Consider the following 48,595-nt stretch of genomic DNA (forward strand, 5'->3'; position numbering starts at 1 on the left):
AACCCCCCCCGCTGCCCCCCCCCCACACCCCCCCCGCCCCCCACCCACCACCCCACAGCCCCCGCGCCCGCTCCAACCCCCCCCCCCCCCCCCCTCTCTCGTGCCTGTCGCGGCTGTGGGCTACTTCACGACCGTCAGCGGGAGCAGCTTCTTGCCCGTCGGGCCGATCTGGATGTGGGTGTCCATCTGCGGGCAGACGCCGCAGTCGAAGCACGGGGTCCAGCGGCAGTCCTCGACCTCGGTCTCGTCGAGGGCGTCCTGCCAGTCCTCCCAGAGCCAGTCCTTGTCGAGACCGGAGTCCAGGTGGTCCCAGGGCAGGACCTCCTCGTAGGTGCGCTCGCGGGTCGTGTACCAGGCCACGTCGACGCCCACCGAGGGCAGCGTCTTCTCGGCGCAGGCCATCCAGCGGTCGTACGAGAAGTGCTCGCGCCAGCCGTCGAAACGGCCACCGTCCTCGTAGACCGCGCGGATGACCGCGCCGAGGCGGCGGTCGCCGCGGGAGAGGAGTCCCTCGACGATGCCGGGCTTGCCGTCGTGGTAGCGGAAGCCGATCGAGCGGCCGTACTTCTTGTCGCCGCGGATCTTGTCGCGGAGCTTCCGCAGGCGCTCGTCGGTCTCCTCGGCGGAGAGCTGCGGGGCCCACTGGAAGGGGGTGTGCGGCTTGGGGACGAAACCGCCGATGGAGACGGTGCAGCGGATGTCGTTCTGACCGGAGACCTTGCGGCCCTCGGCGATCACGTTCATCGCCATGTCGGCGATCTGGAGGACGTCCTCGTCGGTCTCCGTCGGCAGGCCGCACATGAAGTACAGCTTCACCTGGCGCCAGCCGTTGCCGTACGCGGTGGAGACGGTCCGGATGAGGTCCTCCTCCGAGACCATCTTGTTGATGACCTTGCGCATGCGCTCGGAGCCGCCCTCGGGGGCGAAGGTGAGGCCGGAGCGGCGTCCGTTCCTCGTCAGCTCGTTGGCCAGGTCGACGTTGAAGGCGTCCACGCGGGTCGACGGGAGGGACAGGCCCACCTTGTCGTCCGTGTAGCGGTCCGCGAGGCCCTTGGCGATCTCACCGATCTCGGAGTGGTCCGCCGAGGAGAGCGAGAGGAGACCGACCTCCTCGAAGCCCGTCGCCTTGAGGCCCTTCTCGACCATTTCGCCGATGCCGGTGATGCTTCGCTCCCGCACGGGGCGCGTGATCATGCCGGCCTGACAGAAACGGCAGCCGCGGGTGCAGCCGCGGAAGATCTCGACGGACATGCGCTCGTGGACGGTCTCCGCGAGCGGCACGAGGGGCTGCTTGGGGTACGGCCACTCGTCGAGGTCCATGACGGTGTGCTTGGAGACGCGCCACGGCACACCGGACCTGTTGGGCACGACACGGCCGATGCGGCCGTCCGGCAGGTACTCGACGTCGTAGAAGCGCGGGATGTAGACCGCGCCGGTCTTCGCGAGGCGGAAGAGGACCTCCTCGCGGCCGCCCGGCCTGCCCTCGGCCTTCCACTGGCGGATGATCTCGGTCATGTCGAGGACGGCCTGCTCGCCGTCGCCGATGATCGCCGCGTCGATGAAGTCCGCGATCGGCTCGGGGTTGAAGGCCGCGTGGCCGCCCGCGAGCACGATGGGGTGGTCGACGGTCCGGTCCTTCGCCTCCAGCGGGATGCCCGCCAGGTCGAGGGCCGTGAGCATGTTCGTGTAGCCGAGCTCGGTGGAGAAGCTCAGGCCGAAGACGTCGAAGGCGCCGACGGGCCGGTGGCTGTCCACGGTGAACTGGGGGACCTGGTGCTCCCGCATCAGCTCCTCCAGGTCCGGCCAGACGCTGTAGGTGCGCTCGGCGAGGACGCCCTCGCGCTCGTTCAGCACCTCGTAAAGGATCATGACGCCCTGGTTGGGCAGGCCGACCTCGTACGCGTCCGGGTACATCAGCGCCCAGCGGACGTCGGCGGACTCCCACGGCTTGACCGTGGAGTTCAGCTCTCCACCGACGTACTGAATCGGCTTCTGCACGTGCGGGAGCAGAGCTTCGAGCTGCGGGAAGACAGACTCGGCAGCAGACATCTCGAACCTTCGTGAGCTGGCAGGGGGGCGACTCTCAAGCGTACCCCGGTGCTCAGCGGGTCAGAGCCGCCCCGAGGCCGGGATCCGAGGCACGGGCCCAGACCTCGGGGAGCTCCCGCTCCGCCGCTTCGGCGGCGGCCTCCTCACGTCCGTGGAGAAGTCCCCAGGTGAAGGCCGATTCGCCGACTCCGTGTGCCTGGAGCCCCAGCTCGCGCAGGGCCGTGCGGGCGACGACGGCGTCCTGGTGTTCGCCGAGCAGAGACTGGACGGCCTTCACCCGCTTCGACAGCCTCTTCGCGGGCTTTCCGAGGGTGGGGCGGGCCGCGTCGGCCGCGTACCGGGCGCGTTTGGCGGCTTTGCGGGCCTCGTGGAGGGCGAGGTCGCGCTCGTGGCCGGGGTCGAGCGAGAGGGCGTGCTCGATCCGGGCGGCGAGACGGCCGTGGTCCTTGCGGACGGCCCGGGCGAGGACCTTGGGGGCGTCGCGGCGGGCGGCCTTGCGCAGGGGCGGGTCGGCGAGGAGCGCGTCGAGCCGGTCGAGGAGCGCGAGGTAGCGGGCGGAGTCGAGGGCGGCGAGCGCCTGGCGCCTGGCGTGCCGGCCGCGGGCGGCGTCCCGGCGCCGGAGCCGGGCCTTGACCGGGCCGAGGACGAGCGCGTCGGGCAGCCCGTCGACGTGGGCGCGCAGCCGTTCGTCGAGGACCTCCTGGTCGCGGGCGACGCCGAGCTCTCCCGCGAGCCATTTCAGTTCCTGGCCGAGGGGGTCGGTGACCTTACGGTCGAGGACGCGCCGGTACGTCTTGAAGGCGCTGCGCATCCGGCGGCAGGCGACGCGGAGCTGGTGGACGGCGTCGGGCAGGTCGCGGCGTACGGCGGGGTCGTAGGTGACGATCGCTTCGGCCTGTTCCCGTACGTAGGCGAGGACGGCGGCCCCGGCGGTGCCGGGTTTGCCGGGGGCGGCCGGCTCCTGGGGCTCCGTGCCGGTCTCGGCGAGCGCCCTGGCCAGTTTGGACGCGGACGTGGCGGGGTGGATGCCGGCCTTCCTGAGGCGTTTCTCGACGGCGTCGAGGACGGCGGGGTCGGTGCCGTCGGCGAGTTCCACCTCGATCTCGGTCCAGGTGGCCAGGGCGCCGCCCGGCAGCCGTTCGGCGTGGACGGTGTCGACGGACAGCTCGGCGAGGAGGGTGCCGTCGTCGGCGACGAGGTGGCGGACGTCCCGCGAAGAGCCGAGCCGGACGACGGGGACGACCTCCTCGTCGCGGACCCGGGAACGCAGCAGCCCCGCCAGCTCACCCGGGAGGGTGTCGGCCAGCGGGGCCCTGATCTCGTCGCGGACGCCGGGGGCGACGGGGAACTTGACGTGCCAGCCGGCGTCGTCGCCTCCGGTGCGGCGGCGGAGGGTGAGCGCGTGGGCGGCGAGGCGCAGGTCGGCGGTGTCGTAGTAGACGGCGTCGAGTTCCATGACGCCGTGATCCGTGACCGCCGCCACTCCGGGGACCCGTGTGAGGTCCGGTAGCGGCGTCTCGCCGGTGGCTTCGTACTTCCGCTCGATCTCTCGCTTCGTCTCGGCCATACCTCGAATCTAGCGGTGGTCAGGCGGTCATGGGGCGCTGCGCCTTGATCGACTGGAGCAGTCCGACGGCCACCCAGACGGCGAACATCGACGAGCCGCCGTAGGAGACGAACGGCAGCGGCAGGCCCGCGACGGGCATGATGCCGAGGGTCATGCCGATGTTCTCGAAGGACTGGAAGGCGAACCAGGCGATGATGCCGGCCGCGACGACGGTGCCGTAGAGCTCGGTGGTCTCGCGGGCGATGCGGCAGGCGCGCCAGAGGACGACGCCGAGGAGGACGAGGATGAGTCCCGCGCCGACGAAGCCGAGCTCCTCCCCGGCGACGGTGAAGATGAAGTCGGTCTGCTGCTCGGGCACGAACTGGCCGCTGGTCTGGTGTCCCTTGAAGAGGCCCGCGCCGTACAGGCCGCCGGATCCGATGGCGATGCGGGCCTGGTTGGTGTTGTAGCCGACGCCTGCGGGGTCGAGCTCGGGGTTGGCGAAGGCGGCGAAGCGGTTGATCTGGTACTCGTCGAGCATGCCGAGGGCGGTGACGAGGACCGCGCCGCCGACGCCGGCGCCGATCAGGCCGAGGACCCAGCGGTTGGACGCGCCGGAGGCGAGCAGGACGCCGAGCACGATGACGGCCATGACCATGACGGAGCCGAGGTCGGGCATCAGCATGACGATGCCCATGGGCAGGGCGGCGAACACGAGGGCCTTGGCGACGGTGCGGTGGTCGGGGTGGAGCTGGTCGCCCGCGTCGACCTTGGCGGCGAGGATCATCGCCATGATCAGGATGATCGTGATCTTGACGAACTCGCTGGGCTGGAGGGAGAAGCCGCCGCCGATCACGATCCACGCGTGGGCGCCGTTGATGGTGGCGCCGAGCGGGGTGAGGACGGCGAGGATCAGCACGACGGAGAGGGCGTAGAGGACGGGCACGGCACCCCGGAGGGTGCGGTGGCCGAGCCAGATCGTGCCGATCATCAGGGCGAGACCGATGCCGGTGTTGAGCAGGTGGCGGAAGAGGAAGTAGTACGGGTCGCCCTGGTTGAGCTCGGTGCGGCCGCGGGTGGCGGACCAGACGAGCAGGGCACCGAGGAGGGAGAGCGTGAGCGCCGAGAGCAGCATCGGCCAGTCGAGCCGGCGCAGCACGGAGTCGCGGGCGGTGAGGCGTGCGACCGGCCCGCGGTCGGGGGCGTAGCGGGACACGGAGAAGCTCGTGCGGGTCGTCATCGTGTCAGTCCCTCAGGTGGGGCGGCGGGCCCGCGAGCGGCGGTACGGCGCCGCCGTTCTCGGCGGGATCGACCAACTGGGACGTGGGGTCGTACGGCTTGATCGCGGGGGCGTCGATGGTTCCGTCGGCGTTGATCTTCGGCAGGGTCTTCTGCGGCTTCGGCAGCAGGGCGCGCTTGAGGTCCTGCTTGCCGGCGTCGTCGAGGCCGTAGAGGGCGTCGTAGATGTTGCGGACGGCGGGTCCCGAGGCTCCGGAGCCGGTGCCGCCCTGGGAGATCGTCATGACGATCGTGAAGTCGTCGGTGTACGTCGCCAGCCACGAGGTGGTCTGCTTGCCGTAGACCTGGGCGGTTCCGGTCTTGGCCCGCATGGGGATCTTGTCCTGGGGCCAGCCGCCGAACCGCCAGGCCGCGGTGCCGCCGGGTTCGACGACGGAGCGCAGGCCCTTGTCGAGGTCGCGGATCGTCTGGGCGCCGACGGGCAGCTTGCCGTGGGGCGTGGGCTGGATCTCGCGGATCGTCTTGCCGTCGGGGCTGACGACGGCCTTGCCGACGGTGGGGTTGAAGAGGGTGCCGCCGTTGGAGATGGCCGCGTAGGCGGTGGCCATCTGGATGGGGGTGACGAGGACGTCACCCTGGCCGATGGCGAAGTTGATGCTGTCGTAGGCCTTCAGCTGGTTGCCTTCGAGGCAGCTCTCGTACGCGATCTGCTCGACGTAGCTGCCGCCCTTCTTGCCCTGCTTGCACCAGGCGTCCTTGTTGGCCTCCCAGAAGTTCTGCTTCCACTTCCGGTCGGGGATCCGTCCGGTGACCTCGTTGGGCAGGTCGATGCCGGTCTCGGAGCCGAGCCCGAAGTCGCGGGCGGTCCGGTAGAACCAGTCGTGGGCGTCCTTCTTGGGCTCCAGGCCGCCGTCGCGGTTCCACTCCTTGTGCCCGAGGGCGTAGAAGACGGTGTTGCAGGAGAACTTGAGGGCGTCGCCGAGGGAGATGGGGCCGTGCCCCTTCGACTCGAAGTTCGCGAAGCTCCGGCCGCCCATGTTGTAGGAGGCACTGCAGTTGTACTTGCCGTCGAAGGGGTAGCCGGCCCGCACGGCCGCGCTCGCCGACACCACCTTGAAGATGGAGCCGGCGGGGGCCTGGCCCTGGATGGCCCGGTTGAGCAGCGGGTAGTTGGAGCCCTTGCTGGTCATCGCCGCGTAGTCCTTGGCGGAGATGCCGCCGACCCAGGCGTTGGGGTCGTAGTCGGGCTGGGAGGCCATCGCGACGACGCGGCCGGTCTTGGTCTCCATGACGACGACGGCGCCGGCGTCGGCCTCGTACTTGCGGCCGGTGATCTTGTCGGTCTCCTTGCGGACGACCTTCATCGCCTCGTGGAGCTCGTACTCGGCGACGGCCTGGACCCGGGCGTCGATGCTGGTGATGAGGGTGGAGCCGGCTACTCCGGGGTCGGACTTCGTCTGACCCATGACACGGCCGAGGTTGTCCACCTCGTAGCGGGTCACGCCGGCCTTGCCGCGCAGCTCCTTGTCGTACGTGCGCTCGATCCCGGAGCGGCCGACCTGGTCGGAGCGGAGGAACGGCGAGTCGGTGTCCTTGGCCTTCTCGATCTCTCCGTCGGTGACGGGCGAGAGGTAGCCGAGCACCTGTGACGTGCGGGCCTTGCCGGGCGCGGGGTAGCGGCGGACGGCGGTGGGTTCGGCGGTGATGCCGGGGAAGTCCTCGGAGGCCTCACGGATGGTCAGCGCCTGCTGGGTGGTGGCCTCGTCGGTGACGGGGATCGGCTGGTAGGGCGAGCCGTTCCAGCAGGGCTTCGGCGTCTTGGAGTCGCAGAGCCGGATCTTGTTGATGACCTCGTCGGGCTTCATCTCGAGGACGCCGGCGAGCCGGGTGAGGACGGCCTTGCCCCGGTCCTTCATCTTCATCATCTCGGTGCGGGACGCGGAGACCACGAGCCGGGTCTCGTTGTCGGCGAGCGGCACGCCGCGGGCGTCCAGGATGGCGCCGCGCACGGCGGGCTGCACGACCTGCTGGATGTTGTTGCTCTTGGCCTCGTCGGCGTACTCCTTGCCCTGACGGATCTGGAGGTACCAGAGCCGGCCCCCCAGGGTCAGCAGCAGCGAGAAGACGAGGATCTGGATGACGACGAGCCGGATCTGGACCCGGGGGGTCCGCCCAGTCTCGGGGATGTTGCTCATACCGCCGGTGCCCCCTCGGTCACAGTCGCTTGACTCCCTTGATGCGTCCGGCCCGTGAGGCGCGGCTCCGGGCGGCCTTCACGCGCAGGCCGCCGCGCTGGGTGCCGATCCTCAGGCCGGTGCCGGAGGAGAGCCAGCCGGAGGCGACGTCGGTGCCGTTGCCCCCGCCGGTGTCGGCCAGTGGGTCGTTCTCCGCGCGACGGGCCAGCGCCATGATGAGCGGCACGGTGAACGGCGCGAGGAGCAGGTCGTACACGGCCGCCGTGAACAGCAGGAAGCCCAGGCCCACGTGGCGGGCGGCGGTGTCGCCGACGAGGGCGCCGACCCCCGCGTACAGGAGGGTGGAGCCGACGGCCGCCGCGACGACGACGGCCATGGGGCCGCTCGCGGACGTCAGCCGGCCGTTCTCCGGGCGGGCCAGGCCGACGAGGTAGCCGACGACGCAGAGCACGAGGGCGTAGCGGCCGGCGGCGTGGTCGGCGGGTGGGGCGAGGTCGGCGAGGAGGCCGGCGCTGAAGCCGATGAGGGCGCCGCTGACGTGTCCGTAGACGAGGGCGAGGCCGACGACGGTGAGGAGGACCAGGTCGGGGACGGCGCCGGGGAGCTGGAGGCGGGCGAGGACGGAGACCTGGACGACGAGGGCGACCACGATCAGCGTCGCGGAGAGGAGGATGCGGTTGAACTTCACGGTGTCGCGTCCCCCTGGTCCTGCGGTGACTGCTGGTTCTGGCCCTGGTCCTGTGCCTGGCCCGGCTTCTGACCCTGGTTCTGCTGGTTCGCCTGGCCGTCCGGTGGCGGTGGCGTGACCGTGACGGTGACGGTCGGCGCGGGCTTGGGCTTCGGCGGCAGGACCATGTCGCGCGGGTCGGAGGCGGGTGCCTGGACGACGACGCCGACGATGTCGAGCTTGGTGAAGCCGACGTACGGACGGACGTAGACGTTACGGGTCAGGCCGCCGCCCGCCGGGTCGACGCGGACGATCTCGCCGACCGGGACGCCGGGCACGAAGGGCTTGTCGCCGGCGGAGCCGAAGGTGACGAGCCGGTCGCCGGGCTTCACCTTGGCCTTGCCGTTGAGGAGCTGCACGAGCAGCGGCCGGTCGCCCTGGCCGGTGGCGAAGCCGAGTTCGTTCGACTTCTCCATGCGGGTGCCGACCGTGAAGTCGGGGTCGTTGGCGAGGAGGACCGTGGAGGTCGACGGGCCGACGGTGGTCACGCGGCCGACGAGTCCGGCGCCGTTGAGGACGGTCATGTCCCGCTTGACGCCGTCACGCGCGCCGATGTCGACGGTGACCGTCCAGGAGAAGCCCTGGGCGGCTCCTATGGCGATGACCTGGGCGCCCTTGATGCCGTACTGCCCGGCGCCGGCGGTCTTCAGGATGGAGTCGAGCTCGCGCAGCCGGCTGCGGTTGCGGTCGTCGCTGCCGAGCTCGGCCTTGAGTTCGGCGTTCTCCTTCTCCAGGGCGGCGATACGGGTGTGCCGCTCGCCCGAGTCCCTGACCGCGCCTATGGCGTTGCCGACGGGATCGACGGCAGCCGCCACGCCGTTCTCGACCGGCCCGAAGACCGCCGCTGCGGCCTGCCGGGCACCGTCGACGGGTGACTCCTGACCGCCGCGGATGTCCACCGTGATCAGTGCGAACGCGATGGCGATCAGCAGCACCAGGAGCAGCCGGCTCTCTCGTGTGTCCCTCACGTGCGGCGGCCGTGCCTTTCCTCGTGGTTCGGTTGTTCGGCTGTGCGGGTGAAACGGCTGTGCGGTTGTCGCGCGGTGGGGCCGTACGGGTGGTGCTAGCGGCGCGGCTGGGCGTCCAGGACCTGCTGGAGGGCCTCGAACTCCTCCACGCACTTGCCGGCGCCGAGCGCCACCGAGTCCAGCGGGTCCTCGGCGATGTGGATCGGCATCCCCGTCTCGCGGCGGAGACGCTCGTCGAGGCCGCGCAGCAGCGCGCCTCCACCCGTGAGAACGATCCCGCGGTCCATGACGTCACCGGAGAGCTCCGGCGGGCACTTGTCGAGGGTGGTCTTCACGGCGTCGACGATCGCGTTGACCGGCTCCTCGATGGCCTTGCGGACCTCGGCGGCGGAGATGACCACGGTCTTGGGGAGACCGGAGACGAGGTCGCGGCCGCGGATCTCGGTGTGCTCGTCCTTGTCGAGGTCGTACGCGGAACCGATGGTGATCTTGATCTGTTCGGCGGTGCGCTCACCGAGGAGGAGCGAGTACTCCTTCTTGATGTGCTGGATGATCGCGTTGTCCAGCTCGTCGCCGGCGACCCGGATCGACTGTGCCGTGACGATTCCTCCGAGGGAGATCACGGCGACCTCGGTGGTGCCGCCGCCGATGTCCACGACCATGTTGCCGGTGGCCTCGTGGACGGGGAGGCCCGAGCCGATGGCCGCCGCCATCGGCTCCTCGATGATGTGCACCTGGCGGGCGCCGGCCTGCGTCGACGCCTCGATGACGGCGCGGCGCTCGACTCCGGTGATGCCGGACGGCACGCAGACGACGACGCGCGGGCGGGCCAGGTAGCGGCGCTTGTGGATCTTGAGGATGAAGTAGCGGAGCATCCGCTCGGTGATCTCGAAGTCGGCGATCACGCCGTCCTTCAGAGGCCGGACGGCGACGATGTTGCCGGGGGTCCGGCCGATCATCTTCTTCGCCTCGGAACCGACCGCGAGGATCCCGCCGGTGTTGGTGTTGATGGCGACGACGGAGGGCTCGTTCAGGACGATGCCTCGACCCCTGACGTACACCAGCGTGTTGGCGGTCCCGAGGTCGACAGCCATGTCACGGCCGATGAACGACATAGAGTTCCCCTTGTTTCCCATGGCTGAGGGTGGTGCGGCGTGGAGTTTTCCATCGTAGTGCCGCCCGCCCGGATACCGCGCGGTGGTCCACCTCTGTACAGGTGACGGAAGGACGCGGCGATCCGTTCCCGCGATCGGCGTTCATATGCCTGGGGGCGACCGAAATTCCTTCGGTCGCCCCACAGGGTCCTGCGTTCGGCTGACACGGGGTCAGTACCGGTCGGCTCAGACGAGACCCGGGAAGAAGATCTTCAGCTCACGGAGGGCGGACTCCTCCGAGTCGGACGCGTGGATCAGGTTCTCCCGGACGATGGTGCCGAAGTCGCCCCGGATGGACCCGGGGGCGGCGGCGATCGGGTCGGTCGGACCGGCCAGCTGGCGGACACCCTCGATGACCCGCTCGCCCTCGACGACGAGCGCGACGACGGGGCCGGAGGACATGAAGCCCATCAGCGGCTCGTAGAAGGGCTTGCCCTTGTGCTCGCCGTAGTGCTGCTCCAGGGTCTCCTGGTCCAGCTCGCGCAGCTCCAGGGCCGCCAGGGTCCAGCCGGCCTTCCGCTCGATACGGCCGATGATCTCGCCGACCAGGCCGCGGCGGACGGCGTCGGGCTTGAGCAGGACGAGCGTGCGCTGGCTCACGGGGGAACTCCTTCGGAAATGCGGTGTGCGGGACCTCCGAGGCTACAGGCCCCGGACCCCCGTCGATTACGCAGCGTCAGGCCCTGCCGAGGCCCCGGCGGTCTGCCCCTCGGCCCAGCGTGCCTTGATGTCGTCGATCCGCCGTCCGTAGTGCACCGAGGCCCACCACAGGCCGGCGAAGACCGCGCCGAGGAAGAACATGGTCGGGACGACGAAGCCGCTGAGGACCAGGCCGATCTGCAGGGCCCAGCCGAGCTGCACCCCGCCGGGGCGGGTGACCATCCCGCACAGCAGCACCGAGAAGACCATGGCGACACCGCAGACCCACCACACGGTCGACATCGCGAGGCTGTCGTCCTTCATGGCGACGAGCCCGGCGAAGCCGATCACGAAGAACTCGCCGATGAGCGTCGACGAACAGAGCGTACGCATCCCGTTCAGCCCCTTCGCAGCAGCAGTCGGGCGTCGCCGACCGTGAAGATCGATCCGGTCACCAGCACACCCGCGCCGCCGTACTCGGCCTCTTCCTCCGCGAGGGTGATGGCCGCCTCGATGGCGTCGTCGAGCCTCGGCTCCACGACGACCCGGTCCTCGCCGAAGACCTCGACCGCGATCGCGGCGAGCGCGTCGACGTCCGTGGCCCGCGGGTTGGAGTTCGCGGTGATCACGACCTCCGCGAAGATCGGCTCGAAGGCCTCGAGGAGACCCCTGGCATCCTTGTCGCCGCTCGTGGAGACCACGCCGACGAGCCGCGAGAAGCCGAAGGCCTCGCTGATGCCCTCCGCCGTCGCCCGCGCGCCGTGCGGGTTGTGCGCCGCGTCCAGGATCACCGTCGGGGAGGAGCGGACGATCTCCAGGCGGCCGGGCGAGGCGACCTGGGCGAAGGCCCGGCGGACCGTGTCCACGTCCAGGGTCCTGGCGTGGTCGGCGCCGATGCCGAAGAAGGCCTCGACCGCCGCGAGGGCCACCACCGCGTTGTGCGCCTGGTAGGGGCCGTGCAGCGGCAGGAAGACGTTGTCGTACTCGCCGCCGAGGCCGCGCAGGGTGAGGAGCTGGCCGCCGACCGCCACCTCGCGGGAGACGATGCCGAACTCCATGCCCTCACGGGCGACGGTGGCGTCCGCCTCGACGGCCTTCTTGAGCAGGACCTGCGCCGCGTCCACCGGCTGCTGGGCCAGGATCACGGTCGCGCCCTGCTTGATGATCCCGGACTTCTCGCCGGCGATCTCGGCGGTCGTCCCGCCGAGCCGGTCGGTGTGGTCGAGGTCGATCGGGGTGACGACGGCGACGGAGGCGTCGATGACGTTCGTCGCGTCCCAGGTGCCGCCCATGCCGACCTCGACGACGGCCACGTCGACCGGGGCGTCGGCGAAGGCCGCGTACGCCATTCCGGTGAGGACCTCGAAGAAGGAGAGGCGGTACTCCTCGCGGGCGTCGACCAGCTCCACGTACGGCTTGACGTCCTGGTACGTCTCGATGAACCGCTCGGCGGAGATCGGCGCGCCGTCCAGGCTGATGCGCTCGGTGATGGTCTGCACGTGCGGCGAGGTGTACCGCCCGGTGCGCAGTTCGAAGGCGCCGAGCAGGGCCTCGATCATGCGGGCCGTCGACGTCTTGCCGTTGGTGCCGGTGATGTGGATCGAGGGGTACGCGCGCTGCGGATCGCCGAGGACGTCCATCAGAGCAGCGATCCGGGTGACCGAGGGCTCCAGTTTGGTCTCGCCCCAGCGGGTGGACAGCTCGGTCTCGACCTCGCGCAGCGCCCTGTACAGCTCCGGGTCCTCCGGCCGGCTCGGCACGGGGTCGCCCGGGGGCGCTCCGGCCTGCGTGCGCAGGGTGCGGCTGCCGGCCTCGATCACCGCCAGGTCGGGGTCACGATGGGTCTCGGCGTCGACGATGTCGTCGAACTGGTCGTCGCTCTGGTCGCTCGGCTCACTCACAGGCCCAGTCTACGGAGGGGTACCGACAGGACCGCGGACCCACCCCATTCGGGACTTTCGGTCCCAGGGGGTGCCTTGTCGATCACGCCGCGAGCCCGGCCTGATCGGCAAGCCCCCTAGCGGGCGCCGAGCCCCGTCGGCAGTGTCGCCGTCACCACATAGCCGTCGTCCTCCCGGCGGGCCTCGATCGTGCCGCCCATGCTGGTGACCCGCTCCTCCATGGAGAGCAGACCTGTGCCCGTCGAGACGGGGGCCGGGTCCGGCGGGGACTTCGGCAGCGGGTTGCGCACCTCGATCCGCAGACCGGGGCCCTCGATGGTGATCGCGACCGTCACCGGCAGGCCGGGCGCGTGTTTGGCGGCGTTCGTCAGGCACTCCCTGACGACCCTGTGGACGGCCGCCTGCCGCAGCGGCGACAGCGCCTTGGCCTCCGCTGCGACCGTCAGTTCCACGGGGCTGCCCATCCGCTCGGTCTCCCCCGCGAGCTCGGCGAGCCCCTCAAGACAGGGCGTGGCCCCGTCCCGGTCGGCGCGGCGCACGATCGTCTCGTTGAGCATGAGGTGGGCGCGCCGGGCCGTGTCCGCGAGCTCCTCGAAGTCCTTCTGGTGGGCGTCTCCCCTGGCCCGTACGGCGAGGACCTCGGCCCGTACCGCGAGGACCGTGAGCTCACGGCCGACCAGGTCGTGGACGTCCCGGCCGACGGAGATCCGCTCCTCCTGGACGGCCTGCCGGGCGGCGGCCTCGGCCCGCTGGGTCTCCAGGGCGCGGACGAGGTCGTGCCGGTAGGCGGCGATGCCGACGCCCGCGGCGAGGACGCCGATGGGGACGACCAGGCTCAGGAAGTCGCTCAGGGTGTCGCCGTGCCGGGCGGGCCAGCCGGGCGTGTGGAAGAGCGCGTAGGCCACGCCGACGTACAGCAGCGTCGCGGCGACGGCGGCCCGCCGTCCCCGGTAGCGGCCGATGGAGTACAGGGCGAACTGCACCATCGTCAGTTCGTGCAGCCAGCCGAGCAGGGCCAGGGCCACCAGGTACGGGAGCCAGGGCAGCCGGCGCCGGAGCACCAGGGTGGCCGCTCCGGCCGCGAGGACGAGGGTCGCGGTGACACCGGTGAGGGGGTTGTCGGCGCGGGCGAGCCCCGGCACGTCCAGGAGCATGAGGGCGAAGGCGCTGAGCGCGGCGACGGCGTCGAGGGCGCGGGGCGCGCCGGCCCACCGGTCCACGTGACGGCGCAGCGCGGGGACGGTGGGGAGGCGGGGCATGCCTTCCATCATCCAAGGTCCTTCGTCCCGACGCCGAGGACCTGAAGTCCCGTCTGATGTGACATCGGGCACTACGTCCCGCTTGGGGGGATACGGGAAGGGCCCGGAACCGTGTACCGGTTCCGGGCCCCTCTCTCCGCGTCCTAGGCCTGCGGCAGGTTCGCCAGCTGGGCCTCGATGCGGGCGATGTCCTCGTCCGCCTTGGCGAGGCGGGTGCGGATCTTGTCGACCACGTTGTCCGGGGCCTTGGCGAGGAAGGCCTCGTTGCCGAGCTTTCCGTTCGCCTGGGCCTTCTCCTTCTCCGCGGCCGCGAGGTCCTTCGCGAGGCGCTTGCGCTCGGCGGCCACGTCGATGGTGCCCGACAGGTCGAGCGCGACGGTGGCGCCGGCGACCGGCAGGGAGGCCGTGACGGAGAAGCCCTCGCCCTCCGGCTGGAGGCGCAGCAGCTGGCGGATGGCCGCCTCGTGCGGTGCGAGCGCGGTGCCGGTCACGTCGAGGCGGGCCGGGACCTTCTGGCCGGGCTGGAGCCCCTGGTCGGAGCGGAACCGGCGGACCTCGGTGACGACCTGCTGAACGAGCTCGATCTCCTGCTCGGCGGCCTCGTCGCGGAAGCCACTGTCCTTCGGCCAGTCGGCGACGACGAGGGACTCTCCGCCGGTGAGGGTCGTCCACAGGGTGTCGGTGACGAAGGGGACGATCGGGTGCAGGAGCCGCAGGGTGACGTCGAGGACCTCACCGAGGACACGGGCCGAGACCTTGGCCTGCTCGCCGCCCGCGAAGAACGTCGTCTTGGACAGCTCGACGTACCAGTCGAAGACCTCGTCCCACGCGAAGTGGTAGAGGGCGTCGGCGAGCTTGGCGAACTGGTAGTCGTCGTAGTACGCGTCCGCCTCGGCGACCACCTTGTTCAGGCGCGACAGGATCCAGCGGTCGGTCGCCGTCATCTCGGAGACGTCCGGCAGCGGGCCCTCGACCGTGGCGCCGTTCATCATGGCGAAACGGGTCGCGTTCCAGATCTTGTTGGCGAAGTTGCGGGAGGCCTGGACCCAGTCCTCGCCGATCGGGACGTCGACGCCCGGGTTGGCGCCCTTGGCCAGGGTGAACCGCAGGGCGTCGGAGCCGTACTTGTCCATCCAGTCCAGCGGGTTGACCGTGTTTCCGAACGACTTCGACATCTTCTTGCCGAACTCGTCGCGGACCATGCCGTGGAACGCGATCGTGCGGAACGGCGGCTGACCGTCCATCGCGTACAGACCGAACATCATCATCCGGGCGACCCAGAAGAACATGAGGTCGTAGCCGGTGACCAGGACGGAGTTCGGGTAGAACTTCTCCAGGTCCGGGGTCTTCTCCGGCCAGCCCATCGTCGAGAACGGCCACAGGCCGGACGAGAACCACGTGTCGAGGACGTCGGTGTCCTGGGTCCAGCCCTCGCCCGTGGGCGGCTCCTCGTCGGGGCCGACGCAGACCAGCTCGCCGTCGGGGCCGTGCCAGACGGGGATGCGGTGCCCCCACCACAGCTGGCGCGAGATGCACCAGTCGTTGAGGTTGTCGACCCAGTCGAAGTACCGCTGCGACATGTCTGCCGGGTGGATGTTCACCTGGCCGTCGCGGACCGCGTCACCGGCGGCCTTGGCGAGGGTCTCGACCTTGACCCACCACTGCAGGGAAAGACGCGGCTCCAGCGTCGTCTTGCAGCGCGAGCAGTGGCCGACGGAGTGGACGTACGGACGCTTCTCGGCGACGATCCGGCCTTCGGCGCGCAGGGCGGCGACGATCGCGGAGCGTGCCTCGAAACGGTCCAGGCCCTGGAAGGGGCCGTGGACGGTGATGACACCGCGCTCGTCGAGGACCTCGATGGATTCGAGGTCGTGGCGCTGGCCGATGGCGAAGTCGTTCGGGTCGTGCGCCGGGGTCACCTTGACGGCGCCGGTGCCGAACTCCGGGTCGACGTGCGTGTCGGCGACGACCGGGATCGTCCGGTCGGTCAGCGGCAGCTTGATCCGCTTGCCGATCAGGTGGGCGTAGCGCTCGTCGTCGGGGTGGACGGCGACGGCGGTGTCGCCGAGCATCGTCTCGGCGCGGGTCGTGGCGACGACGATGGTGTCGTCGCCCTCGCCGTACTTCATGGAGACGAGCTCGCCGTCGTCGTCCTGGTAGTCGACCTCGATGTCGGAGATGGCCGTCAGACAGCGCGGGCACCAGTTGATGATGCGCTCGGCGCGGTAGATGAGGCCGTCGTCGAACATCTTCTTGAAGACGGTCTGGACGGCGCGGGACAGGCCCTCGTCCATGGTGAAGCGGTCCCGGCTCCACGCCAGGCCCTCGCCGAGGCGGCGCATCTGCCCGGCGATCTGACCGCCGGACTCGGCCTTCCACTCCCAGACGCGCTCGACGAAGGCCTCACGGCCCAGGTCGTGGCGGGACTTGCCCTCCTTGGCGAGCTCGCGCTCGACGACGTTCTGGGTGGCGATGCCGGCGTGGTCCATGCCGGGCTGCCAGAGCGTCTCGAAGCCCTGCATGCGCTTGCGGCGGGTGAGGGCGTCGATCAGCGTGTGCTCGAAGGCGTGGCCCAGGTGGAGCGAGCCCGTGACGTTCGGCGGCGGGATGACGATGGTGTACGCGGGCTTCTCGCTCTTCGCGTCGGCCTCGAAGTACCCCCGCTCCACCCAGCGCTCGTACAGCGGCCCCTCTACCTCGGCCGGCGCGTACTGGGTCGGCAGTTCGGTGGTGGGCGCTGTCTGCTGCTGAGTGTTCTCGGTCACGGGGCCAGTTTAGGGGTGTCGCCGCCCTGTCCTGAAACGCTTTGGTTCGGTAACGGTGTGGCCCCCGCCGCACTTCCCGGCCGGCGGTTCCGTCAGGATGTTCGGCAGGCATAAACATCCTGTGAGGGGAACCTGTCGATGAGCTACAACCAGCCCGGCCCGTACGGCGGCCAGCCGCCCCAGCAGCCCGGCCCCTACGGCCAGCCGGGCCCGTACGGCCAGCAGCCGCAGCAGCCGGGCCCGTACGGCCAGCCGCAGGCTCCCCAGCCGGGTTACGGATACCCCCAGCAGGCGCCGCAGGGCGTCCCCCCGCAGCAGCCTCCCTACGGCTACCCGCAGCAGCAGCCGGGCCCGTACGGCCAGCAGCCCCCGTACGGCGCCCCCCAGGGCCCCGGCGGCTACGTCCCGCACCCGCCGGCCCCGAAGAAGTCCAAGGCCGGCTGGATCATCGGCGCGGTCGCGGTGGTGGCGGCGATCGGCGTGGGCGCGTACTTCCTGTTCGGCGACGGTGGCGGTGCCTCGGTCGCGAACGACGGCCCGCACAAGCTGATCACCCCGGAGACCGTGCTCACGGAGTACAAGAAGTCTCCCAACAAGGCGGGCTCGTCCGACAAGGAGTCCCTGAAGGAGGCCGAGAAGAACGGCGTCAAGAACGCCACGGAGGTCGAAGGCAGCTGGGAGGTGAAGAACGCGGCCAACCCGCTCGGGGGCAAGATGCTCTCCCTCACCGGTCTCTACGGCGAGATCGACGACCCGGAGAAGGTCGTCGACGCCATCTTCGCCTACACCAAGGTCGAGGCGGAGAAGGATAAGAGCGACGCCGAAGCACCGGAGCTGGTCGGCAGCCCGCAGGCTTACACCCCGGCCGAGCTCGACGGCGCGGTCCTGAAGTGCCAGCAGCTCAAGACCAAGGCCGACCCGGCCACGAGCGTCCCCTCGATGACCATCACGATGTGCGTCTGGGCCGACCACAGCACGGTGGGCCTCGTCGTCCCGGTCGACATGGCCTCCATGCTCACGGGCAAGGGCACCTCCGCCGAGGACGCCGCCGCGACCACCGCCAAGCTCCGCAAGGAAGTCCGCGTCAAGCTCTGAGCCGGTGACCGGACATGAGTGAGGGGGTCCCGCCTTTCGGGCGGGACCCCCTCACTCATGACGCTTCCGACCGTCAGGCCGACTTCTCGTGCCTGCCGTCGTTCTTCACGATCCGCGGGACCAGCGTCGGGTTGACGTTGTTGCGGACGACGTCCGCCGTGATGACGACCCGGGCCACGTCCTTGCGGGACGGGACCTCGTACATCACCGACTGGAGGACCTCCTCCATGATGGCCCGCAGGCCACGCGCGCCGGTGCCGCGGAGGATCGCCTGGTCGGCGATGGCCTCCAGGGCCGGGCGGTCGAAGTCCAGCTCCACGCCGTCGAGTTCGAAGAGGCGCTGGTACTGCTTCACCAGCGCGTTCCGCGGCTCGACCAGGATCTGGAGGAGCGCCTCGCGGTCCAGGTTGTGGACGGAGGTGAGGACCGGGAGACGGCCGATGAACTCCGGGATCATCCCGAACTTCACCAGGTCCTCCGGCATGACCTCCTGGAACTGGTCGCTCGCCTCGATCTCGCGCTTGGAGCGGATGGTCGCTCCGAAGCCGATGCCCTTGGCGCCCGCCCGCGACTCGATGATCTTCTCCAGGCCGGCGAACGCGCCGCCCACGATGAAGAGCACGTTCGTCGTGTCGATCTGGATGAACTCCTGGTGCGGGTGCTTCCGTCCGCCCTGCGGGGGGACCGAGGCCGTCGTGCCCTCGAGGATCTTCAGGAGGGCCTGCTGCACGCCCTCACCGGACACGTCGCGCGTGATCGACGGGTTTTCGCTCTTACGGGCGACCTTGTCGATCTCGTCGATGTAGATGATCCCGGTCTCGGCCTTCTTGACGTCGTAGTCGGCGGCCTGGATCAGCTTGAGGAGGATGTTCTCGACGTCCTCGCCGACATAGCCGGCCTCCGTCAGCGCCGTCGCGTCGGCGATGGCGAACGGGACGTTGAGCATCCGGGCCAGGGTCTGCGCGAGCAGCGTCTTCCCGGAGCCCGTGGGGCCGAGCAGCAGAATGTTGGACTTCGCCAGCTCGATGGCGTCGTCCCGGCCCTGCGCGCCGCCGTTCTCGCCGGCCTGGACGCGCTTGTAGTGGTTGTACACCGCGACCGACAGGGCCTTCTTCGCGGGCTCCTGCCCGACGACGTACCCCTCGAGGAACTCGTAGATCTCGCGGGGCTTGGGAAGTTCCTCCCAGCGCACCTCGCTCGTCTCCGCGAGTTCTTCCTCGATGATCTCGTTGCAGAGGTCGATGCACTCGTCGCAGATGTACACACCGGGTCCCGCGATGAGCTTCTTCACCTGCTTCTGGCTCTTTCCGCAGAACGAGCACTTGAGCAGGTCGCCGCCATCACCGATGCGTGCCACGAGGTGCTTCCCCTTCGCCTGGGAGCGCTTGGTTCAGCGACTCCTGGTGCCTCATATTCGACGGTACCTTGCCGGGCCCCCCGTTCGGGCCCCCCTTGGCACGGTTCACATGGTCGTGATTCGGCCACGCGGACCGTGCCAGGGGAAGGTCGGCGTCAGTGTGCCGCGGCGGACGTGCTCTTACGGGTCGAGACGATCTGGTCGACCAGGCCGTACGCGAGCGCGTCCTCGGCCGTGAGGATCTTGTCACGCTCGATGTCGTCGCGGATCTTCTCGATCGGCGTCGAGGAGTGCTTGGCCAGCATGTCCTCCAGCTGGGTGCGCATGCGCAGGATCTCCCTGGCCGCGATCTCCAGGTCGGAGAGCTGCTCACGGCCGGTGCCGCCGGAGGGCTGGTGGATCAGCACACGGGCGTTCGGCAGGGCCATCCGCTTGCCCGGCGTACCCGCGGCGAGCAGCACGGCCGCGGCGGAGGCCGCCTGGCCCATGCAGACCGTCTGGATGTCCGGCTTCACGAACTGCATCGTGTCGTAGATGGCGGTCAGCGCGGTGAAGGAGCCACCGGGGCTGTTGATGTAGATCGAGATGTCGCGGTCCGGGTCCATCGACTCCAGGCACAGCAGCTGCGCCATGACGTCGTTCGCCGAGGCGTCGTCGATCTGCACGCCGAGGAAGATCACGCGCTCCTCGAAGAGCTTCGCGTAGGGGTCGTACTCGCGGATGCCCTGCGACGTGCGCTCGACGAAGCGCGGCACGACATAGCGGTTGTCCATCGGCGCGCCGGTGTAGAGGCCGCTCGCGGAGAGGTTGTTCTGCATCTGGGTGTTCACCGTCCTGGTGGCGTTCGGTGGGCTGGGGCTCTTGAGCGGACTGCCGGGGCTCAGGCGCCCGTGCCGCCGCCGCCCGGAACGCCCGAAGCGGCAGAGATGATCTCGTCGATGAGGCCGTAGTCCTTGGCCTCCTCCGCGGTGAACCAGCGGTCGCGGTCACCGTCGCGGATGATCGCCTCGACGGTCTGGCCGGAGTGCAGCGCGGTGATCTCGGCCATGCGCTTCTTCGTACGGAGAAGGTACTCGGCCTGGATCTTGATGTCCGAGGCGGTGCCACCGATACCGGCGGAGCCCTGGTGCATCAGGATGTCAGTGTTCGGCAGGGCGAAGCGCTTGCCGGCGCTGCCGCCGGTGAGCAGGAACTGGCCCATGGAGGCGGCCATGCCCATGCCGATGGTGACGACGTCGTTCGGGATGTACTGCATGGTGTCGTAGATGGCCATGCCGGCCGTCACGGAGCCACCGGGGCTGTTGATGTAGAGGAAGATGTCCTTGTCCGGGTCGGCGGCCAGGAGGAGCATCTGGGCGGTGATCTTGTTGGCGATCTCGTCGTCGACCTGCTGGCCGAGGAAGATGATGCGCTCGCCGAGCAGCCGGTTGTAGACATGGTCGCCGAGGCCGCCACCGATGGACGGCTCACCCGCGGCGTAAGGCTTCAGATTCGTCACGTATCCACCTGCTCGTCTCCGACGGCCGGGGCCGTCTCAGCGTCTCGTTCTGAGGGCACTGCCCTCGTATTCATGGACCCTAACGCGCAGGTAGGACAGAGCCATCCCGGTTCCCGAACTGTTCGCTGGGAGCGCAAGGTAGTTGGGGCGCGCGGAGGGTCCGCGTACGTCCACGGGCCCGTACGCACCGGAAGTGCGTACGGGCCCGTGGCACAGGGTCCGCGCGGGGCGGAGGCCCCTTACTTGTCCTCGGAGACCTCGGCCTCGCCGGTGACGGCCTCGACGGCGTCGGCGGCGGTCTCGGTCTCGTCCTCGTCGTCCGAGAGGTCGACGACCTCACCGTTGGAGTCGACGACCTTGGCGGCCTCGACGACGACCGCGAGGGCCTTGCCGCGGGCGACCTCGCCGACGAGCATCGGTACCTGGCCGCCCTCGGCCACGGCCTGGGCGAACTGGTCGGGGCTCATGCCGGAGGAGGCGGCACGGCGGAACAGGTGCTCGGTGAGCTCCTCGCGGGAGACGTCGAGCTTCTCCTTGTTGACGAGCTCATCGAGGATGAACTGCGTCTTGATGCCCTTCTCGGCCTGCTCCTTGGTCTCGGCCAGGAACTCTTCCTCGGTCTTGCCCTGGATCTCCAGGTACTTCGCGAGGTCGAGGCCCATCTGGCCGAGCTGGTGGTGCTCCAGGTTGTGCTTGCGGGTGTTGATCTCGTCCTCGAGAAGCTTCTCGGGCATCGGGACCTCGACCAGCTTGAGGAGCTCGTCGAGGACGCGCTCCTGGGCCTGGGTGGCCTGGTCGAACTGCTTCATGTTCTCGAGGCGCTTGCGGCTGTCGGCCTTGAGCTCGTCGAGGGTGTCGAACTCCGACGCCATCTGCGCGAACTCGTCGTCCAGCTCGGGAAGCTCACGGGCGGCGACCGTGGTGACCTTGACGGTGACCTCGGCGTCCTTGCCCTCGGCGGAGCCGCCCTTCAGCTGCGAGGTGAAGGTGGCCTCGCCGCCGGCCTCCAGGCCCTTGACGGCCTCGTCGATGCCGTCGAGCAGCTCGCCCGAGCCGATGGTGTACGAGACACCGTCGGCGACACCGTCGGGGAGGACCTCTCCGTCGACCTTGGCCTCCAGGTCGATGGTGACGACGTCCCCGTCCTGGGCGGCGCGCTCGACCGGGGAGGTCGAGGCGAAGCGCTCACGGAGCTGCTCCACGGACTTCTCGACGTCCTCGTCGGTGACCTCGACCGCGTCGACGGTGACCTCGATGCCGGAGTAGTCCGGGATCTCGAGCGCCGGGCGGATGTCGACCTCGGCGGTGAAGGCCAGCAGCTCGCCGTCCTTCAGCTCCGTGATGTCGACCTCGGGCTGGCCGAGCGGGTTGACCGAGGCCTCGTTGACCGCCTCGGTGTAGAACTTCGGGAGCGCGTCGTTGACGGCCTCTTCCAGCACGGCGCCGCGGCCGAACCGCTGGTCGATCACGCGAGCAGGGATCTTGCCCTTACGGAAGCCCTTGACCGTGACCTGCTGGTTGATCTTCTTGTACGCCGCGTCGAGGCTGTCCTTGAGCTCCTCGAAGGGCACCTCGACAGTGAGCCGAACCCGAGTCGGGTTCAGGGTCTCCACGGCGCTCTTCACGGTTCGGTCTCCTTGTGGCTGATTCCTGGAATCCACCGGCGCCGCGTGTGGCGGTTCCGGCGGGTCGGCCCGGTCAGAAAGACACACGGGCACGCAGCTTGCATAGTAACCGCAAGCGGGATGACGCCCACAACGTGATCAAGAACGCGAGGTGGGCCGCGCGATCGTCATGGTCGGGGTGGCGGGATTTGAACCCACGGCCTTCCGCTCCCAAAGCGGACGCGCTACCAAGCTGCGCCACACCCCGTCGGTGCGACACGTAGGGTACATGGACGGGGACTGTCCGGCGCCCCTCGATTTCGAGGTGTGCACGAACGGCCCCGGAGGCGCTACCATGCTCTTCGTGCCGCGGTCCTCCTGACCTGCGGCGCGATGCTGTGCGGGTGTAGCTCAATGGTAGAGCACTAGTCTTCCAAACTAGCTACGCGGGTTCGATTCCCGTCACCCGCTCCACAGGTCCACGGCCCGGTTCGCCTCGCGCGATCCGGGCCGCGGTCGTTCCCGGCCAAGCGCCGGCCGGACCCGCCGGTCCGCGTCACACGAAGGGCCCCCGCCGGTCTCGGTGGGGGCCCTTCGTCGTACGACGCGCTCGTTCAGAACTTTATCGAGGCGACCGTCTGCGTTATCGAGTCCAGGAAGCGCTGGATGTCGTCCGCCATGCCGGTGGAGGCGAGGAAGAAGCCGAAGAGGACCGCGACCACGGCCGGGCCGCCCTTGAGGTTCCCCCCACGGATCAGCACCACCAGGATGATTGCCAACAGCAACACCACAGACAGTGAAATGGCCACAACTGATCACACCCTCGGTCGGTCCCGCCTCGCCCACCAGGGAGCCCGTGTCCCGGAACACCCCCCGCTGCCTCCATCGTGCCACCAACCCCCCTGCCCTCGCTGCCGGGTGACGAATCGTCTCGGCGCGAGCGGGCGGGGAAAGCGAGACAACTGGCAAGACGCCCCTAGGCGGGACGGGAGATGAGGAGAAGGGCGCGGTCGTCGTTGACGTCCTTGGCCACCGCTTCGATCAGGTGCCAGGCGACGCCCTCGAAGCCGTCGGCGACGCAGCGGTCGGCCTCGCCCGTGAGGCGGTCGATGCCCTCGGCGATGTCCCGGTCCGCGGCCTCGACCAGGCCGTCGGTGAAGAGCATGAGGACGTCGCCGGGGCGCAGCGAGCCCTTGACCGGGTGGAAGTCCGCGCCGTCGTAGACGCCGAGCAGGGGGCCTTCCGCGGCCTTCTCCTCCCAGCGGCCGTTGCCCGCGTGGAGCTGGAGGGCGGGGAGGTGGCCGGCGGAGAAGAGTTCGTAGTCCCCGGACTCCAGGTCGAGGACGAGGTGGATGGAGGTGGCGAAGCCCTCGTCCCAGTTCTGGCGGAGCAGATAGCCGTTGGCGGCGGGCAGGAAGCCGTGGGGCGGGAGCGAGCCGAGGAGGCCGCCGAAGGCTCCGGAGAGCAGCAGGGAGCGGGAGGCGGCGTCCATGCCCTTGCCGGAGACGTCGGTGAGGACGACCTCCAGGGTGCGGCCGCCGTGGGTGCGGGCGGCGACGACGAAGTCGCCGGAGAAGGACTGGCCGCCGGCCGGGCGCAGCGCCATCTCGCGGTGCCAGCCCTGCGGGAGGCGGGGCAGGGCGCTCTGGACGCGGATGCGTTCGCGGAGGTCGAAGAGCATGGTGCCGCCGCGCCGCCAGGGCACGCCGACCCGTGCCCTGAACTGGGCGATGAGCAGTCCGAAGAGTCCGCAGGCGGCGACGACGAGGACGGTTCCGGGGGTGACCCGGGCGGGGCCCTGGGTGTACGGGCCGAGGACGACGGACTCCACGATGAGGGCGCCCGCGGCGGCCGCGTACAGGCCGAGCAGGCTCGCCGGGCGCAGCAGCAGGCCGCCGGCCACGATGGGCAGGACGAGCACGGTGGGCGCGCACCAGACGGGGTCGAGGAGGGTTCCGCAGGCGATGGCCGGAATCATCAGGAGGAGTCCGGCGAAGGCGAGCCAGTCGGAGCCGTCCCCGCGGAAGTAGTCGACGCCGGATCTGCGCAGCGCGGTGCGGGCCCGGCGGGCGCGTCTGCGCAGGCGGGCCGCGTACGTGTTCACTCCGGCGCGGTGTCCCATTGGCCTGGACCCTATCCATCCCGTCCGACATCGCGCAGGGGTACCCCGGTGACAATGTGCGCGAAAACGGGTCGCCCCGGGCGGGCGCCGCTGATAACGATGGCATATGACGACTGAACTGCGGGTTCTCGACCCGGCTGAGTGGGACCGCTGGTACGGGGTGTTGGAGCTTGCGTTCGGGGGTGTGCCGGAGGAGCCGGAGGAGCGACGGCTCTGGCAGGACCTGACCGAACACGAGCGGTTCCTCGGGGTCTGGGACGGGGAGGTGCCGGTGGGTACGGCGGGGGCGTTCTCGTTCGGTCTCACGGTGCCGGGCGGGGCGTCGGTGCCGGCGGCCGGGGTGACGATGGTGAGCGTGGCGGGGACGCACCGCCGGCGCGGAATCCTGACCTCGATGATGCGGCGGCAGTTGGAGGACGTACGGGCGTGGGGCGAGCCGCTGGCCGTCCTGACGGCCTCGGAGGCGGAGATCTACGGGCGGTTCGGGTACGGCGCGGCCTCGTACACGGCGCACGCGACGATCCCCACGGACCGGGTACGGCTGACGGTCCCTGCGGGCACGGACGCGGTGACGCTGCGGGCCGCCGACCCGGCGGAGGCCGCGGCGGCGTGCGAGGCGGTGTACGCGTGTCTCGTGCCGTCCCGGCCCGGAATGCTCGCCCGGCGGCCCGGGTGGGAGCGGCTGCCGCTGCTCGACCCGGCGGGGAGCCGGGAGGGCGCGTCGCCCCGGCAGTGCGTGCTGGCGGAGCGGGGCGGGGAGGTCGTGGGCTTCGTGCGCTACGCGATCAAGCCGGACTGGTCGTTCGCCGGGGCCGACGGGACGGTGGCGGTGCACGAACTGATGGGGCTCGACCCGGCGGCGGATGCGGCGCTGTGGCGGTTCGTGTGCTCGGTGGACCTCACCACGAAGGTACGGATCCACAGCCGGCCCGTGGACGACGCGTGGCTGGGTCTCGTGACGGACGTGCGGCGGTGTGAGCCGACCCTGCGGGAGGCGCTGTTCGTGCGGCTCGTGGACGTGGGCGCGGCGCTGGAGGCGCGGACGTATCAGGCGCCGGTGGACGTGGTGTTCGAGGTCGAGGACGCGTTCTGCCCGTGGAACGAGGGGCGTTGGCGGCTGACCGGGGACGCGAAGGGTGCGACCTGTGTCCGTACGGAGGACACGGCGGACGTCGCTCTTTCCGTACGGGAGTTGGGGGCGGCGTACCTGGGCGGGACCTCGCTGGTGTCGCTGGCCGCCGCCGGGCGCGTGCGGGAGCTTCGGGAGGGGGCGCTCGTCGAGGCGTCGGTGGCGTTCGGGTCACCGGTCGCGCCGTGGCTGCCGCACGGGTTCTAGTAGGGGTGTGTTGTCGATCAGGCCGCGAACCCGGCCTGATCGACAAGAACCCCCTGGAGGGACGCGACCCTCAGGACTGCTGGCAGGTGGGGCACCAGAAGAGGTTGCGGGCGGCGAGGTCCGCCGTGCGGATCTCCGTGGTGCAGAGGTGGCAGGGCATCGTCGCGCGGCGGTAGACGTAGACCTCGCCGCCGTGGTCGTCGACGCGCGGCGGGCGGCCCATGGCCTCGGGGGTGTGCTCGGGGCGGACGGTGTCGATGCGGTTGAGTCGGACGCCCTCGCGCATCAGCGTCTTCAGGTCGGTCCAGATCGCGTCCCACTCCCCCGCCGTGAGGTCCCTGCCCGCGCGGTACGGGTCGATGCCGTGCCGGAAGAGGACCTCGGCGCGGTAGACGTTGCCGACGCCGGCGATGATCTTCTGGTCCATGAGCAGGGCGGCGATGGTGCTGCGGGACTTCGAGATCCGGCGCCAGGCCTTGTCGGGGTCGTCGCCGTTCCTGAGCGGGTCCGGGCCCAGGCGCTCGTGTATCGCCCGCTTCTCCGCGTTCGTGATGTACGCGCAGGTGGTGGGGCCGCGGAGGTCGACGTAGCCCTCGTGGTCCGCGAGGCGCAGCCGGACGGTGTCCGTGGGCGGCGGGGCGGGCGCGTCGCCGAAGTTCACCTTGCCGAAGAGGCCCAGGTGGATGTGGATCCATTCCCTGTCCTCGAAGCCGAGGAAGAGGTGTTTGCCGTGGGCCTCGGTGGTCTCGAGGACGGCGCCGTCGAGCAGCGCCGCCGAGTCCGCGAACTTGCCCTGCGGGCTGGTCACCCGCACGGACCGGCCGCCGAACCGTTCCCTGTGGTCGGCGGCCAGCCGGTGGATCGTGTGCCCCTCGGGCATCAGGCGGTCGGCTCCTGCGGGTGGTGGGCCGGGATCGGGGGGAGCTCGCCGGTGGTCTCGTACGCGGTGAGCATGTCGATGCGGCGGGTGTGACGCTCGTCACCGGAGTACGGGGTGGTCAGGAAGATCTCGACGAACTTGGTCGCCTCTTCCCGGGTGTGCATCCGGCCGCCGACGGAGATCACGTTGGCGTTGTTGTGCTCGCGGCCGAGGGCGGCGGTCTGCTCGCTCCAGGCGAGGGCGGCGCGCACCCCCTTCACCTTGTTCGCGGCGATCTGCTCGCCGTTGCCGGAGCCGCCGATGACGATGCCCAGGCTGTCCGGGTCCGCGGCCGTCTTCTCGGCGGCGCGCAGGCAGAACGGCGGGTAGTCGTCGAGGGCGTCGTAGATGTGGGGACCGCAGTCGACGGGCTCGTGGCCGTGTGCCGTGAGCCACTCGACGAGGTGGTTCTTGAGTTCGTATCCGGCGTGGTCGGAACCGATGTAGACGCGCATGGTGCCGAGTGTGGCATGTCCGGGACCGGGTAGCAGGCAGCGGGGTCGGGACGTTCACCTGGCCTGGTACGGACTTTCGGCTCTCGCGAGGCCGTCCGTACAACGATCCGGAATGAGGTCTTCCGATCATCCCGGTTCGCGGTGTTCAATGCTCAGGCTCGCGACCCGAGCGCCCCCCACACACGAGGAAGCGTTCATGAACACGCAACCGACCCTGACGAAGGACGGCGAGGAGACCGGTACCCCCGGGACACCGCACTCCTCCGACGGCCTCAAGGCCGGGCTCAAGAACCGTCACCTGTCGATGATCGCCATCGGTGGTGTCATCGGCGCCGGCCTGTTCGTCGGCTCCGGCTCCGGCATCGCCGCGGCCGGCCCCGCGATCCTGCTCTCGTACGCACTCGTCGGCACCATGGTCGTCTTCGTCATGCGGATGCTCGGCGAGATGGCCGCCGCCCGGCCCTCCTCCGGCTCCTTCTCCGCCTACGCGGACCGGGCCCTCGGCCGCTGGGCCGGTTTCAGCATCGGCTGGCTCTACTGGTTCTTCTGGGTCGTCGTCCTCGCCGTCGAGGCGACGGCGGGCGCCAAGATCCTGGAGAGCTGGATCCCGGCCGTGCCGCAGTGGGGCTGGGCGCTCATCGTCATGGTGGTGCTGACCGCCACCAACCTCGCCTCGGTCGCCTCGTACGGCGAGTTCGAGTTCTGGTTCGCCGGCATCAAGGTCGTCGCCATCGCCGCCTTCGTCGCCATCGGACTCCTCGCGGTCTTCGGCGTGCTGCCCGGCTCGGACAACCCGGGCGCCGGGTTCGCCCACCTCACCGACTCCGGGGGCTTCTTCCCGATGGGTGCGGGAGCGATCCTCACCGGTGTGCTGATGGTCGTCTTCTCCTTCATGGGCAGCGAGATCGTCACCCTCGCCGCCGGCGAGTCCGAGAACCCGCAGAAGGCGGTCACCAAGGCCACCAACAGCGTGATCTGGCGGATCGGCGTCTTCTACCTGGGCTCGATCTTCGTCGTCCTCACCCTGCTGCCGTGGAACGACAAGTCGATCGTCGACAAGGGCTCGTACGTCGCCGCGCTCGACTCCATCGGCATCGCACACGCCGGCCAGATCATGAACGTGATCGTCCTGACGGCCGTCCTGTCCTGCCTGAACTCGGGCCTCTACACCGCCTCCCGCATGGCCTTCTCGCTCGGGCAGCGCGGTGACGCGCCGAAGTCCTTCGCCAAGGTCAACAAGCGGGGCGTGCCGACCGCCGCGATCCTCGGCTCGGTCGTCTTCGGCTTCGTCGCGGTCTTCTTCAACTACAAGTGGCCGGACACCGTCTTCGCGTTCCTGCTGAACTCCTCCGGCGCGGTCGCGCTCTTCGTCTGGCTGGTCATCTGTGTGACGCAGCTGCGGATGCGCGGCATCATCCTGCGCGAGACGCCGGAGAAGCTCGTCGTCCGGATGTGGCTCTTCCCGTATCTGACCTGGGCGACGATCGCCATGATCGTCTTCGTCCTCGGCTACATGCTGTACGACGGCGGCAGCGCCCGCGAGCAGGTCGTGCTCTCGCTCCTCGTCGCCGCGCTCGTGATCGCGGTCGCGCTGGTCAGGGAGCGGTTCGCGAAGGCCGTGCGGGACTGATCCCGTACGTACGCGAGAGGGCCCGCCGTTCCTCGGGGGAACGACGGGCCCTCTTCGTGTGCGTACGGGGCTCAGCCCTTGCGGCCGAGGAGCTTCCACGCGGCCGGCAGGGCGCCCATCGCGAGGGCGGCCTTGAGGGCGTCGCCGATGAGGAACGGGGTCAGGCCCGCGGCGACGGCCTGGCCGAGGGTCATGCCGGTGGCGAGCGCCAGGTAGGGCACGCCGACCGCGTAGATGATCGCCGAGCCGAGGATCATCGCGCCGGCCGTGCGGAGCACCGAGCGGTCGGCGCCGCGGCGGGCGAGGGCGCCGACGACGGTCGCGGCGAGGAGCATGCCGAGGATGTAGCCGAAGGACGGCATGCCGTAGCCGGAGGTGGCCTGCGCGAACCACGGCACGCCCGCCATGCCGGCCACCGCGTACAGGGCCAGGGCGAGGAAGCCGCGGCGGGCCCCGAGGGCGGTGCCGACGAGCAGGGCGGCGAAGGTCTGGCCGGAGACCGGGACCGGGGAGCCGGGGACCGGGACCGAGAGCTGCGCGGCGAGGCCGGTGAGGGCGGCGCCGCCGACGACGAGGGCGATGTCGCGGGTGCGGCTCGACGGGAGCAGGTCGGCGAGGACGGTGCCCGCACGGAGGGTACGGGCGGGGGCTGCGGCGGTGCTCATCGGTACTCCGCGAGGGTGAGGGTGGGCGGGACAGGTTGACGGTATGCCAGGAGTGAACGCCCGATCACCGTCAGCCGCCGACAAAGCGTGAGCCAGCCACTTCATCAGGTTCCGACAAAGAGCGGATCCATGCCGGATTCCATGAAGTGCGCCACGTGACCCTCGTCACTGGCAACTCTCCGGGAGACGTCCCTTTTGCGCCAGAGGGAGGTCAACAGAGAGACTGTGGAGTCTCCATAAAGGCCCCTTACCCGAGAGCGCGAGCCCCTCACCATGCGCGACGCCCCGCCGTCCCCTCTGGTCACCGAACCGGAGCCCCTCTCCCACGGCCTGAAGCAGCGTCATCTGACGATGCTGGGTCTCGGCGGCGTGATCGGCGCCGGACTCTTCGTCGGCTCGGGCGCGGGCATCGCCGTCGCCGGGCCCGGCATCGTGGTCTCGTATCTGCTGGCCGGCGCGCTCGCGATGCTGGTCATGCGGATGCTGGGCGAGATGTCGGCGGCGATGCCGGCGTCGGGAGCCTTCTCGGTCCACGCCGAACGGGCGCTCGGCCGGTGGGCGGGCTTCTCGGTGGGCTGGCTGTACTGGTTCCTGCTCGTGGTGGTCCTGGCCGTGGAGGCGACGGGCGCGGCGCACATCGCGCACGGCTGGGTGCCGGAGGTCCCGCAGTGGGGCTGGGTGCTGGTCTTCATGATCGTGTTCACCCTCGCCAACCTCGCGGCGGTGAAGAACTTCGGCGAGTTCGAGTTCTGGTTCGCCGCCCTGAAGGTCGGGGCGATCGTCCTCTTCCTGATCCTCGGGACTCTGGCGATCGTCGGCCGGCTCCCCGACACCGATCCGGTGGGGACGGCCAATCTGACCGGGCAGGGCGGTTTCCTGCCGAACGGCTGGGAGGGGGTCGTCTCCGGTGTCCTCGCCGTCGTCTTCGCCTTCGGCGGTCTGGAGGTCGTCACGATCGCGGCGGCCGAGTCCGACGACCCGGCGCGGAACGTGGCGCGGGCGGTGCGCAGCGCGGTGTGGCGGATCCTCCTCTTCTACGTGGGTTCGATGCTGGTCATCGTGACGCTGCTGCCGTGGACCTCGATGAGGCCGGGCGAGTCGCCGTACGTGGCGGTCCTGGACGCGATCGGGGTGCCGGCCGCGGGCCAGATCATGAACGTGGTGGTGTTCGTGGCGCTGCTTTCGGCGCTCAACGCGAACCTGTACGGCTCCTCCCGGATGGTGTTCTCGCTGGCGGAGCGCGGGGAGGCGCCGAAGGGGCTGCTGCGGGTCTCGAACGGTGGTGTGCCGCGGCGGGCGGTGCTCGCCTCGGTCGCCTTCGGCTTCGTCTCCGTACTCCTCAATCTGAAGTGGCCGGATTCCGTCTTCCTCTACATGCTCAACGCGGTCGGGGCGGTACTGCTCTTCGTCTGGGCGCTGATCGCGGTCTCGGAGCTGCGGCTGCGGCGCCGGATCGAACGGGAGGCGCCGGAGACGCTGACGCTGCGGATGTGGGGGTTCCCGTGGCTGACGTGGGTGGCGCTCGCCGCGATCGCCGCGGTGCTTGTCCTGATGCTCTGGGACGACGGTGCGCGGCCGCAGGTGCTGTGGTCGGGGGCGGCGACCGGGGCGGTGCTCCTGGTGGCGTGGGTGCGGGAACTGCGTACGAACCGGAACTAGACCTTCACGATGTGTGAGGCTCGTGACCGTATAGCGGACTCCGGTTCCCTGTGACCGGGGTGGCCGCCCAGACTGTGGGCTCTCTCCGTCTCAGCTAGTGAACAGGGCTCGCCCATGTCTCGGACCACCGCGCCCGCGCCGGCCGACCGCAAGGACGGCGCGACCGCACCTGCGGAGGGCCTCGCGCACGGCCTCAAGCAGCGCCATCTCTCGATGATCGCCCTGGGCGGTGTGATCGGCGCCGGACTCTTCGTCGGTTCCGGCGCGGGCATCGCCGCCGCCGGGCCCTCGATCGTGATCGCCTACGCGATCTCGGGCGTCCTCGTGATGCTCGTGATGCGGATGCTCGGCGAGATGTCCGCGGCGAACCCGGCCTCCGGCTCCTTCTCCGTCCACGCCGAGCGGGCCTTCGGCTCCTGGGCGGGCTTCACCTCCGGGTGGGCCTTCTGGTTCCTGCTCTGCGTCGCCGTCGGCCTGGAGGGCATCGGCGCCGCGAAGATCATGACCGGCTGGTTCCCGGGGAGCCCCGAGTGGGCCTGGGTCGCGCTCTTCATGCTGGTCTTCTGCGCCACCAACCTGGCGGCCGTGAAGAACTTCGGCGAGTTCGAGTTCTGGTTCGCCGCGCTCAAGGTCGGCGCGATCGTCCTCTTCCTCGGGATCGGCGTGCTCGCGATCGCCGGCGTCCTGCCCGGCACGGACTCCCCCGGCACCGCGAACCTCACCGGCGACGGCGGCTTCTTCCCGCACGGCTCCGAGGGCCTGATCGTGGGTCTGCTCGCCTCCGTCTTCGCGTACGGCGGTCTGGAGACGGTCACCATCGCGGCGGCCGAGTCGGAGCACCCGGTGCAGGGCGTCGCCAAGGCCGTGCGTACGGCGATGTGGCGGATCGCGCTCTTCTACATCGGCTCGATGGCGGTCATCGTCACCCTCGTGCCGTGGGACGACAAGACGGTCGTCGAGAAGGGCCCGTACGTGGCGACCCTCGACCACCTGGGGATCCCGGCGGCCGGCCAGATCATGAACGTGGTCGTGCTCGTCGCGCTGCTCTCGGCGATGAACGCCAACATCTACGGGGCCTCCCGCATGGCCGGTTCGCTGGTCGCGCGCGGTCAGGGTCCGAAGGCGCTCGGCCGTACGTTCGGCGGCGTCCCGCGCCCGGCGGTGCTCGTCTCCTCCGTCTTCGGCTTCGCCTGTGTGCTGCTCAGCTACTGGCGTCCCGACGACATCTTCGTCTGGCTGCTCAACACGATCGGCGCGATCATCCTGGTCGTCTGGTTCTTCATCGCCGCCTCCCAGCTGGTGCTGCGCCGCCGCACCGAGCGCGAGGCGCCCGAGAAGCTGGTCGTGCGGATGTGGGCCTTCCCGGTGCTGACCTGGGTGGCGCTCGCCGGCATGACGGCGATCTTCGTCCTGATGGCCCGCGAGGAGGGCACACGGGTGCAGCTGTACTGGACGGGCGGCCTGACGCTGCTCCTCGCCGCCGCCGGGTTCGCGCGCCAGAAGTCCGCGGCGGACCGCTCCTCCTGACGTCCCCTCCGCTCCTCCCTCCGCTTCCCGCGAACCCACGGAACCCCCGGACCGCCGCTCGGTCCGGGGGTTCCGTCGTGTCCTGACGAGGCGGCGGACGGGGACACGGGACCTAGGACGAAGGGCTGATCAACTACGGGATGCATCTGCTGCTAGCCTGCACTTGCATATAGGTTGCAATAAGCAGGAGCAGTCGAAGGGGCCGGGCACATGGCGATCTACACACTTCCGGAGCTGCCGTACGACTACGCGGCGCTGGAGCCGGTGATCAATCCGCAGATCATCGAGCTGCACCACGACAAGCACCACGCCGCGTACGTCAAGGGAGCCAACGACACCCTGGAGCAGCTGGAGGAGGCCCGCGACAAGGACCAGTGGGGCGCGATCAACGGCCTGGAGAAAAACCTCGCCTTCCACCTCTCCGGCCACATCCTCCACTCCATCTACTGGAACAACATGGACAGCCCGAAGGACGGGGGCGGCGGCGAGCCGCTGGCCGCCGACGGTGTCGGCGACCTCGCCGACGCGATCACCGAGTCCTTCGGCTCCTTCGCCAAGTTCAAGGCCCAGCTGACCAAGGCCTCCGCGACGACCCAGGGCTCCGGCTGGGGTGTCCTCGCGTACGAGCCGATCAGCGGCCGGCTGATCGTCGAGCAGGTCTACGACCACCAGGGGAACGTCGGCCAGGGCTCGGTCCCGATCCTGGTCTTCGACGCCTGGGAGCACGCCTTCTACCTCCAGTACAAGAACCAGAAGGTCGACTTCATCGAGGCCATGTGGCAGGTCGTGAACTGGCAGGACGTGAACAGGCGCTACCACGCCGCCAAGGCCTCGGTCCCGCTGATCTCCTTCTGACCGGCGGCGCCACCCCGTCGTCCTGCTCGTGATCGTCTTCTCAACCTTCACCGGCGGGCGGAATGACGAAGAACCCCCGTGATGACGTGAATCACGGGGGTTCTTCCCTGTCTGCGGGCGGAGGTCACTCGAAGCTGGGCGCCGCCGTCCGGGTGCGCTTGATCTCGTAGAAGCCCGGGGTCGACGCCACGAGCAGGGTGCCGTCCCACAGCCGGGCCGCCGCCTCGCCGCGCGGGGTCGGGGTGACGACGGGGCCGAAGAAGGCGACCTCGTCGCCCTCGGGGCCGGGGACCGCGATGACCGGCGTGCCGACGTCCTGGCCGACCTTGTCGATGCCCTCCTTGTGGGAGGCGCGCAGCTCGGTGTCGTACGTGTCCTTGTCGGCGTAGTCCGCGAGCTCCCCGGGCAGGCCGACGTCCGTCAGGGCGGCGACGATCGCCTCGCGGGTCGGGCCCTCGCCGTCGTTGTGGAAGCGGGTGCCGAGCGCGGTGTAGAGCTTGCCGACGACCTCGTCGCCGTGCAGCTGCTGGGCGGCGACGACGACCCGGACCGGGCCCCAGGCCTGCGTCTCCAGCATCTCCCGGTACTCGGCCGGGAGCTCGTCGAGCCGGTTCTCGTTGAGCACGGCCAGGCTCATGACCTTCCAGCTGACGTCCACCGGCCGCACCTTCTCGACCTCCAGCATCCAGCGCGACGTCATCCAGGCCCACGGGCACAGCGGATCGAAGAAGAACTCGGCGGTGGTCCTGCTCTCGGACATGTCACTCCTCGGTACGGCCGTCGGAAGGCGGTGCGCCGAAAGGAGCCAACGCCACGGGCCGGTGACCGCATTCCCGTGCACCGGGCGTCAGTGGCACATGGGAGGATCGGTGCTGTTTCGAACGCGCCACGAAGGAGTGACCGTGCCCGGTGAGAATCTGTCCCGCGACGAGGCCCATGAGCGGGCGGCCCTGCTGTCCGTCGACGGGTACGAGGTCTTCCTCGACCTGACGTCGGCGGTCGGCTACTCCGCCGAGGCGGTGCGCACGTTCCGTTCGCGGACGACGATCCGTTTCCGTCGCACCGGCGAGGGCACGAGCACGTTCGTCGACCTGATCGCCCCGGCCGTGGACACGGTCACCCTCAACGGGCGTGCCCTCGACCCGGCGGTCGTCTTCGACGGCTCGCGGATCGCGCTCGACGGCCTCGCCGACGAGAACACGCTCGTGGTGGACGCGCGGTGCGCCTACAGCCGGACCGGCGAGGGCATGCACCGCTTCGTCGACCCCGAGGACGGCGAGGTCTACCTCTACACGCAGTACGAGCCGGCCGACGCCCGCCGGGTGTACGCCAACTTCGAGCAGCCCGACCTCAAGGCCCCGTACCGCTTCTCGGTGACCGCGCCCGAGGGCTGGACGGTCTGGTCGAACGGCGCGGGCGAGCAGGACGCCGAGGGCGTGTGGCGGTTCGCGGAGACGAAGCCGATCTCCACGTACATCACCTGTGTCGTCGCCGGCCCGTACCACTACGTCACCGACACGTACCGGCGCACGCTGGCCGACGGGACCGAGCTCGAGATCCCGCTCGGCGCGATGTGCCGCAAGGGGCTCGCCAGGCACTTCGACGCGGACGACGTCTTCCTGATCACCAAGCAGGGCTTCGACTTCTTCCACGACAACTTCGACTACCCGTACCCCTTCGGGAAGTACGACCAGGCCTTCGTCCCCGAGTACAACCTCGGCGCGATGGAGAACCCGGGCATGGTGACCTTCCGCGAGGAGCTCGTCTTCCGGGGCAAGGTCACGCGGGCCGCGTACGAGGCCCGGGCCAACGTCATCCTGCACGAGATGGCGCACATGTGGTTCGGCGACCTCGTCACCATGGTCTGGTGGGACGACCTCTGGCTGAAGGAGTCCTTCGCGGACTTCATGGGCTCCTTCGTGAACGCCGAGGCGACCCGCTTCACCGACAGCTGGGTGACCTTCGCCAACAACCGCAAGTCCTGGGCGTACCGCGCCGACCAGCTGCCGTCCACCCACCCGATCACGGCCGACATCCGTGACCTGGAGGACGCCAAGCTCAACTTCGACGGCATCACGTACGCCAAGGGCGCGTCGGTGCTCAAGCAGCTCGTCGCGTACGCGGGCCGGGACGCGTTCCTCGAGGGCGCGCGCCGCTACTTCAAGCGCCACGCGTACGGGAACACCCGGCTCGCCGACCTCCTCGCGATCCTGGAGGAGACCTCGGGGCGCGACATGAAGGTCTGGGCGAAGTCCTGGCTCCAGACCTCCGGCGTGAACACCCTGACTCCGGCCGTCACCTACGACGCGGAGGGCCGGATCACCGAGCTCGCCGTCGTCCAGGAGGGCGACGAGCTCCGTCCGCACCGGGCCGCCGTGGGCCTCTACCGGCTCTCCGGCGGGGAGCTCGTCCGGTACGCGCGGGCCGAGACCGACATCACCGGCGCCCGGACGGTCGTCACCGATCTGGCGGGCGCGGAGAAGCCCGACCTGATCCTCGTCAACGACGACGACCTCACCTACTGCAAGATCCGCTTCGACGACGGCTCCCTCGACACGCTCCGGGCGCACCTCGGTGACATCACCGACCCTCTGGCCAGGGCCCTGTGCTGGTCGGCCCTGTGGAACCTGACCCGCGACGGGCTGATGCCCGCCCGGGACTTCGTCGCCGTGGCGCTCGCCCACGCGGGCCGTGAGACCGGCATCGGCGTCCTCCAGATGCTGCACACCTGGACGAGGACGGCCGTCACCCTGTACGCGGCGCCCGAGTGGCGCGAGCAGGGCGGGCGGCTGCTCGCCGAGGGCGGTCTCCGCGAACTGCGCGTGGCCGAGCCCGGCAGCGAGCACCAGCTGACCTGGGCGCGGTTCCTCGCGGCAGCGGCCTCCACCGACGCCGACTTCCAGCTCCTGGAGGGACTGCTCGACGGCACGGCGAAGATCGACGGGCTCGACGTCGACCAGGAGCTGCGCTGGGCGCTGCTCTCCCCGCTCGCCGCGCACGGCCGGGCGGACGAGGCGCGGATCGGCGAGGAGCTGGCCCGGGACGACACGGCGACGGGCAAGCGCCACCACGTCCGCCTGCTCGCCTCGCGGCCCTCGGCCGCCGTCAAGGCGCAGGCCTGGGCCCAGGTCGTCGAGTCGGACACCCTGTCGAACGCGCTGGTGGAGGCGACGATCGCGGGCTTCACCCAGCCCTCGCAGCGTGAGCTGATCGCGCCCTACGCGGAGAAGTACTTCGAGGCGATCGAGCGGCTGTGGGCCGAGCGGTCGATCCAGATCGGCATCCACGTGGTCCGGGGCCTGTTCCCCGCGCTCCAGGACGACGAGGCGACGCTGGCCGCGACGGACGCCTGGCTGGCGGCCCACGGGCCGGCGGCGCCGGCGCTGCGCCGTCTGGTCGTCGAGGCACGGGACGACCTGGCGCGGGCGCTGCGGGCGCAGGCCTGCGACCGTCTCGCGGCGTAGCTCTCCCTGCGGTGGGGGTCGCGGGCCTCGGTCACGCGGCCCCCATCGGCACTCGAACGCGCGTACTTTAGGGCGGGCTTGTCCCTGATTGTCGACGAGCGTGTAACAGGGGTTAGGGGAGCCTTCGGAAGCGGAAGACCCCCGGCATGAACCACAACACCCCCATCACCCCCCGCCCCCTCCCCCTCGCCTCCCGCACCGGCCGGCCCGAACGCCTGGCCTCCGCCGACGAGTTGAGGGCCCGGGGCATCCCCGCCGCCGAGGTCGCCGCCCACTGCCGCCCCGGCGGCTGGCAGCAGCTGCTGCCCGGTGTCTTCCTGCTCCAGCCCGGACCGCCCACGAGCGAGGACCGGCTGCGCGCGGCACTCCTCTACGCCCGCAGGACCGGAGCCGTCCCTCCCCAGGGACCCGAAGCGATGATCACCGGACTCGCCGCGCTGACCCTGCACCGCTTCGCCTCCTCACCCCCGCTCACCGCCCTGGACCGGATCGACGTCCTGGTACCGCGCACCCGGCGGCTGCGCTCGACCGGCTGGGTACGGGTGGTGCGCGCCCCCGAGTCCCCCGAACCGGCGGAACTGGCCGGGATCCCCGTCGCCCCCGTCGCCCGCGCCGTCGCCGACGCGGTGTCCGGGCTGACGGACGGGGAGACGGTACGCCGGCTGCTCACCGAGGCGGTCCGCGGCGGCCACTGCGAACCGGGGGCGGTGGTGCGCGAGTTGAACCGGGCCCGGCTGCTCACCCGGCCGCACGTGGTGGACGCGGTGGACGCGCTGCTCGCCGAGGGACGGGCGCTCTCGGAGCAGCGCCTGTACGAGATGGTGCGGGAGTTCGCCCTCCCGGACCCGCTGTGGAACGTGGACCTGCGCCTGCCGGGCGGCCCCCACCTGGGCGGGGTGGACGCCTACTGGCCCGATCAGGCGGTCGCCGTGGAGCTCGACACCCGGGCCCCGCGGCAGGACGACGACGCGCTCTGGTCCGAGTACACCCGCAAGCGGGAGCACCTGGAGCGGCTCGGCATCACGGTCGTCCACCTCACCCCGCGCAAGCTGCGCGAGGCGATGGACCAGCAGGCCACCGTGGTGCGTACGGCCCTGATGGCCGCGGCCGACCGGCAGCCGCCCGCGTATGTCGTCGTCCTGCCGCGGTGAGGGGCCCGCGGTGAGGGGTCAGTTCAGGGGGACCAGGCCGGACAGGGTCGCCGCGGGCTTCGCGGTGAGGCCCTTGGGGTCGGCGCCCTTCGGGGCCGTACCGCAGAACTCGGCGTCGATGACGCTCTGGGTGTCGCCCGTCCAGTCCGCGTTGAAGTTGGCGGCGAGGGTGTGCCGCCCGTCGCGGGTGGTGTACGCCTCCGAGATGGAGCCGTGGATGCCGCCGCCGTGGCCCCAGATCTCCGTGCCGCAGCCCAGCTTCTGCCAGGAGATCCCGAGACCGTAACGGAACTGCGGATACCCGGGGTCGACCGGCACGGTGGCGGTCAGCTCGTTCATCCCGGACTTCGGGAGCAGCCGGCCCTTCAGGAGGGCGCGGTAGAAGGTCTGCAGGTCGCCGGAGTCGGAGATCATCTCGCCCGCCGCGAGGGCGAGGGAGGGGTTGAGCTCGGTGACGTCGTGGACGGGGTCGCCCGGGTTCGGGGAGAGCGTGGAGTACGCACGGCTACTGGGCTGCGGCACGGTCACCCTGGTGCCGGGGACGCTGGTGGCACGCAGCTTCAAGGGCTTGATGATCCGGTTCTCGACGGCCTTGCCGTACGGGCGTCCGGTGACCTTCTCGATGACCATCCCGGCGAGCACGAAGTTGGTGTTGGAGTAGCTCCAGCCGTCGCCGGGAGCGAACTCCGGCCGGTGGGTCATGGCGACGCCGACGAGCTGCTTGGCGGTCCAGGTGTCGTAGCGGTGCGCGAGAAATCCGGGGCCGAACACCTTCTCCTGGAAGGACGGGTCCTCGGTGTAGCTGTAGATGCCGCTGGTGTGGTTGAGCAGCTGGCGGACGGTGATCTTCCGGCCGTCGTGGCCGTTGCCCCGGACGACGCCGGGCAGCCACTTCTCGACCGGGTCGTCGAGGTCGAGGCGGCCCTCGGCCTGGAGCTGGAGGAGGACGGTGGCGACGAAGGTCTTGGTGATGGAGCCGACGCGGTAGTGGTCATCGCCCTTGCGGTCGCCCGCGGTGCCGGTCCAGCGGCCGTGTCCGTCGCGGGCCTGGGCGACGGCACCGGGCACCCCCGCGTCGACCGCGGCCAGGAGCGCCTCCTGGGTGGCCGCGTGGTCCCGCTGCGAGGCCGGTGCGGGCGCCGCCAGGGCGGGGGTGGCGAGCGCTGTGGCGGTGAGCCCCGCGACCAGGGCGGCGGCGAGGACGGTGCGGGTCGTGCGTACGGCTGACATGCGGGCTCCCCTGTGACTCTGCTGTGCGTGTGCTGCGGTCGGCGGGGAGGACCGCGGGGCCGGCGGGAGGGTTGAGCGGAGTGGGGGTGGTTGAGCGCTTTTCAGCCGTTCGGCAGAGGGGTCAGCCGTTCGACGGATCGGTGAGCCGTGAGCGGCCGACCGGGGGCCGCTCGCGCCACAGGTCGAGGCCGATGTCGACGAGTTCGACCCGGGTCAGGCCGGGGACGGCGTCGAGCGGATGCCAGGCGGCGAGGTCCGTGGAGCCGCCGGTCTCGTTGCGCAGCGCACCGCCGGTGACCTGGGCCTCGTAGATGATCCGCAGCCCCTGGAAGTCGCCGGGGCTCGCGAGGCGCCGCAGCCAGGCGCGCCGGATGGAGTCGATCCCGAGGAGGGCGGTGGGCTCGGTGAGGTAGCCGGTCTCTTCCTCCACCTCCCGGACCACGGTCCGCACGGGCTCCTCGCCGTGGTCCATGCCGCCGCCCGGCAGGGTCCACCGCTTGGTTCCGTCGCTCGCCACCCAGCGGGCGAGGAGCACCTCGCCGTCCCGTACGCACACGGCGTAGGCCGCCACCCTCAACTCCTGCTTCATGAGGAGAGGTTAGAACCAGTACACGGGATACGTCCGGCCCGAGGTGCGGGCGGCTCCGAGGCCGACGGCCACCAGGAGGAGGGAGGCGAGGGCGAGAAGGCCGAGAAACAACCAGAAGGGCGGGGCCTGGAGGGCGACGATCACGGCGGTGGCCGCGGCCGGCGAGTGCGGGGTGCGGGCCGACATCATCACGCCGAGGGCGAGCCCGCCCGCGACGGCGGCGCTCCAGGGGCCGGGACCCGCCACGGCCAGGACGGCGAAGCCGGTGAGGGCGGAGAGCAGCTGGCCCCCGACGACCGAGCGCGGCTGGGACAGCGGGAGATCGGGGGCGCCCGCGACGAGCGCCATGCTCGCCGCGAGGGGCGGGATGAGCAGGGGCTGGTCGAGCACGGTACCGACGGCGACCAGGAGGAGGAGCGCGGCGACGCTGCCGGCGGTGGAGAGGAGCAGGATCCGGGGCCGGGGGCGCGGGGGCGGGCCGGGGCGGGCGGGTGCGGTTCGGGGCGGAACCGGGGCGGTTCCGGCGGCGGTTCCGGTGGCAGCTCCGGCGGCGGTGGCGGTTCCGGTCTCGGGCAAGGTGGTGTCGGGGGCCGGGGCGGTGGTCACGGGCGGTCCTCGGGTGTCGGCGGGCGGCGGGGCGGGGGCGCCCCCAGGGATCAGGAATCGGCCGGATTGGCCGGGGAGTACTCCGGGGGCGACCAGCGCAGGGGGCTGCCCGCCGGGGTCTCGACCGTGCGCTCGACACGGAAGCGGACGAACCGGCCCTCGGGCCCGTACTCCGTGTGCGCGCGGCCGCTGAGCTGGAGGGTGGTGCCAGTCTCCCAGTCGAGGAAGAGCAGGCCGGCGCGGCCGTCGGCCTCCAGGTTGCCCAGGGTCAGGAACATGGCGTTGCCCGGATAGTCGCGCCAGGCGAGTTCCCGGGGCGTGTCGGCCCGGACGAACCCGGGGTTGCCCCCGCGATGGCTGACGTCGACGCCGTCGGGGGCGGCGGTGGCGATGAAGAAGGTGTCCGCCGACCGGACGTGACGCATCTGGGCGGGGGTGAGCGCCTCGCCGTGCTGGACGGTTCCGGTCCCGGGGCGGTCGGGAGCGGAGCCGTACCACTCCCGTTTCTGGAGGTATTTCGGGCAGTTGGAGAAGACCTGTCCGGCCTCGATCGTGAAGCCGCGCGCGCTGGGCCGGGCGGTGCCGTTGAGACGCATGCGGCGGCGGGTGCGGGGGTCGAGGGCGAGAGTGCCGACGGGCGTGCCGGCGGGGGTGAGCGCTCCGGCGAGCGGGTCGTGGGCGGGGACGCCGCCCGCGACGGAGACGGTGCCCGGGCCGGTGGCACGGGCGAAGCCGGGCGCGCCGGTGAGCAGGCTCGACCAGACCCGGTCCCCGGTGTCCGCCGCGCCGATCATCAGCATCGGCTGGGCCTCCAGGAAGGCGGCGGCGACGGGGCGGATGCCGGGGGTGATGGAGCGGCCGACGTGTTCGGCGAGCGCGCGGACGCCCACGCGGTCCTGGACGGCGAGGGAGCCGGGGTTGTACGGATCCATGACGGGCCTCACTGGGGTGCGGGTGCGTGGTTGCGGGTCGGGCCCTGGCCCGGGGGCTCGTGCTTGGTCGCGCCCACCCGTTCCGCCCCGGCGGAAACAGGTGGGCACAACCGGGGGTTCTAGAAGAAACCGCAGGTGGGAGCCGTTTCTGACGGGGCTTCCGCGCCCTCCGCGCCCTTCGGGACCGAGATCTCCAGGCGGGTGCCGTCCGGGTCGTGGAAGAAGATGCCGCCGGAGGCCGCGCCCTCGCGGTGGGCGACGACGCCCTCGTACGCGAAGGAGGCGCCGCGGGCGGTGAGCGCGGCCTCGGCGGCGCGTACGTGGTCGAGGGACTCGGCCTCGAAGGCGAGGTGGTGGAGACCGGCGCGGCCGGCGGCGTAGGCGTCGTCGGCCTGCTGCCAGAGGGTGAGGACGAGGCGGCCGTCCTGGCCGAGGAAGGCGTAGCGACTGTCTCCCTCCGCGCCCCCGCCGAGCGACTCGAAGCCGAGGACCTCGCCGTAGAAGGCGAGGGAGCGGTCCAGGTCGGTGACGTTGAGGCCGACGTGGTGGGTGGCGAGTGTGCCGATCGCGGTCATGGCGGTTCTCTCCCTGGTACGGCCGGCCCCTCTCGGGCTAACCTCTCAATGGGACTTTAGAGGTTAGAAACCAGGAGCGTCAACCGCTCACGTACTCTTGAGGGGTTAGTTCATCGAGGAGGGTGCCGCGCCATGACCGCCATCGACCCCCGGCCGCTCACCGGCGAGCCCGTCTCCCTCGACCTCCTCAACACCCGCTGGAACGAGGAGGGCGTCCGCCAGGACCTCCTCACCGGGATCGAGGGGCTCGCCGTCTGGCTCGCCACCAACGGCCTCGACCGACGGTTCGCCGCCGACGCCGGAACCCTGCGCCACACCCTCACCGCCAGGGACGCGCTCGCCGCGCTCGTCGACCACCCCGGGGACCCCGCGGCGACCGCCCGCGTCGACGCCGTCCTCGGCCACGGCCGCATCCGGGCCACCCTCACCACCGAAGGCCCCGGCGAAGAGGCCGAATTCGCGAACCCCGCCTGGGGCCCCGGCTGGACCGCCGCCCGCGACTACCTCGACCTGCTGCGCACCGCCCCCGACCGCATCCGGGCCTGCGCCCACGAGGCGTGCATCCTGCACTTCTTCGACACCTCACGGAACGGCACCCGCCGCTGGTGCTCGATGGCGGCCTGCGGCAACCGGGCCAAGGCCTCGCGCCACTACGCCCGCACGAAGGACCACTGACGCCCCACCCGTTCACCCAGGTTGGTGGTGATTGGTCCCTGATGGCGTGTCGGCGACGGTGGCGGATGTACGCCATCGACGCATTCCGCCACCTGTCAGCCCTCCACAAATCCCTGTCGTTTACGAAAGGCTGAGCGGTCATCCGGTACCGAAATCCGGACCCTCTCTTTCACAACCAGGGATGTACATGACCCCCCAGAGCTCCATACCCGGGCGCTCGCCCTCCGGGAGACGGGCGGCCCGCATCGCGGCCGCCGCCGGACTCGTCGCCGCGCTCGTCGCGGCCGGTGCCGCCCCGGTCCTGGCCGTCGACGACCCGGCGACCACTCCCCCGGTGAAGGCGACCAAGCCCTCCGACGAGACCGACAAGCTCGGCGCCACCGACGCCCAGCGCCTCACCGAGGCCGAGGTGAGCGGCGACAAGCACGTCACGATCCTCGTCGCCACCGCTCCCGGCGCCACCGAGCAGGTCGCCGGCCAGCTCGACGCCGTCGCCGGCGCCTCCGTCGGCAAGCGTCAGGACGCGCTCGGCTACGTCCGCGCGACCCTGCCGACGGCCAAGGCCGAGGCGGCCATCAAGGCCGCCGTGAAGCTCTCCTCCGTCCAGTCGATCGACCTCCAGGCCGAGATCAAGCTGGACGACCCGACCCCGGACGCGGGCGCGGCGACGGGCGCCGTCGACGGCACCACGGTCAGCCGGACCTACCCGGCCCCGTCGAAGAGCACCCCGGCGAAGAACCCGTACAACCCGTCGCACGAGACGGGCGCGGTCGAGTTCGTCGAGGACCACCCCAAGGCCGACGGCCGCGGCGTGACCATCGGCGTCCTCGACTCCGGTGTCGACCTGGGCCACCCGGCGCTGCAGAAGACCACCACCGGCGAGCGCAAGATCGTCGACTGGGTCACCGCCACCGACCCGCTGACGGAGGGCGACGCCACCTGGCGCGCCCAGATCACCCCCGTCGCGGGCCCCGTCTTCACCGCGGCCGCCCAGAGCTGGAAGGCGCCCGAGGGCTCCTACCAGTGGAGCCGCTTCAGCGAGTCGATCACCGCGGGCGGCGACCCGGCCGGTGACATCAACCGCGACGGCGACACCACCGACGTCTTCGGCATGCTGTACGACCCGGCCGCCGGGACCGTCCGCGTGGACTCCGACCAGAACAACGACTTCACGGACAACGCTCCGATGAAGCCGTACAAGGACGGGTACCAGATCGGCTACTTCGGTACCGACAACCCGGCCACCGAGGTCGTCGAGAAGACGCCGTTCGTCGTCGAGATCCGCAAGGACGTCCCGATGGACCCGCTGGGCGGGACCTGGGTCGGCCAGAAGCGCGACTTCGTCAACATCGGCATCGTCGAGTCCTCGCACGGCACCCACGTCGCCGGCATCACCGCCGCCCACGGCCTCTTCGGCGGCAGGATGAACGGTGGCGCGCCCGGCGCGAAGATCGTCTCCTCGCGCGCGTGCACCTGGACCGGCGGCTGCACCAACACCGCCCTCACCGAGGGCATGACGGACCTCGTCGTCAACCGCGGCGTCGACATCGTCAACATGTCGATCGGCGGCCTGCCCGCGCAGAACGACGGCGACAACGTCCGCTCGCGTCTCTACACGCGTCTGATCGACCAGTACGGCGTGCAGCTGATCATCTCGGCCGGCAACTCCGGCCCGGGCATCAACACGATCGGCGACCCCGGCCTGGCCGACAAGGTCGTCTCGGTCGGCGCGGCGATCTCCCAGTCGACCTGGGCCGCCAACTACGGCTCCGCGGTCGAGAAGAAGTACGCCATGTTCCCCTTCTCCTCGCGCGGCCCGCGTGAGGACGGCGGCTTCACCCCGACCATCACCGGTCCCGGCTCGGCCGTGAACACCATCCCGACCTGGCTGGCCGGCGCCGGCGTCGCCGAGTCCGGCTACGCCCTGCCCGCCGGTTACGGGATGCTCAACGGCACCTCGATGTCCTCCCCGCAGGTCGCGGGCGCGAGCGCGCTGCTGCTCTCGGCCGCGAAGCAGCGGGGCATCGAGCTCTCCCCGCTCACCCTGCGCACCGCCCTCACCTCCACCGCCCAGCGGATCTCCGGTGTCGCGGCCCACGAGCAGGGCTCGGGCCTCATCGACATCAACGAGGCCTGGGACTCGATCAAGGACGGCGCGACCGCCCACGACTACAAGGTCGAGGCCCCGGTCGACACCGCGATCTTCCCGGCCCCCCACACCGGCACCGGTGTGTACGACCGTGAGGGCGGCCTCAAGGTCGGCCAGAAGAAGGTCTACGACGTCACCGTCACGCGGACGAGCGGCCCGAACCGTGCCATCGAGCACGAGCTGGACCTCAAGTACAACGACGGCACCTTCCGGATCCTCGGCGACGACGAGATCGACCTGCCGCTGAACAAGCCGGTCACCGTCAAGATCCAGGCCCGGCCCACCACCGCCGGCGTGCACAGCGTGATCCTGGAGGCCGACGACGAGCGCACCGAGGGCGTCGACAAGCAGATCCTCGCCACCTCGGTCGTCGCGAGCGACCTGGTCGCCCCCGGCTACGGCTTCTCCGCCGCCGGCTCCGTCCAGCGCAACAGCCACAAGTCGTACTTCGTGACCGTGCCGGAGGGCGCCACCTCCCTCGAGGTCTCCCTCGGCGGTCTGAAGTCGAAGAGCCAGACCCGGTTCATCGCGATCCACCCGTACGGCGTGGCCATCGAGTCGACCGCGTCCACCGCGTGCTACCCGCACTACAACCCGGCGAACACCTGCCGCCCGGACCTGCGCTCCTACGCCAACCCGACGCCGGGCGTGTGGGAGATCGAGGTCGAGTCCCGCCGTACGTCGCCGGACCTGGACAACCCGTACACCCTGGGTGTGTCGGTGCTCGGCGCCGCCTTCGACCCGGCCGTGCAGACGGTCGCCGAGGCCAAGGTCGGCACCCCGGCCCCCGTCGAGTGGACCGTCACCAACAAGTTCGCCGGCATCGACGGCAAGCTGAAGGGCGGCTCGCTGGGCTCGGCCAAGGTCGAGACCCCGACCATCCAGCACCACGAGCAGCACACGAAGACCGTCACCATCGGTGAGGGCGTCGAGCGGCTCGACATCGCCATCGGCAACACCTCCGACAAGGCCGCCGACCTCGACCTCACCGTCTCCTTCGGCGGCAAGCAGGTCGGCCAGTCGGCGGACGGCGACTCGGAGGAGTCCGTCTCCCTCGTGAAGCCGGCCGCGGGCACGTACACCGTCGTCATCGACGGCTACGCGGTCCACGCCGAGGGCGGCACCACGTACGACTACAAGGACGTGTACTTCTCGTCCGCGCTCGGCACCGTCCGCGTCGACGGCACCCGGACCTACCCGCTGGCCCAGGGCGCGAGCGCCAAGGTCGCGGCCGAGGTCGTCGTCGCCGGCGCGGCCCCCGAGGGCCGCCGGTTCTTCGGCGAGGTCCAGCTGCTCAACGCCCGCGGCACCGTCGCGGGCTCCGGCAGCGTCCTGATCGGGAACGTCACCCCGTAACACCGCGCGACCAGTGTGGGGCGGGCACCGGAACCGGTGTCCGTCCCTCTCCCGTTCTTCCGCGTGCCGGTCAGCCGGGGTGCGGGCAGCCGACTCCGGCGGACCCCGGAAGCGCCTTCTCCACCCATGCGCGTCCGTACTCCAGATCGTCACGGACCGCTCCGACGTCCTCGCCGAGATCCCCGGGCGGGCGGTCCCCCTCCCGGTGGGTGATCGGCCCCTCTCCGGGGAACCGCGAGACGATGACGAGCATGCGCGTGCCCACCCGGAAGTAGGGATCCGCGGACTCCTCGGCAGGGACGTCCCCGGCCGTGAAGACGAGGCGGGGCTCCCCGGCCGCCGTCCCCGCCGTCCTGGCCTCCTTGGCCTCTTCTTTCTTGTACGTGCGCTCCACGCTCAGGGTGACGCGGACCCCCTGGTCCCCGCCCAGCCGCTCGACCCGGGCCACCGTTCCCTCGGCAATGTCCGTGGCACACGCGACCAGGCCCTCGGCAGTGAGCAGCGCGTCCCCGATCCCCCCGTCCAGCTCCCCGTTGTGAGCCACGAGATACGCCCCCCCGGTCCCCAGAAGGCCCAGCACGGCCACCGCCGCGACCGCGGCGAGCGCCCGCCGCGGAGCACGCCGGCGGCGGGGTCCCGGCGCCGCGGCCGGGGGCGGCGACGCCCCGGCGGCGGGTCCGGTCACCGCCGTGGCGATGAGCCCCAGCTGCTCGCGCAGGGTCTCCACGTCGGCCAGCGCCGCCCGCACGTCGGGGTCCCGCTCGGCCCACTCGGGCAGCGGCTCGCCGGACACCGCCAGTCGTACCGGGTCCCGCTCGTCCCTCTCCACCCTCACACCACCTCGTCCGTGTGCAGCCGGGCGCGCAGCGCGCGCACGGCGGCGTGCAGTCGGCTCTTGACCGTTCCCTCGGGGATCTCCAGCGCCTCCGCGATCTCGGCCACCGGCAGGTCGGCGTAGAAGCGCAGCACCACGACCTGCCGCTGCGGCAGGGGCAGCGCGTCGAGCCCCTGCGCGACCGCCAGCGTCAGGACCCGTGCCTCCTCGACACCCGGCTGCTCCGTGCCCCACGGCCGCAGCGCGGTCAGCCGCTCGTCGAGCCGCTCCCGGCGGCGCCGGTCCCGGTGCCAGTCCACCGCGATGTTCGAGGCCACCACGGCGCACCAGGCGGCGGTGGACCGCAGGGGCTCCCGTCCCTTCGCCCGGGACTCCAGGAGCTTGAGCCGCACCTGCTGCACGCCGTCCTGGAGCTCCGCGTGCGGCACCCCGCCCAGCGCCAGGACCGCTCTCACCCGGTCCACGAGGGCCGCGTCCAGCGGATCGTCCGCCGCATCGTCCGCCGCCGGGCGCCGGGCCTTCCTCACTACCGCCACCGTGCCTCCTTCCCTCCCGCGTCCCCCCTGTGACGCGGAAGCGGCACGAAACGTTCGATCCGGCCCCGGACCCACGTCCGACCTGTGGACAATGGATTGGACAAGGCGCCCCGGGACATACGCATCATGGACCGGCAGCACCCTGCACATACGTACGGAGGAGTCCCCGTGAAGGTCGGAATCGTCGGAGCCACCGGTCAGGTCGGCACAGTCATGCGCAGCATCCTGGCCGAGCGGAAGTTCCCCCTCGACGAGCTGCGGCTCTTCGCCTCCGCCCGCTCCGCCGGCACCGTCGTGGACGGCGTCACGGTCGAGGACGCCTCCACCGCCGACTACACGGGTCTGGACATCGTCCTGTTCTCCGCCGGTGGCGCCACCTCCAAGGCCCTCGCCGAGAAGGTCGCCTCCCAGGGCGCCGTCGTGATCGACAACTCCTCCGCCTGGCGCCGCGACCCCGAGGTCCCGCTGGTGGTCTCCGAGGTCAACCCGCACGCGATCAAGGATCGCCCCAAGGGCATCATCGCCAACCCGAACTGCACCACGATGGCCGCCATGCCGGTCCTCAAGCCGCTCCACCAGGAGGCCGGCCTCACCGCGCTCGTCGCGACCACCTACCAGGCCGTCTCCGGCTCGGGCGTGGCCGGTGTCGCCGAGCTGCGCACCCAGGCGTGTGCCGTGGCGGAGACCGCCGACCAGCTGGCGTTCGACGGCGAGGCCGTCGAGTTCCCCGAGCCCGCCGTCTACAAGCGTCCGATCGCGTTCAACGTGGTCCCGCTGGCCGGCTCGATCGTCGACGACGGCTCCTTCGAGACCGACGAGGAGCAGAAGCTCCGCAACGAGTCCCGCAAGATCCTGGAGATCCCCGAGCTGAAGGTCTCCGGCACCTGTGTGCGCGTCCCGGTCTTCTCCGGCCACTCCCTCCAGGTGAACGTCCGCTTCGAGCGCCCGATCAGCGTCGAGCGCGCCTACGAGCTGCTCAAGGACGCCGAGGGCGTCGTGCTCTCCGAGATCCCGACCCCGCTCCAGGCGGCCGGCAAGGACGCCTCGTACGTGGGCCGCATCCGCGTGGACGAGACCGTCGACAACGGTCTGGCGCTCTTCCTCTCCAACGACAACCTGCGCAAGGGCGCGGCGCTGAACGCCGTGCAGATCGCGGAGCTGGTCGCGGCCGAGCTCAAGGGCTGACCCGTACGACACCACTGAGGGGCGGGGGGGCCGGGGGGGGGCCCCCCCCCCCCGGGGGCCCGGGGGGAATGCCCCGGCGGCGGCCCCCCCCCCCCCGGGGGGGGGGGGGCAAAAGAACCAAACAGCGGGGGGTGGACCGGGGGGCGGG

Annotated in this window: 40 protein-coding genes and 2 tRNA genes; 12 read left to right on the forward strand and 30 right to left on the reverse strand. The window is 70.7% G+C overall.

The genetic code is table 11. The features are described from left to right. Window positions 1-120: 120 nt before the first annotated feature. From ACFVYX_RS01185 to ACFVYX_RS01240, 12 genes are all read right to left on the reverse strand, one after another. Entirely contained in the window at window positions 121-2,049 is a 1,929-nt protein-coding gene (locus tag ACFVYX_RS01185; RefSeq protein ID WP_389679180.1) for a TIGR03960 family B12-binding radical SAM protein, read from the reverse strand. 52 nt (window positions 2,050-2,101) lie between these two features. Continuing rightward, window positions 2,102-3,616 (reverse strand): CHAD domain-containing protein, encoded by a 1,515-nt coding sequence (locus ACFVYX_RS01190; protein WP_389679181.1) that lies wholly within the window; start codon window positions 3,614-3,616, stop codon window positions 2,102-2,104. Between the two features lie 19 nt (window positions 3,617-3,635). Further along, on the reverse strand, window positions 3,636-4,835 hold the full coding sequence (rodA, locus tag ACFVYX_RS01195) for a rod shape-determining protein RodA (protein WP_389679182.1): 1,200 nt from the start codon (window positions 4,833-4,835) through the stop codon (window positions 3,636-3,638). Between the two features lie 4 nt (window positions 4,836-4,839). After that, the gene (gene mrdA, locus ACFVYX_RS01200; RefSeq protein WP_389679183.1) at window positions 4,840-7,029 is read right to left on the reverse strand and encodes a penicillin-binding protein 2; all 2,190 of its coding nucleotides are present in this window, start codon (window positions 7,027-7,029) and stop codon (window positions 4,840-4,842) included. A gap of 19 nt (window positions 7,030-7,048) precedes the next feature. Next, entirely contained in the window at window positions 7,049-7,717 is a 669-nt protein-coding gene (gene mreD / locus ACFVYX_RS01205) for a rod shape-determining protein MreD (RefSeq protein WP_389679184.1), read from the reverse strand. Further along, a complete protein-coding gene (gene mreC / locus ACFVYX_RS01210) occupies window positions 7,714-8,724 on the reverse strand; it encodes a rod shape-determining protein MreC (RefSeq protein ID WP_389679185.1) in 1,011 nt (336 codons plus the stop codon). Before mreC ends, mreD begins: the two co-directional genes overlap by 4 nt. Before the next feature lie 95 nt (window positions 8,725-8,819). After that, window positions 8,820-9,839 (reverse strand): rod shape-determining protein, encoded by a 1,020-nt coding sequence (locus ACFVYX_RS01215; RefSeq protein WP_317873392.1) that lies wholly within the window; start codon window positions 9,837-9,839, stop codon window positions 8,820-8,822. A gap of 225 nt (window positions 9,840-10,064) precedes the next feature. Further along, entirely contained in the window at window positions 10,065-10,478 is a 414-nt protein-coding gene (ndk, locus tag ACFVYX_RS01220) for a nucleoside-diphosphate kinase (RefSeq protein ID WP_121830245.1), read from the reverse strand. Window positions 10,479-10,544: 66 nt separating this feature from the next. Then, the gene (locus tag ACFVYX_RS01225) at window positions 10,545-10,910 is read right to left on the reverse strand and encodes a DUF4233 domain-containing protein (protein ID WP_389679186.1); all 366 of its coding nucleotides are present in this window, start codon (window positions 10,908-10,910) and stop codon (window positions 10,545-10,547) included. Window positions 10,911-10,915: 5 nt separating this feature from the next. Next, complete coding sequence (locus ACFVYX_RS01230; RefSeq protein WP_389679187.1) at window positions 10,916-12,418, reverse strand: bifunctional folylpolyglutamate synthase/dihydrofolate synthase; 1,503 nt, start codon at window positions 12,416-12,418, stop codon at window positions 10,916-10,918. A gap of 116 nt (window positions 12,419-12,534) precedes the next feature. Further along, on the reverse strand, window positions 12,535-13,677 hold the full coding sequence (locus ACFVYX_RS01235; RefSeq protein ID WP_389679188.1) for a sensor histidine kinase: 1,143 nt from the start codon (window positions 13,675-13,677) through the stop codon (window positions 12,535-12,537). Between the two features lie 143 nt (window positions 13,678-13,820). Next, window positions 13,821-16,442 (reverse strand): valine--tRNA ligase, encoded by a 2,622-nt coding sequence (locus tag ACFVYX_RS01240; RefSeq protein ID WP_389679189.1) that lies wholly within the window; start codon window positions 16,440-16,442, stop codon window positions 13,821-13,823. Window positions 16,443-16,580: 138 nt separating this feature from the next. Between ACFVYX_RS01240 and ACFVYX_RS01245 the strand changes: the two genes are divergently transcribed. Beyond that, window positions 16,581-17,537 carry a hypothetical protein gene (locus ACFVYX_RS01245; RefSeq protein WP_389679190.1) on the forward strand — a complete coding sequence of 319 codons (957 nt, stop codon included), beginning with the start codon at window positions 16,581-16,583 and terminating at the stop codon, window positions 17,535-17,537. A gap of 73 nt (window positions 17,538-17,610) precedes the next feature. On the opposite strand, the gene clpX is transcribed toward ACFVYX_RS01245, so the two are convergent. From clpX to ACFVYX_RS01270, 5 genes are all read right to left on the reverse strand, one after another. Then, window positions 17,611-18,894 (reverse strand): ATP-dependent Clp protease ATP-binding subunit ClpX, encoded by a 1,284-nt coding sequence (gene clpX, locus ACFVYX_RS01250; RefSeq protein ID WP_015033605.1) that lies wholly within the window; start codon window positions 18,892-18,894, stop codon window positions 17,611-17,613. A gap of 155 nt (window positions 18,895-19,049) precedes the next feature. Beyond that, window positions 19,050-19,712 (reverse strand): ATP-dependent Clp protease proteolytic subunit, encoded by a 663-nt coding sequence (locus tag ACFVYX_RS01255; protein WP_389679492.1) that lies wholly within the window; start codon window positions 19,710-19,712, stop codon window positions 19,050-19,052. A gap of 62 nt (window positions 19,713-19,774) precedes the next feature. Next, window positions 19,775-20,392, reverse strand: coding sequence for an ATP-dependent Clp protease proteolytic subunit (locus ACFVYX_RS01260; protein ID WP_389679192.1), 618 nt, complete (start codon window positions 20,390-20,392; stop codon window positions 19,775-19,777). A 239-nt stretch (window positions 20,393-20,631) separates the two neighbouring features. Continuing rightward, window positions 20,632-22,017: a trigger factor gene (gene tig, locus ACFVYX_RS01265; RefSeq protein WP_389679193.1), complete on the reverse strand. Its 1,386-nt coding sequence runs from the start codon at window positions 22,015-22,017 to the stop codon at window positions 20,632-20,634. Window positions 22,018-22,187: 170 nt separating this feature from the next. Then, window positions 22,188-22,264, reverse strand: a tRNA-Pro gene (locus ACFVYX_RS01270). Window positions 22,265-22,396: 132 nt separating this feature from the next. Here ACFVYX_RS01270 and ACFVYX_RS01275 point away from each other — a divergent pair. Further along, a tRNA-Gly gene (locus ACFVYX_RS01275) sits at window positions 22,397-22,470 on the forward strand. Window positions 22,471-22,610: 140 nt separating this feature from the next. Here the strand turns inward: ACFVYX_RS01275 and ACFVYX_RS01280 are convergent. Beyond that, a complete protein-coding gene (locus ACFVYX_RS01280) occupies window positions 22,611-22,805 on the reverse strand; it encodes a hypothetical protein (RefSeq protein ID WP_015033610.1) in 195 nt (64 codons plus the stop codon). A gap of 167 nt (window positions 22,806-22,972) precedes the next feature. After that, window positions 22,973-24,118: a PP2C family protein-serine/threonine phosphatase gene (locus ACFVYX_RS01285; protein WP_389679194.1), complete on the reverse strand. Its 1,146-nt coding sequence runs from the start codon at window positions 24,116-24,118 to the stop codon at window positions 22,973-22,975. A 106-nt stretch (window positions 24,119-24,224) separates the two neighbouring features. On the opposite strand from ACFVYX_RS01285, the gene ACFVYX_RS01290 reads away from it, so the two are divergent. Further along, on the forward strand, window positions 24,225-25,454 hold the full coding sequence (locus ACFVYX_RS01290) for a GNAT family N-acetyltransferase (RefSeq protein ID WP_389679196.1): 1,230 nt from the start codon (window positions 24,225-24,227) through the stop codon (window positions 25,452-25,454). Between the two features lie 70 nt (window positions 25,455-25,524). Here the strand turns inward: ACFVYX_RS01290 and ACFVYX_RS01295 are convergent, their stop codons facing one another. After that, window positions 25,525-26,334, reverse strand: coding sequence for an Fpg/Nei family DNA glycosylase (locus ACFVYX_RS01295; protein ID WP_389679197.1), 810 nt, complete (start codon window positions 26,332-26,334; stop codon window positions 25,525-25,527). Beyond that, on the reverse strand, window positions 26,334-26,828 hold the full coding sequence (locus tag ACFVYX_RS01300; RefSeq protein WP_389679198.1) for a ribose-5-phosphate isomerase: 495 nt from the start codon (window positions 26,826-26,828) through the stop codon (window positions 26,334-26,336). The genes ACFVYX_RS01295 and ACFVYX_RS01300 overlap by 1 nt, the downstream gene beginning before the upstream one ends. Before the next feature lie 196 nt (window positions 26,829-27,024). On the opposite strand from ACFVYX_RS01300, the gene ACFVYX_RS01305 reads away from it, so the two are divergent. After that, the gene (locus ACFVYX_RS01305; protein WP_389679199.1) at window positions 27,025-28,458 is read left to right on the forward strand and encodes an amino acid permease; all 1,434 of its coding nucleotides are present in this window, start codon (window positions 27,025-27,027) and stop codon (window positions 28,456-28,458) included. Window positions 28,459-28,529: 71 nt separating this feature from the next. Here the strand turns inward: ACFVYX_RS01305 and ACFVYX_RS01310 are convergent, their stop codons facing one another. Beyond that, window positions 28,530-29,123, reverse strand: a complete 594-nt coding sequence (locus ACFVYX_RS01310) for a biotin transporter BioY (RefSeq protein ID WP_389679200.1) — start codon at window positions 29,121-29,123, stop codon at window positions 28,530-28,532. A gap of 273 nt (window positions 29,124-29,396) precedes the next feature. On the opposite strand from ACFVYX_RS01310, the gene ACFVYX_RS01315 reads away from it, so the two are divergent. From ACFVYX_RS01315 to ACFVYX_RS01325, 3 genes are all read left to right on the forward strand, one after another. Beyond that, window positions 29,397-30,782 (forward strand): amino acid permease, encoded by a 1,386-nt coding sequence (locus ACFVYX_RS01315; RefSeq protein ID WP_389679201.1) that lies wholly within the window; start codon window positions 29,397-29,399, stop codon window positions 30,780-30,782. Window positions 30,783-30,896: 114 nt separating this feature from the next. Next, window positions 30,897-32,309, forward strand: a complete 1,413-nt coding sequence (locus ACFVYX_RS01320) for an amino acid permease (protein WP_389679202.1) — start codon at window positions 30,897-30,899, stop codon at window positions 32,307-32,309. A gap of 210 nt (window positions 32,310-32,519) precedes the next feature. After that, window positions 32,520-33,164, forward strand: coding sequence for a superoxide dismutase (locus tag ACFVYX_RS01325; RefSeq protein ID WP_389679203.1), 645 nt, complete (start codon window positions 32,520-32,522; stop codon window positions 33,162-33,164). Between the two features lie 124 nt (window positions 33,165-33,288). On the opposite strand, the gene ACFVYX_RS01330 is transcribed toward ACFVYX_RS01325, so the two are convergent. After that, window positions 33,289-33,924, reverse strand: a complete 636-nt coding sequence (locus ACFVYX_RS01330) for a DsbA family protein (RefSeq protein ID WP_389679204.1) — start codon at window positions 33,922-33,924, stop codon at window positions 33,289-33,291. Between the two features lie 142 nt (window positions 33,925-34,066). On the opposite strand from ACFVYX_RS01330, the gene pepN reads away from it, so the two are divergent. Together pepN and ACFVYX_RS01340 are read left to right on the forward strand one after the other, a co-directional pair. Beyond that, window positions 34,067-36,628, forward strand: coding sequence for an aminopeptidase N (gene pepN, locus ACFVYX_RS01335; protein ID WP_389679205.1), 2,562 nt, complete (start codon window positions 34,067-34,069; stop codon window positions 36,626-36,628). 146 nt (window positions 36,629-36,774) lie between these two features. Next, window positions 36,775-37,779 (forward strand): hypothetical protein, encoded by a 1,005-nt coding sequence (locus tag ACFVYX_RS01340; protein WP_389679206.1) that lies wholly within the window; start codon window positions 36,775-36,777, stop codon window positions 37,777-37,779. Between the two features lie 18 nt (window positions 37,780-37,797). Here the strand turns inward: ACFVYX_RS01340 and ACFVYX_RS01345 are convergent, their stop codons facing one another. The 5 genes from ACFVYX_RS01345 to ACFVYX_RS01365 all read right to left on the reverse strand — a co-directional run bounded on the left by ACFVYX_RS01345 (window position 37,798) and on the right by ACFVYX_RS01365 (window position 41,711). Continuing rightward, entirely contained in the window at window positions 37,798-39,009 is a 1,212-nt protein-coding gene (locus ACFVYX_RS01345) for a serine hydrolase domain-containing protein (RefSeq protein WP_389679207.1), read from the reverse strand. 121 nt (window positions 39,010-39,130) lie between these two features. Further along, window positions 39,131-39,598: an NUDIX hydrolase gene (locus tag ACFVYX_RS01350; RefSeq protein ID WP_389679208.1), complete on the reverse strand. Its 468-nt coding sequence runs from the start codon at window positions 39,596-39,598 to the stop codon at window positions 39,131-39,133. A 9-nt stretch (window positions 39,599-39,607) separates the two neighbouring features. Beyond that, on the reverse strand, window positions 39,608-40,204 hold the full coding sequence (locus ACFVYX_RS01355; protein ID WP_389679209.1) for an HPP family protein: 597 nt from the start codon (window positions 40,202-40,204) through the stop codon (window positions 39,608-39,610). A gap of 50 nt (window positions 40,205-40,254) precedes the next feature. Further along, a complete protein-coding gene (locus ACFVYX_RS01360; RefSeq protein WP_389679210.1) occupies window positions 40,255-41,136 on the reverse strand; it encodes a pyridoxamine 5'-phosphate oxidase family protein in 882 nt (293 codons plus the stop codon). Between the two features lie 119 nt (window positions 41,137-41,255). Continuing rightward, window positions 41,256-41,711, reverse strand: coding sequence for a VOC family protein (locus ACFVYX_RS01365; RefSeq protein ID WP_389679211.1), 456 nt, complete (start codon window positions 41,709-41,711; stop codon window positions 41,256-41,258). Between the two features lie 132 nt (window positions 41,712-41,843). Here ACFVYX_RS01365 and ACFVYX_RS01370 point away from each other — a divergent pair, with 132 nt between their 5' ends. Both ACFVYX_RS01370 and ACFVYX_RS01375 read left to right on the forward strand, forming a co-directional pair. Further along, window positions 41,844-42,386 carry a CGNR zinc finger domain-containing protein gene (locus ACFVYX_RS01370; RefSeq protein ID WP_389679212.1) on the forward strand — a complete coding sequence of 181 codons (543 nt, stop codon included), beginning with the start codon at window positions 41,844-41,846 and terminating at the stop codon, window positions 42,384-42,386. Window positions 42,387-42,567: 181 nt separating this feature from the next. Beyond that, a complete protein-coding gene (locus tag ACFVYX_RS01375) occupies window positions 42,568-45,891 on the forward strand; it encodes a S8 family serine peptidase (RefSeq protein ID WP_389679213.1) in 3,324 nt (1,107 codons plus the stop codon). A gap of 70 nt (window positions 45,892-45,961) precedes the next feature. On the opposite strand, the gene ACFVYX_RS01380 is transcribed toward ACFVYX_RS01375, so the two are convergent. Continuing rightward, entirely contained in the window at window positions 45,962-46,720 is a 759-nt protein-coding gene (locus ACFVYX_RS01380; protein ID WP_389679214.1) for a hypothetical protein, read from the reverse strand. 2 nt (window positions 46,721-46,722) lie between these two features. Beyond that, window positions 46,723-47,262: an RNA polymerase sigma factor gene (locus tag ACFVYX_RS01385; RefSeq protein WP_389679215.1), complete on the reverse strand. Its 540-nt coding sequence runs from the start codon at window positions 47,260-47,262 to the stop codon at window positions 46,723-46,725. A gap of 168 nt (window positions 47,263-47,430) precedes the next feature. Here ACFVYX_RS01385 and ACFVYX_RS01390 point away from each other — a divergent pair, with 168 nt between their 5' ends. Continuing rightward, window positions 47,431-48,447 carry an aspartate-semialdehyde dehydrogenase gene (locus ACFVYX_RS01390; RefSeq protein ID WP_389679216.1) on the forward strand — a complete coding sequence of 339 codons (1,017 nt, stop codon included), beginning with the start codon at window positions 47,431-47,433 and terminating at the stop codon, window positions 48,445-48,447. The last annotated feature ends 148 nt before the right edge of the window (window positions 48,448-48,595 follow it).

It is taken from the genome of Streptomyces sp. NPDC058326 (assembly GCF_042879855.1).
Lineage (GTDB): Bacteria > Actinomycetota > Actinomycetes > Streptomycetales > Streptomycetaceae > Streptomyces.

Coding starts and splice junctions, on each gene's coding strand:
- ACFVYX_RS01300 (WP_389679198.1), bottom strand. CDS start 26,828: ATGCGCGTCTACATCGGTTCCGACCACGCCGGATACGAACTCAAGAAC.
- ACFVYX_RS01360 (WP_389679210.1), bottom strand. CDS start 41,136: ATGGATCCGTACAACCCCGGCTCCCTCGCCGTCCAGGACCGCGTGGGC.
- ACFVYX_RS01225 (WP_389679186.1), bottom strand. CDS start 10,910: ATGCGTACGCTCTGTTCGTCGACGCTCATCGGCGAGTTCTTCGTGATC.
- ACFVYX_RS01325 (WP_389679203.1), top strand. CDS start 32,520: ATGGCGATCTACACACTTCCGGAGCTGCCGTACGACTACGCGGCGCTG.
- ACFVYX_RS01215 (WP_317873392.1), bottom strand. CDS start 9,839: ATGTCGTTCATCGGCCGTGACATGGCTGTCGACCTCGGGACCGCCAAC.
- ACFVYX_RS01310 (WP_389679200.1), bottom strand. CDS start 29,123: ATGAGCACCGCCGCAGCCCCCGCCCGTACCCTCCGTGCGGGCACCGTC.
- ACFVYX_RS01295 (WP_389679197.1), bottom strand. CDS start 26,334: ATGCCCGAGGGGCACACGATCCACCGGCTGGCCGCCGACCACAGGGAA.
- ACFVYX_RS01365 (WP_389679211.1), bottom strand. CDS start 41,711: ATGACCGCGATCGGCACACTCGCCACCCACCACGTCGGCCTCAACGTC.
- mrdA (WP_389679183.1), bottom strand. CDS start 7,029: ATGAGCAACATCCCCGAGACTGGGCGGACCCCCCGGGTCCAGATCCGG.
- ACFVYX_RS01285 (WP_389679194.1), bottom strand. CDS start 24,118: ATGGGACACCGCGCCGGAGTGAACACGTACGCGGCCCGCCTGCGCAGA.
- ACFVYX_RS01245 (WP_389679190.1), top strand. CDS start 16,581: ATGAGCTACAACCAGCCCGGCCCGTACGGCGGCCAGCCGCCCCAGCAG.
- ACFVYX_RS01305 (WP_389679199.1), top strand. CDS start 27,025: ATGAACACGCAACCGACCCTGACGAAGGACGGCGAGGAGACCGGTACC.
- ACFVYX_RS01315 (WP_389679201.1), top strand. CDS start 29,397: ATGCGCGACGCCCCGCCGTCCCCTCTGGTCACCGAACCGGAGCCCCTC.
- ACFVYX_RS01370 (WP_389679212.1), top strand. CDS start 41,844: ATGACCGCCATCGACCCCCGGCCGCTCACCGGCGAGCCCGTCTCCCTC.
- ACFVYX_RS01290 (WP_389679196.1), top strand. CDS start 24,225: ATGACGACTGAACTGCGGGTTCTCGACCCGGCTGAGTGGGACCGCTGG.
- ACFVYX_RS01330 (WP_389679204.1), bottom strand. CDS start 33,924: ATGTCCGAGAGCAGGACCACCGCCGAGTTCTTCTTCGATCCGCTGTGC.
- rodA (WP_389679182.1), bottom strand. CDS start 4,835: ATGACGACCCGCACGAGCTTCTCCGTGTCCCGCTACGCCCCCGACCGC.
- ACFVYX_RS01185 (WP_389679180.1), bottom strand. CDS start 2,049: ATGTCTGCTGCCGAGTCTGTCTTCCCGCAGCTCGAAGCTCTGCTCCCG.
- ACFVYX_RS01375 (WP_389679213.1), top strand. CDS start 42,568: ATGTACATGACCCCCCAGAGCTCCATACCCGGGCGCTCGCCCTCCGGG.
- ACFVYX_RS01255 (WP_389679492.1), bottom strand. CDS start 19,712: ATGCAGAACAACCTCTCCGCGAGCGGCCTCTACACCGGCGCGCCGATG.
- ACFVYX_RS01190 (WP_389679181.1), bottom strand. CDS start 3,616: ATGGCCGAGACGAAGCGAGAGATCGAGCGGAAGTACGAAGCCACCGGC.
- ACFVYX_RS01320 (WP_389679202.1), top strand. CDS start 30,897: ATGTCTCGGACCACCGCGCCCGCGCCGGCCGACCGCAAGGACGGCGCG.
- ACFVYX_RS01345 (WP_389679207.1), bottom strand. CDS start 39,009: ATGTCAGCCGTACGCACGACCCGCACCGTCCTCGCCGCCGCCCTGGTC.
- ACFVYX_RS01350 (WP_389679208.1), bottom strand. CDS start 39,598: ATGAAGCAGGAGTTGAGGGTGGCGGCCTACGCCGTGTGCGTACGGGAC.
- ACFVYX_RS01340 (WP_389679206.1), top strand. CDS start 36,775: ATGAACCACAACACCCCCATCACCCCCCGCCCCCTCCCCCTCGCCTCC.
- ACFVYX_RS01235 (WP_389679188.1), bottom strand. CDS start 13,677: ATGCCCCGCCTCCCCACCGTCCCCGCGCTGCGCCGTCACGTGGACCGG.